General features: G+C 53.5%; 54 protein-coding genes and 3 pseudogenes (1 of these 57 running past the window's edge). 32 read left to right on the forward strand and 25 right to left on the reverse strand.

Annotation, left to right across the window (positions count from 1 at the left end):
• The 7 genes and pseudogenes from OCA8868_RS11810 to OCA8868_RS11840 all read right to left on the reverse strand — a co-directional run.
• Positions 1-99, reverse strand: a pseudogene (locus OCA8868_RS11810) (sulfopyruvate decarboxylase subunit alpha); the annotation flags it as partial.
• Positions 100-151: 52 nt separating this feature from the next.
• A pseudogene (hisD, locus tag OCA8868_RS11815) lies at positions 152-892 on the reverse strand (histidinol dehydrogenase); the annotation flags it as partial.
• Complete coding sequence (locus OCA8868_RS11820; RefSeq protein WP_093996803.1) at positions 798-2,735, reverse strand: CLIPPER-2 domain-containing protein; 1,938 nt, start codon at positions 2,733-2,735, stop codon at positions 798-800. The gene OCA8868_RS11820 and the pseudogene hisD, both read right to left, overlap by 95 nt.
• A 237-nt stretch (positions 2,736-2,972) precedes the next feature.
• The gene (locus OCA8868_RS11825) at positions 2,973-3,284 is read right to left on the reverse strand and encodes a hypothetical protein (protein WP_093996804.1); all 312 of its coding nucleotides are present in this window, start codon (positions 3,282-3,284) and stop codon (positions 2,973-2,975) included.
• A 231-nt stretch (positions 3,285-3,515) separates the two neighbouring features.
• Positions 3,516-4,976 carry a heme biosynthesis protein HemY gene (locus OCA8868_RS11830; protein ID WP_093996805.1) on the reverse strand — a complete coding sequence of 487 codons (1,461 nt, stop codon included), beginning with the start codon at positions 4,974-4,976 and terminating at the stop codon, positions 3,516-3,518.
• 18 nt (positions 4,977-4,994) lie between these two features.
• Positions 4,995-6,194 carry a COG4223 family protein gene (locus tag OCA8868_RS11835; protein ID WP_093997199.1) on the reverse strand — a complete coding sequence of 400 codons (1,200 nt, stop codon included), beginning with the start codon at positions 6,192-6,194 and terminating at the stop codon, positions 4,995-4,997.
• A 71-nt stretch (positions 6,195-6,265) separates the two neighbouring features.
• Positions 6,266-6,886, reverse strand: a complete 621-nt coding sequence (locus OCA8868_RS11840; protein WP_245848223.1) for a uroporphyrinogen-III synthase — start codon at positions 6,884-6,886, stop codon at positions 6,266-6,268.
• A 153-nt stretch (positions 6,887-7,039) separates the two neighbouring features.
• On the opposite strand from OCA8868_RS11840, the gene tsaD reads away from it, so the two are divergent.
• From tsaD to OCA8868_RS11865, 5 genes are read left to right on the forward strand one after another with little or no spacing between them, the layout of a single operon-like run.
• Entirely contained in the window at positions 7,040-8,134 is a 1,095-nt protein-coding gene (tsaD, locus tag OCA8868_RS11845; protein ID WP_093996806.1) for a tRNA (adenosine(37)-N6)-threonylcarbamoyltransferase complex transferase subunit TsaD, read from the forward strand.
• Positions 8,131-9,093 (forward strand): NAD(P)H-dependent glycerol-3-phosphate dehydrogenase, encoded by a 963-nt coding sequence (locus tag OCA8868_RS11850; protein ID WP_093996807.1) that lies wholly within the window; start codon positions 8,131-8,133, stop codon positions 9,091-9,093. The genes tsaD and OCA8868_RS11850 overlap by 4 nt, the downstream gene beginning before the upstream one ends.
• Before the next feature lie 2 nt (positions 9,094-9,095).
• Complete coding sequence (locus OCA8868_RS11855; protein WP_093996808.1) at positions 9,096-9,368, forward strand: YciI family protein; 273 nt, start codon at positions 9,096-9,098, stop codon at positions 9,366-9,368.
• Complete coding sequence (locus OCA8868_RS11860) at positions 9,368-9,787, forward strand: EVE domain-containing protein (protein ID WP_093997201.1); 420 nt, start codon at positions 9,368-9,370, stop codon at positions 9,785-9,787. The genes OCA8868_RS11855 and OCA8868_RS11860 overlap by 1 nt, the downstream gene beginning before the upstream one ends.
• Before the next feature lie 57 nt (positions 9,788-9,844).
• The gene (locus tag OCA8868_RS11865) at positions 9,845-10,237 is read left to right on the forward strand and encodes a DUF1761 domain-containing protein (RefSeq protein ID WP_093996809.1); all 393 of its coding nucleotides are present in this window, start codon (positions 9,845-9,847) and stop codon (positions 10,235-10,237) included.
• A 227-nt stretch (positions 10,238-10,464) separates the two neighbouring features.
• On the opposite strand, the gene OCA8868_RS11870 is transcribed toward OCA8868_RS11865, so the two are convergent.
• The 3 genes from OCA8868_RS11870 to ahcY form a co-directional block, all read right to left on the reverse strand.
• Positions 10,465-10,806, reverse strand: coding sequence for a DUF2853 family protein (locus tag OCA8868_RS11870; protein ID WP_093996810.1), 342 nt, complete (start codon positions 10,804-10,806; stop codon positions 10,465-10,467).
• Between the two features lie 105 nt (positions 10,807-10,911).
• A complete protein-coding gene (locus OCA8868_RS11875) occupies positions 10,912-11,589 on the reverse strand; it encodes an extensin-like domain-containing protein (protein ID WP_093996811.1) in 678 nt (225 codons plus the stop codon).
• A gap of 208 nt (positions 11,590-11,797) precedes the next feature.
• Entirely contained in the window at positions 11,798-13,186 is a 1,389-nt protein-coding gene (gene ahcY, locus OCA8868_RS11880) for an adenosylhomocysteinase (RefSeq protein WP_093996812.1), read from the reverse strand.
• A gap of 108 nt (positions 13,187-13,294) precedes the next feature.
• On the opposite strand from ahcY, the gene OCA8868_RS11885 reads away from it, so the two are divergent.
• Together OCA8868_RS11885 and OCA8868_RS11890 are read left to right on the forward strand one after the other, a co-directional pair.
• Positions 13,295-13,885, forward strand: a complete 591-nt coding sequence (locus OCA8868_RS11885; RefSeq protein WP_093996813.1) for an HD domain-containing protein — start codon at positions 13,295-13,297, stop codon at positions 13,883-13,885.
• The gene (locus tag OCA8868_RS11890) at positions 13,882-14,355 is read left to right on the forward strand and encodes a GNAT family N-acetyltransferase (RefSeq protein WP_093996814.1); all 474 of its coding nucleotides are present in this window, start codon (positions 13,882-13,884) and stop codon (positions 14,353-14,355) included. The genes OCA8868_RS11885 and OCA8868_RS11890 overlap by 4 nt, the downstream gene beginning before the upstream one ends.
• A 72-nt stretch (positions 14,356-14,427) precedes the next feature.
• On the opposite strand, the gene OCA8868_RS11895 is transcribed toward OCA8868_RS11890, so the two are convergent.
• On the reverse strand, positions 14,428-14,973 hold the full coding sequence (locus tag OCA8868_RS11895) for an ActR/PrrA/RegA family redox response regulator transcription factor (protein WP_093996815.1): 546 nt from the start codon (positions 14,971-14,973) through the stop codon (positions 14,428-14,430).
• Between the two features lie 65 nt (positions 14,974-15,038).
• Positions 15,039-15,656, reverse strand: a complete 618-nt coding sequence (locus tag OCA8868_RS11900) for an SCO family protein (RefSeq protein WP_093996816.1) — start codon at positions 15,654-15,656, stop codon at positions 15,039-15,041.
• 87 nt (positions 15,657-15,743) lie between these two features.
• Here OCA8868_RS11900 and regB point away from each other — a divergent pair, with 87 nt between their 5' ends.
• The 11 genes from regB (at position 15,744) to OCA8868_RS11955 (ending at position 30,840) form a co-directional block, all read left to right on the forward strand.
• On the forward strand, positions 15,744-17,126 hold the full coding sequence (regB, locus tag OCA8868_RS11905) for a sensor histidine kinase RegB (protein ID WP_093996817.1): 1,383 nt from the start codon (positions 15,744-15,746) through the stop codon (positions 17,124-17,126).
• 62 nt (positions 17,127-17,188) lie between these two features.
• Positions 17,189-18,790: a PAS-domain containing protein gene (locus tag OCA8868_RS11910; RefSeq protein WP_093996818.1), complete on the forward strand. Its 1,602-nt coding sequence runs from the start codon at positions 17,189-17,191 to the stop codon at positions 18,788-18,790.
• 40 nt (positions 18,791-18,830) lie between these two features.
• The gene (gene tsaE, locus OCA8868_RS11915) at positions 18,831-19,301 is read left to right on the forward strand and encodes a tRNA (adenosine(37)-N6)-threonylcarbamoyltransferase complex ATPase subunit type 1 TsaE (RefSeq protein ID WP_093996819.1); all 471 of its coding nucleotides are present in this window, start codon (positions 18,831-18,833) and stop codon (positions 19,299-19,301) included.
• Positions 19,288-20,250: an aminoglycoside phosphotransferase family protein gene (locus OCA8868_RS11920; protein WP_245848226.1), complete on the forward strand. Its 963-nt coding sequence runs from the start codon at positions 19,288-19,290 to the stop codon at positions 20,248-20,250. Before tsaE ends, OCA8868_RS11920 begins: the two co-directional genes overlap by 14 nt.
• Positions 20,251-20,252: 2 nt before the next feature.
• Positions 20,253-20,939, forward strand: coding sequence for a nucleotidyltransferase family protein (locus OCA8868_RS11925; RefSeq protein ID WP_281253625.1), 687 nt, complete (start codon positions 20,253-20,255; stop codon positions 20,937-20,939).
• Positions 20,932-23,859 (forward strand): double-strand break repair protein AddB, encoded by a 2,928-nt coding sequence (addB, locus tag OCA8868_RS11930; protein WP_093996820.1) that lies wholly within the window; start codon positions 20,932-20,934, stop codon positions 23,857-23,859. Before OCA8868_RS11925 ends, addB begins: the two co-directional genes overlap by 8 nt.
• Positions 23,856-27,245: a double-strand break repair helicase AddA gene (gene addA / locus OCA8868_RS11935; RefSeq protein ID WP_093996821.1), complete on the forward strand. Its 3,390-nt coding sequence runs from the start codon at positions 23,856-23,858 to the stop codon at positions 27,243-27,245. Before addB ends, addA begins: the two co-directional genes overlap by 4 nt.
• Before the next feature lie 62 nt (positions 27,246-27,307).
• Positions 27,308-27,628, forward strand: coding sequence for a thioredoxin (gene trxA / locus OCA8868_RS11940; RefSeq protein WP_093996822.1), 321 nt, complete (start codon positions 27,308-27,310; stop codon positions 27,626-27,628).
• Positions 27,629-27,739: 111 nt separating this feature from the next.
• On the forward strand, positions 27,740-28,270 hold the full coding sequence (gene hslV, locus OCA8868_RS11945; RefSeq protein WP_093996823.1) for an ATP-dependent protease subunit HslV: 531 nt from the start codon (positions 27,740-27,742) through the stop codon (positions 28,268-28,270).
• Positions 28,263-29,570 carry an ATP-dependent protease ATPase subunit HslU gene (hslU, locus tag OCA8868_RS11950; protein WP_093996824.1) on the forward strand — a complete coding sequence of 436 codons (1,308 nt, stop codon included), beginning with the start codon at positions 28,263-28,265 and terminating at the stop codon, positions 29,568-29,570. Before hslV ends, hslU begins: the two co-directional genes overlap by 8 nt.
• A gap of 37 nt (positions 29,571-29,607) precedes the next feature.
• Positions 29,608-30,840, forward strand: coding sequence for an MFS transporter (locus OCA8868_RS11955; RefSeq protein WP_093996825.1), 1,233 nt, complete (start codon positions 29,608-29,610; stop codon positions 30,838-30,840).
• Here the strand turns inward: OCA8868_RS11955 and OCA8868_RS11960 are convergent.
• The 3 genes from OCA8868_RS11960 to OCA8868_RS11970 are packed head-to-tail and all read right to left on the reverse strand — an operon-like array spanning position 30,823 to position 33,106.
• On the reverse strand, positions 30,823-31,413 hold the full coding sequence (locus tag OCA8868_RS11960; RefSeq protein WP_093996826.1) for a Smr/MutS family protein: 591 nt from the start codon (positions 31,411-31,413) through the stop codon (positions 30,823-30,825). The two genes, OCA8868_RS11955 and OCA8868_RS11960, sit on opposite strands and share 18 nt — an antisense overlap.
• Entirely contained in the window at positions 31,410-32,450 is a 1,041-nt protein-coding gene (mltA, locus tag OCA8868_RS11965; protein WP_503121333.1) for a murein transglycosylase A, read from the reverse strand. Before mltA ends, OCA8868_RS11960 begins: the two co-directional genes overlap by 4 nt.
• The gene (locus OCA8868_RS11970; RefSeq protein ID WP_093996827.1) at positions 32,447-33,106 is read right to left on the reverse strand and encodes a Tim44/TimA family putative adaptor protein; all 660 of its coding nucleotides are present in this window, start codon (positions 33,104-33,106) and stop codon (positions 32,447-32,449) included. The genes mltA and OCA8868_RS11970 overlap by 4 nt, the downstream gene beginning before the upstream one ends.
• Positions 33,107-33,228: 122 nt before the next feature.
• Between OCA8868_RS11970 and OCA8868_RS11975 the strand changes: the two genes are divergently transcribed.
• Both OCA8868_RS11975 and secB read left to right on the forward strand, forming a co-directional pair.
• On the forward strand, positions 33,229-33,714 hold the full coding sequence (locus tag OCA8868_RS11975; RefSeq protein ID WP_093996828.1) for an FxsA family protein: 486 nt from the start codon (positions 33,229-33,231) through the stop codon (positions 33,712-33,714).
• 56 nt (positions 33,715-33,770) lie between these two features.
• Complete coding sequence (gene secB, locus OCA8868_RS11980) at positions 33,771-34,289, forward strand: protein-export chaperone SecB (RefSeq protein ID WP_093996829.1); 519 nt, start codon at positions 33,771-33,773, stop codon at positions 34,287-34,289.
• On the opposite strand, the gene dnaQ is transcribed toward secB, so the two are convergent.
• Genes dnaQ through OCA8868_RS12000 form a run of 4 tightly spaced genes read right to left on the reverse strand, consistent with a single transcriptional unit; the run spans position 34,286 to position 37,023 of the window.
• Entirely contained in the window at positions 34,286-35,011 is a 726-nt protein-coding gene (gene dnaQ, locus OCA8868_RS11985) for a DNA polymerase III subunit epsilon (RefSeq protein ID WP_093996830.1), read from the reverse strand. The genes secB and dnaQ overlap by 4 nt on opposite strands.
• Positions 35,004-35,597, reverse strand: coding sequence for a dephospho-CoA kinase (coaE, locus tag OCA8868_RS11990; protein WP_093996831.1), 594 nt, complete (start codon positions 35,595-35,597; stop codon positions 35,004-35,006). Before coaE ends, dnaQ begins: the two co-directional genes overlap by 8 nt.
• Complete coding sequence (locus OCA8868_RS11995) at positions 35,594-36,427, reverse strand: shikimate dehydrogenase (protein ID WP_093996832.1); 834 nt, start codon at positions 36,425-36,427, stop codon at positions 35,594-35,596. The genes coaE and OCA8868_RS11995 overlap by 4 nt, the downstream gene beginning before the upstream one ends.
• On the reverse strand, positions 36,424-37,023 hold the full coding sequence (locus OCA8868_RS12000) for a Maf family protein (RefSeq protein WP_093996833.1): 600 nt from the start codon (positions 37,021-37,023) through the stop codon (positions 36,424-36,426). Before OCA8868_RS12000 ends, OCA8868_RS11995 begins: the two co-directional genes overlap by 4 nt.
• A gap of 542 nt (positions 37,024-37,565) precedes the next feature.
• Here OCA8868_RS12000 and rho point away from each other — a divergent pair.
• From rho to OCA8868_RS12030, 6 genes are read left to right on the forward strand one after another with little or no spacing between them, the layout of a single operon-like run.
• Positions 37,566-38,837 carry a transcription termination factor Rho gene (gene rho, locus OCA8868_RS12005; protein WP_093997205.1) on the forward strand — a complete coding sequence of 424 codons (1,272 nt, stop codon included), beginning with the start codon at positions 37,566-37,568 and terminating at the stop codon, positions 38,835-38,837.
• Between the two features lie 30 nt (positions 38,838-38,867).
• Positions 38,868-40,154, forward strand: a complete 1,287-nt coding sequence (gene mnmE, locus OCA8868_RS12010; RefSeq protein WP_093996834.1) for a tRNA uridine-5-carboxymethylaminomethyl(34) synthesis GTPase MnmE — start codon at positions 38,868-38,870, stop codon at positions 40,152-40,154.
• Between the two features lie 3 nt (positions 40,155-40,157).
• Positions 40,158-42,035, forward strand: a complete 1,878-nt coding sequence (mnmG, locus tag OCA8868_RS12015) for a tRNA uridine-5-carboxymethylaminomethyl(34) synthesis enzyme MnmG (protein WP_093996835.1) — start codon at positions 40,158-40,160, stop codon at positions 42,033-42,035.
• Entirely contained in the window at positions 42,032-42,652 is a 621-nt protein-coding gene (gene rsmG, locus OCA8868_RS12020; RefSeq protein ID WP_093996836.1) for a 16S rRNA (guanine(527)-N(7))-methyltransferase RsmG, read from the forward strand. The genes mnmG and rsmG overlap by 4 nt, the downstream gene beginning before the upstream one ends.
• Positions 42,642-43,460: a ParA family protein gene (locus OCA8868_RS12025; protein ID WP_093996837.1), complete on the forward strand. Its 819-nt coding sequence runs from the start codon at positions 42,642-42,644 to the stop codon at positions 43,458-43,460. The genes rsmG and OCA8868_RS12025 overlap by 11 nt, the downstream gene beginning before the upstream one ends.
• The gene (locus tag OCA8868_RS12030) at positions 43,457-44,347 is read left to right on the forward strand and encodes a ParB/RepB/Spo0J family partition protein (RefSeq protein ID WP_093996838.1); all 891 of its coding nucleotides are present in this window, start codon (positions 43,457-43,459) and stop codon (positions 44,345-44,347) included. Before OCA8868_RS12025 ends, OCA8868_RS12030 begins: the two co-directional genes overlap by 4 nt.
• Here OCA8868_RS12030 and hemW read toward each other — a convergent pair.
• Genes hemW through rph form a run of 3 tightly spaced genes read right to left on the reverse strand, consistent with a single transcriptional unit; the run spans position 44,344 to position 46,800 of the window.
• On the reverse strand, positions 44,344-45,492 hold the full coding sequence (gene hemW, locus OCA8868_RS12035; RefSeq protein ID WP_093996839.1) for a radical SAM family heme chaperone HemW: 1,149 nt from the start codon (positions 45,490-45,492) through the stop codon (positions 44,344-44,346). The two genes, OCA8868_RS12030 and hemW, sit on opposite strands and share 4 nt — an antisense overlap.
• A complete protein-coding gene (rdgB, locus tag OCA8868_RS12040) occupies positions 45,485-46,093 on the reverse strand; it encodes an RdgB/HAM1 family non-canonical purine NTP pyrophosphatase (RefSeq protein ID WP_093996840.1) in 609 nt (202 codons plus the stop codon). The genes hemW and rdgB overlap by 8 nt, the downstream gene beginning before the upstream one ends.
• Positions 46,093-46,800 carry a ribonuclease PH gene (gene rph / locus OCA8868_RS12045; RefSeq protein WP_093997206.1) on the reverse strand — a complete coding sequence of 236 codons (708 nt, stop codon included), beginning with the start codon at positions 46,798-46,800 and terminating at the stop codon, positions 46,093-46,095. Before rph ends, rdgB begins: the two co-directional genes overlap by 1 nt.
• Before the next feature lie 114 nt (positions 46,801-46,914).
• On the opposite strand from rph, the gene hrcA reads away from it, so the two are divergent.
• A complete protein-coding gene (hrcA, locus tag OCA8868_RS12050; RefSeq protein ID WP_093996841.1) occupies positions 46,915-47,979 on the forward strand; it encodes a heat-inducible transcriptional repressor HrcA in 1,065 nt (354 codons plus the stop codon).
• 12 nt (positions 47,980-47,991) lie between these two features.
• Complete coding sequence (locus tag OCA8868_RS12055) at positions 47,992-48,564, forward strand: nucleotide exchange factor GrpE (RefSeq protein ID WP_093996842.1); 573 nt, start codon at positions 47,992-47,994, stop codon at positions 48,562-48,564.
• Here the strand turns inward: OCA8868_RS12055 and mutS are convergent.
• Positions 48,548-51,172, reverse strand: a complete 2,625-nt coding sequence (mutS, locus tag OCA8868_RS12060) for a DNA mismatch repair protein MutS (RefSeq protein WP_093996843.1) — start codon at positions 51,170-51,172, stop codon at positions 48,548-48,550. The two genes, OCA8868_RS12055 and mutS, sit on opposite strands and share 17 nt — an antisense overlap.
• A gap of 122 nt (positions 51,173-51,294) precedes the next feature.
• On the opposite strand from mutS, the gene OCA8868_RS12065 reads away from it, so the two are divergent.
• Entirely contained in the window at positions 51,295-53,550 is a 2,256-nt protein-coding gene (locus tag OCA8868_RS12065; protein ID WP_093996844.1) for an NADP-dependent malic enzyme, read from the forward strand.
• A gap of 3 nt (positions 53,551-53,553) precedes the next feature.
• On the forward strand, positions 53,554-54,420 hold the full coding sequence (locus OCA8868_RS12070) for a ribokinase (protein ID WP_093996845.1): 867 nt from the start codon (positions 53,554-53,556) through the stop codon (positions 54,418-54,420).
• On the opposite strand, the gene msrA is transcribed toward OCA8868_RS12070, so the two are convergent.
• On the reverse strand, positions 54,410-55,075 hold the full coding sequence (gene msrA / locus OCA8868_RS12075) for a peptide-methionine (S)-S-oxide reductase MsrA (RefSeq protein ID WP_093996846.1): 666 nt from the start codon (positions 55,073-55,075) through the stop codon (positions 54,410-54,412). The two genes, OCA8868_RS12070 and msrA, sit on opposite strands and share 11 nt — an antisense overlap.
• Before the next feature lie 118 nt (positions 55,076-55,193).
• On the opposite strand from msrA, the pseudogene OCA8868_RS12080 reads away from it, so the two are divergent.
• Both OCA8868_RS12080 and OCA8868_RS12085 read left to right on the forward strand, forming a co-directional pair.
• Positions 55,194-55,895, forward strand: a pseudogene (locus OCA8868_RS12080) (aminotransferase class IV).
• A gap of 68 nt (positions 55,896-55,963) precedes the next feature.
• Positions 55,964-56,653, forward strand: coding sequence for a sulfotransferase-like domain-containing protein (locus tag OCA8868_RS12085; protein ID WP_093996847.1), 690 nt, complete (start codon positions 55,964-55,966; stop codon positions 56,651-56,653).
• Here the strand turns inward: OCA8868_RS12085 and OCA8868_RS12090 are convergent, their stop codons facing one another.
• Positions 56,654-57,671, reverse strand: partial view of an argininosuccinate synthase gene (locus OCA8868_RS12090; protein ID WP_093996848.1) — the 3' portion only. It continues 206 nt past the right edge of the window; 1,018 of the gene's 1,224 nt are visible here — the last part of the coding sequence; the start codon falls outside the window, past its right edge; its stop codon occupies positions 56,654-56,656. It abuts the gene before it with no gap.

Below are 57,671 nucleotides of genomic sequence, written 5' to 3' on the forward strand. Positions count from 1 at the left end.
TTCGTCGATCACACCAGCCAGTTGCTTGCAAGGAACAGTAGTGACGAACGACACGTCGTTCGCAACCAAATCGTCCACGATTTTCTTGTCAATACTCAAGGGCTCGCTCCTGTCAGAGGGGATTAAATTTACATTTTGACACGTTTGGTGATTAGAAACTTGCACCAAGGTCGAAGGTTTCTTCGGGAAAGTACTTGGAAAGGCGCACATCTGCGGCGCGCGCATGACCTTCCATGCCTTCCAATCGCGAAATTCGTGCCGTCGCTTGGGCGACTCGTTTGGAGCCTTCGCGGGTTGATCGCTGCCATGTGACGATTTTCATGTACTTGTGTACGGACAAACCACCTGTGTATCCAGCCGCGCCTGATGTCGGCAAAACGTGGTTTGTACCGGATGCTTTATCGCCGTAGGAAACCGTTGTTTCCTCGCCTAGGAATAACGACCCGTAGCTGGTTAGCCGACCTAACCACCAGTCTAGATCGGCGGCCTGAACGGTCAGGTGTTCTGGTGCGTATTCATCAGAACAGGCGGCCATGTCTTCGCGGTCGGCACATACGATGACTTCAGCGTAGTCGCGCCAAGCAGCCGTCGCGTTCTGTTTATTCAATTCCGGAAGATCATCAATCAACGCGGGGACACGCGCGATGACATCTTCGGCCAATGCCTGATCATCGGTCACCAGCCAAACGGGAGAGTTGTAGCCATGCTCTGCTTGGCTCACCAAGTCGGTTGCAACGATGTGCGCGTCAGCTGTTTTGTCAGCGATCACCAAACTGTCTGTTGGGTCGGCAATCATGTTAATTCCGACGCGCCCAAACAGGATGCTCTTTGCTTCGGCAACAAACTGGTTTCCGGTCCCAACTAGAATGTTCGCCTTTGGTAGGCCGAATATTCATACTGCGCAACAAGCACGAGATCAGGATCACTACCGCATCCAAATCATCCTGCGTGACAAAGTATGCAGCAGTACAAGTGGTCATTTCATCCGGTGAAAGGCGATTGTCCGCGGTTGGCAAACAGCTGATGTCACCACTGATTTTGTCGTCGCGGATCACGATCGCATTTTCCAGCGCTGGGCGCACCAGAATTCCACCAACCACCGCACCCGGAGACGTATTGGTTACGGTGTAGGTGTAAACGATCGGGTCCCCGACAGCCGAGAATGTCGCAACATCGGCTTCCTTCACCATCGAAATAGATGGGTCCACATTCCCAGGGACAGTTTCGTCCACGGGTGGCGATTCTGTGCCATCGCTATCCGTAGCCGTAGCGATGTTTGTAACAGAACCAAGCTCTACATCATCGGTCGTGATGGTATAACTCGCGGAACAAACAAGTGGTGGATCAGTCGGCGCAAGATCACCGGCCGGACAGGCAACGGTGCCGATCAGGTTGTCATCAATTGTAATCGGGCCAGCAAGTGTCGTGTTGCCCGTGTTCGTAATCGTGTAATCGTAAACGGCTACGTTTCCAGAGGCGAAGACAGATGTCGGATTGCCAAGTGGGTCCTCAAGACCGGTTAATGACTTAACCATCTCCATCGCCGGCGTCTCAATCGCCGTGGCGGTCGCGGTCGCAGGATCGAGAGGGTCAGTAACCACTGGATTGCCGGCAAATGTCGTGGCAACCGTTACCGAGTTAGTGAAACTGCCAGCATCAATGTCGCTCTGCTCAGGTGACCATGTGGCCGTACAAGTTACCGTTCCGCCTGGGGCAATGTTGACCGGACCCGCCGCAGGACAGGTCAAAGTCGTGGGGGTTAGGTTTAAATCGGTGATTGTTACTATGTCCGTCAGTGTCACGTTTCCGGAGTTGGTAATCAAGAAACTATATGAAATAGTTTCCCCAGCGGCCGAATATGTCGTCGGTGTCGGCGTTTTCGTAATTGTGAAAGTCGGATCAGCGGCAGGGCCGTTTAGCGTTTCGGTTCCATCAACTGGAACAAGCGCCGTATCATTCGGATCGTTCGCGTTTACAGTCGCTGTATTGTCGAGCGTCTGACCCGAGTTAATGTAGTTATCAACGTCGTCTTGCGTGACTTGATTAGCCCCAAAAGAGGTAAACACATTGGTACCTGCATCAACGGGCAACAACGTAGAGACCGAGCAAGACAAAAAGGGAATCAACGGATCAGTTACGACCACATCACTGAGTGTTGCGTTGCCAGTGTTCGTAACGGTGAAGTCATATGTGATGGTCTCGCCAACGGCAGAGAACGTAGACGGCGTCGCGACCTTGTCGAGTGTCATAGCAGGGTTCAGCGCGGGTCCTGTCAACGTAACTGTATCAGTCAATGGGCCAAGTGATCCGAACTCCGGGTCACCCGTTGCTTGCGCATTATTGGTAAGCGTTTGGGAGTCAAAATCTTCTTGGATGACGATATAGTCAGCAGAACAAAGCGCTTCGTTCGGTGGTTGCGATGATGACGTTGTGCGATCTAAAGTTGTCGGGCTGCAGGTAACAGCGCCAATCTTATCGTCGGTGACAGCTACATTAAAAATATCTACCGAACCGATATTCCTTACAACGTAGTTATAGGTAATCGTCTCTCCGACCTGGAAAAACTCGGTCGCGCCACCAGCAACGGTCTTTTCTAACTCATACCCCGGAGCAATGGTTTCGATCGCGCCATTGCCCAGCGTCGGGCCGCGTCGAAAATCCCAATAGTTGTCGTTCGGATCGTCATCATAAACTTGAGAAACAGTTTGGCCTGTCGTCAGAATGTTATCCAACAACGCGGTATTGGTCGACGAGAATCAAGCGGTGTTAAAAGTATTGTTCCCAAAGCCAGTCGTAGTGCCATAGCTGACCGTGCCGTTTGTGTTAGTCCGTTCTGTTGTAATGCCAGACCAACTACCAACGTCAGTACCATTGATGAAAAGGTTGATATCGTTTTCATCAAACCCACCAGGCTGGGTGTCACCGTCTCACGCTGAATAACGCGCATCCATCCGTGCGATAGACCCACCAAATTAGTTATCGCAATCGGTAAAGCCACAATTCAATTCGATCGGGTCATTAACTGTGAATGGGTTTCCCCGAATGCGTGAAGGTTGGCCATTGCTGTTGTAACCGCGGAACGCGCCCGTTGGATCACTGAATTGATAATACACATTCCCGTTCGCACCGGTCAGCACAATAACACCACCACCTGCCGCCGGATATTCGGGCGGCAAGGGTAAAGATGTCGGTGCGGGTACGTTTTCAGTATATGGCGTTGCCGAGGCCGAGCCAGACCAGAAACTGGTGAGCACGATCGCAGTAACCAAAACAAAGTGCTTCATGAACTCACCTGCCTATGACGGCGTTAACTATATCTGGTGTCATGTTAACTGGAGCACGCATTTACGCACAAGGTTTCGACAGGCGAATATTTCCCCCTTAAGTTGAAATCCGCCAACCCATTGCGGGCGCTTGTTTTAGAAATTTACGTTTCTGACCTGAACAGTAGCTGACCCTTCGTATTTGGCCTTTGAAGGAGCAATAGCCCCAACTCCTAACAAATGCGGAATGCGCTAAGTTTCTTGTTCAGAATCAACCGCTTCTTCAACGATCTCCGCTTCAACGATATCACTCTCAGAACTTTCCGCCGGCGCTGTGATCTGTCCAACGATTAACGGCAACATCTCAACACCAGCAGGCATTGAAACCTCGCCTTTTGGCGGTTCGCGCCATGATAACGTGTCAAAACCAGAGCAGTTCGTGCAAACAGGGCCCCACGTAGAATGAATGTGCTGACAATTGTCACAAATCCATTGTGGTCCGCGTGGCGAAGTCAAAGCCTTGGCAAGCCATCCCCGAACAACCGCATCATCAGATCCTTCTCCACGCTCAATCGCGGCCATGATTGTCAGGCTACGTGACGTCGGCGTTTCAGCGACAAGCTCAGTGATCGCACGACGCGCTTCGGGAAAGTCCTCAGCTGCGATGTTTAGCTCAGCCAGCAACATTTTCGTTTCTGGGTTTTCAGGTTGTAGCTTCGTCAATGCACGAAAACGCTTAAGGCGCGTAACGGGTGTTTCATCTGGTTCGATTGCCGCGAACGTCGCTGCTAGATCAGGGTGAGGCGAAACACCCCACGCTTTTTTCAGAACACGGGCCGCAGCACGCGCGTTGTTCTTTCCTATATAGGTTTCCGCCGCCATTACCGCAGCTGGGATCAGGTCTGGAGACATTCGGTTGGCTTCAATTGCCGCATCTTGTGCTTCAGCAGCTTTGCCATCTTCAAACACACCCTTCGCTTCAGACAGTGCAAGTACTGCATCTCGACGCTTGTGAACATTGCGTGGCAATTGTCCTGTCTTAAGCTTAGCTGACAACGTAGCGCGCGCACCCTTCCAGTCGGAACTTTCTGCCTGCAAGCGCAGCAAAGTATCCTGTGTTTCGACGTGCTTTGGTTTAATGGCAAACGCCTTCTCGGCAAGCAAAAGCGCCGTATCAGTATCGCCCTCCTCCAGCTTCTGCTTCATAATCCCGCGCACACCTACAAAGCGCGTTTTGTCGTCTTCCAACAGCTTGCGGTATGTCTGTTCAGCCGTCTTGCGATCACCTGCAAGTTCAGCAGCTTGTGCCGTCAACAAGTTGGTCAGTTCTGGGCGCTCAAGAAACTTTTCTGCGCGGTTCGCTTTAGCCATTGCCAAACGGCCTTCACCTGACGCAAGCGCCATCATACCCTCAGACAGCGCCTCGAAACCTTTACGCTCTCGGTTACGAGAAAAATAACGCGAGATAGCAGTTTCATCGCCATTGAGAAATTTGAATGCTGCAACCGCCAACCCGATGAGCTTGAACAGTAGCCACACCAAAGCAACCAAAATAATCAACCCGATCACCATCTCGATCACCGAGAACGAGGCCGCTTTACCGCCGATATCAATCGTGGCGCTGCCGTCCATATCCATCAACAAGGTGGCGCCAAATGTGGCAGCCATAATAACGGCTACAAAGGCCAAAATCTTTAAAAGGGACAAGATCATTCGGGAACCGCCTCAGTTCTAATTATAGGTTTCGGAAAGGGTCGAGATAGCGTCGAGTACGTCCGCGCGTTCGGTTGCGCTTGCCGTCCAGTCGGTCATTTCAGCGCGTACAACTTCGGGCAACGCTTCGATTTCAGCCAAAGCGCCTGCAACGCGACCTTCTTTGATAGCAGCTTCGGCACGCGACAATACTGCATCTGGGCCCGGGCCCTCTTGTGGTGCAGTTGATCGTACGTCGAATTGGTTTCTCAAGAACCCGCCAATTCCGCCAGCATCATCGGAAACACCTTCTGCACGTGCAGTCGCCAACGCAGCGCGCGCTGCAGCGGGAAACGCGTCGGTCAATTCGGCAGTTGTTGCGACACCCGCTTCAGCCGCGTCAGACAACGCAATCGGCAAATCAATACCTTCAAACTCGGCCAATGCATCTGCGAACGGTGCACCGGTTTCAACAGCAGAAGAAACGCGGTTCAATATGGCACGAGACACTGCAGCCTGCGCCGCAGCCATTGCCTCTTCGCGTGCAGCTTCAAGTTCCGCTTCTGTCTCGGCCGCGGCGCTCATGACAGCTTCTTGCTGCACCGTCAGTTCAGCTCGCAATTCTTCAAGTTCTTGCTGATACGCAGCAATCGCCGTTTCTGACAGCGTGCCGTCCGCGTTGGGTGCCTTTTCAGCATCTGACATCCGTGTCTCAAGCGCTGACAACCGATCTCCGAGCGCAGTCGCAACGTTCTCAATCTGTCCAGCAGTGCCAGATATTTGCGCTTCAATTGATGAAAGGTCCACCTCAGGTCCAGCAGACAATTGCGCCTCCAGTGCAGCAATCTGTTCAGATTGGGCCGCCAACTGCGCGCCCAATTCGTCAGAACCGCTTCCGAGCGGGAAAAATATCGCGACACCGTAACCAATCGCTCCAGCCAAAACCCCACCAAAAAGCAACGGTAAGAAACCCGACGCAGGAGCGTTCTCTGGCTGAGGGATCATTTCAGCGGCAATATCTTCCAATGAAGATTCTGTAACGGTTTCAACATTGATTTCGTCCTCAACGATTTCCATGTCGAGAACTGCGTCAACTTCAGATTCCAGATTTTCTTGCTCTGCAACGATAGGCGCAGCTTCATCCGTCGTTTCAATCGCCACATCATCTAGCTCGACGACATCCTCAGCAGACTTGCCGATCTTGGATTTCTTTGATGAACCTTTGGAAGATTTGGCCACGCTCACCCCTACTCACTTCGTCCAGAGCACGATTGCCCCACGCAATACTCTAGCGTGCGTCCTAGCGGCCCTCAAGCGCTCAAACGCGCTGTGGCTGCGGCCATCCCGCGCATATCTGGACTGTCTGAGACGACTACTTTCGAGGGATTTAGGCCCAGCGCAGAGTTTGCAACCACATCGCTAATTGCCACAATGGTACAACCGTCCAAACCCAACTTCCAGTCAACCAAAATCGATACTGTTTCAGCAGAAAACAAAGGAACGACAAGTTCCGATGCGTTGCGAATATCACCCGCTACACTCTCCGGTGGAGCGTTTCGAACTTTGCGGTAAGCGATCACGTCTGAACAATCGATTCCTTGGGCCACCAAACGTTTGGTGACGTCACCGAGCGATTTTTCCCCGCGAATATGAAGGAGCGAACCCTTCGGTGTCTGCCTTAGAATCAAATCCACCAGCTCATCTGCCGTGCCATTCGCGCTCTGCGGATCATAGCCGGCGTTTTTCGACATCTGCGCGGTGGCATCACCAACGCAATATGCCACTCTCCCTTTCCCTTCGGGGGCAAAGGAAACTCCAGCCCTAGACGTAAAGACAGCAGCATCGAAGTGCGGCTTCTTTGCGGGAATTTCCTCAAAACCAAATGCAGGACAAACTATCGCTTCGAACGAACCAGCTTCATCCCGCAACATCGCAAGAAACCTTTCAGCGTCGACCGCTGGTCTTGTTATCAAGATAGTTGGGTTCTTCAGGCGCGGCACAGCTTGGACTCCCGGGCCATTGTAGCGATTGCATGCAAGTGTTACCTGCGAAGTCACCAGACGCAAGCAAACGAGTGCGCCCAAATGTCGACGCCAGTAACTATTCTCGGGATCGAAAGCAGTTGTGATGACACCGCTGCAGCTGTTGTTCGCGGCACACCAAGAAACGCAGGCATCCTTTCGGACGTTGTGTTCGGGCAAACTGAAATTCACGCAAATTTTGGTGGCGTAGTCCCTGAAATTGCAGCCCGTGCGCATGCAGAGAAGATAGATTACGTTATTGGACAAGCCCTCGCAGCTGCTAACACCAACGTTACAGACCTAGACGCCATAGCAGTTACCGCTGGTCCGGGTCTGATTGGTGGTGTTCTTTCGGGCGTCATGTGCGCAAAGGGGCTAAGTGCGGCGTCTGGCGTGCCTCTGATCGGAGTAAACCACCTCGCCGGTCATGCGTTGACCCCGCAACTCACGGATGGAGTTGAATTCCCATATCTAATGCTGCTTGTCTCAGGCGGGCATTGCCAATTTCTGCTTGTAGAGGGGCACGACAGCTATACCCGCCTTGGAGGCACCATAGATGACGCTCCAGGCGAGGCCTTTGATAAAACTGCGCGCATTCTTGGGTTACCCCAACCTGGCGGTCCGTCTGTAGAGGTCGCTGCGCGGGAAGGCAACGCAACAGCATTTTCCCTGCCGCGGCCGCTTCTCAATCGCGATGATTGCAATATGTCTTTCTCTGGCTTGAAGACCGCAATCTTACGGGCCCGCGACGATGTGATTTCCGACTGCGGAGGTCTACCGACGCAGGCACGCGCAGATCTTTGCGCGGGATTTCAGACGGCTGTGACCGATGTTCTCGTTGCGAAGTCGCGAAAGGCGCTAACTGCAGCACGCGCACTTGCCCCGTCAGTCAAAACCATCGCGGTTGCTGGTGGTGTTGCGGCCAATAGTCAAATTCGGGACGCGCTGAAACAGTTCTGCGTTGAGGAAAGCGTAGAATTTGTGGCGCCCCCTCTTTCACTTTGTACCGACAATGCCGCGATGATTGCCTATGCTGGCTTGCTGAGGTTTACTGATGGCATGTTTGACGACCTCACACTTTCAGCGCGCCCTCGTTGGCCGCTAGACCAGAAAAGCGCGTCCCTTACAGGGAGCGGGAAGAAGGGTGCGAAGTCATGAGAATTGCGGTAGCTGGGGCAGGTGCTTTTGGAACGGGCCTTGCGATTTCGCTGGCTGCAAATGGCCCCGTAACGCTTTGGGCACGCGATCAAGATGCGGCAATGGAAATGTCGAAATCTCGCGAGAATTCTCGCCGTCTGGCCGGTCATGCTTTTCCGGAAAACGTTCACGTAACTTCCGATCTTGGCACCCTGTTCGAAGCCGAAACCATCCTACTTGCAATTCCTGCACAGAAACTTGGGAACTGGCTAAAAGAAAACGCCAATAACCTTGCTGAGAAGCGCCTCGTTGCATGTTGCAAAGGTATCGATCAATCGACGCTGCGCGGACCAGTTGCCCAAATCGAAGCCCACGTTCCAACCGCGATCGGCGCGATGCTAACAGGGCCGAGTTTCGCCGCCGATATTGCCAACCACCTACCGACTGCATTGACCTTGGCCTGCAAAGACGCCGACGAAGGCGCCTATCTTCAGGCCTGTCTTTCGACGCCAACGTTACGGCTGTACCTTAGCCAAGACGTAATTGGGGCAGAGCTTGGCGGTGCCTTGAAAAACGTTATTGCAATCGCCTGTGGCGTTTGCATGGGCGCAGGTTTCGGCGAAAGTGCGCGAGCGGCTGTGATCACGCGTGGCTTCGCTGAAATGCGACGGATTGGTAAGGCTTTGGGGGCGGACCCTGAAACGCTTACAGGGCTTTCCGGCTTCGGCGATCTTGCCTTAACGTGTACCTCTGATGCGTCCCGTAACTATCGGTTCGGCCAATCAATTGGTGCCGCCGAGAGCTTCGACACCTCAACGACCGTGGAAGGTGCCGCGACAGCGGTATCTGTCTCTAACTTGGCGGAAAAGCACAATCTTGATCTACCAATCTGCCGCGTTGTTGCTGACCTATCCGCCGGCAAGATTGACCCAGAAACCGCCCTAGCCACGCTCCTCGCGCGGCCCCTTCGAAAGGAATAACTATGCGCGTTGCCCTTATTACCCGCGACAAACCCGGAGCCCTACAAGTTCGCCTCGACAATCGTGTCGCCCACCTCGCATACATTGAGAAAACCGGTGTCGTAGAAATGGCTGGTCCATTTCTGGATGCTGACGGCACGATGTGCGGATCGATGATCATCATGAATGTTGACGGGCTAGCGGATGCGCAAACTTGGGCCGAAAACGATCCCTATGCAAAAGCAGGATTGTTTGAAAAAGTCCGGATCGAAGAGTGGAAGAAGGTTATCGGGTAGTGCGGTACTGGCTTTTCAAATCTGAACCCTCCACATGGAGCTGGGATGACCAAGTCGCCAAAGGCGATGTCGGTGAAGAATGGGACGGCGTGCGAAACTACCAAGCGCGAAACTTCATGCGGGAAATGTCTATAGGCGATCGCGGACTGTTCTATCACTCGCAAAAAGAAAAAGCCGTTGTCGGAATTGTTGAGATTTGCGCATCAGCACACCAAGACAGCACAACAGACGATGACCGCTGGGACTGTGTGGATATCAAAGCAATACGTCCATTCGAAACACCCGTAACGCTTGAGCAGATTAAGGCTGACGAGCGGCTTGTCGAAATGGTCCTCGTGCGGAATTCCCGTCTGTCAGTCCAGCCCGTTTCAGAACCAGAATGGCTGGCCGTTTGTGCGCTCGGTGAAACAAAGCCGTAGCTTTGTCCGCTCAACACTCCCAAACTGGTTCTCATCGGATTCAGATTGGAGAATGAAATGGGTATTTTGTCAGTATTGGTCGCTGCAGCTGCAGGGTACGCGTTTGGCGCTCTTTGGTACATGTCACTGTCAAAGCCTTGGGTCGAAGCATCTGGGGCCAAGAGCGATGAGAACCGCCGGCCAGAAGGAAGCTCGCCACTTCCCTTCATTTTGTCAGCAATCGCTATGATTTTGGTTGCTGGAATGATGCGGCACACGTTTGCATTGTCCGGCATCGAGACCCTCGGAAAGGGATTGGTTTCTGGCATGGGCATCGGGCTGTTTTTCATTAGCCCGTGGATAATGATTAACAATGCGTACGGTATGCGGCCATTCAAACTCACCATCATCGATAGTGGTTATGCGGTAATTGGCTGTGCGATTATGGGCGCTGTTCTGGGGGTTTTTTGAAGCTGGAAAAACGAAAGGGTCCAGGCAAATTGCCCAGACCCTTTCTCTCACCTACGTGCACTCCGAAAAGCCACCACACGTATACTGAAACTGGTCCGGGCCATCCTGGCCGCATCCCGTAGATAGCGCGGCAGGGCTGATTCACGCAAACAAATAGCCCTTAAAATTCGCTACAAATGCAAACGCCCACCTCAAAGGGTGGGCGCCGCGTCAACGTTGTAACTAGCTTAGCCGTATACGGACTCTTTACCGAAGTGCTTCGTCAGCATGTAATAGATCACCGCGCGGTACTTGTTGCGCTCTGATTTGCCATACGTTTCGATGGCCGAGTTGATCGCATCCATCAACTGTGGTCCGTCAGCAAGGCCCAGCTTTTTGATAAGGAAATTGTTCTTTACCGTTTCCAGCTCGGACTCTTGAGTGCCTGCAACGGTCGATGCATCGGCATTGTAAATGGCCGGGCCACAACCGATAGTTACCTTTGTAAGAAGGTCCATATCAGGCGACATGCCACACTTGTTTTTCAGGTCATCTGCGTATTTCGCAATTAGATCATCACGTTTGCTCATGGTATACTCCCACCAAAAATTCGGCCTGTTTAACGGCGCTGTGGGGATGTTAATCTCTGAAACCGGTTCAGCAAAGGAAAAACCTACCCTGCTTTTCCCCGCAAACTAGCGGCAGGTGCCCCAACCACGTGCTTGAAGATGAAAATGATCGGCATGGAGCCTATTATAATCAGGGCCTAATGCCGTCGCAAACCATCTGCAGGCACTATCACGAACCGCCCGCAGAAACTGCGCTTCTTCCGTTCCGTCATTCCAGTCGTTGATCAGTCGAATGCGTCGACCGTCCGCGAAATCGAACCCCGTAATGTCGATTGCATCCGCAGTGGCATGGGTACTCCAACGACTACTGGCCCCCTGCGACGTTCGAATGGGTCGGCAATTGTAGCTCCCGACTTGCCGAAGAACCGTTGCGCTCGACCCAAGATATTCTTGCGCGGCTGGCTGTACGCCATGGCGCTCCCACATGGCTAATCGCAACGCGGTCGCGCAAGATGTTTCAATTCGATCAAGCCTAGACGCGCCAACAGTGGAAATAGCAACACGGTTCCGGATATGGCAATTCTCCGTCTCTTCAAACGAATCCATTGTGCTGAATTGCGCTGCGGTTGTTAAAGCGACGAGGCACTGTTCAGGATCACTAAGTGCGTTCCGCAATTTTGATGACGTCAATGGGGTAACCGGATGCGCGACCGCCAATGGTTCGGTCGGGTTCCATTGCGGCGGCAAAGGCGTATCCGGATGAAAAAACGCCAACAGAACGCCAGTTAAGCCACCGATCAGCATTAACGTGAGAAGTGCGCTTCCAACAGAGCGAAATATTACCCAACGCCTTTTGCGTCCATTTGGTTTGCCCGAAGAATCTTCCTGATCAGGTTCGTTCGACTGCACAACACGTCCTACCTCTCACCCCGAGGCTAATATGAACTTACAGATTCTCCAACGCAAAACGCCGGCCCGTTTGGGCCGGCGTCTAGGTCTACGATGACTTTTATTAGTAGCGATAGTGTTCAGGTTTGAAAGGTCCATCAACGGAAACACCGATGTAGTCGGCCTGTTCCTTATCGAGGGAGGACAGCTTTACACCGATACGATCAAGGTGCAGGCGCGCAACTTTTTCATCCAAGTGCTTTGGCAGGATGTAAACGCCAGGCTGATACTCGTCGCCCTTTGTGAACAATTCGATTTGCGCCAGAACCTGGTTGGTAAAGGATGCAGACATCACGAAAGATGGGTGACCAGTCGCATTACCAAGGTTCAACAAGCGGCCTTCAGACAACAGGATCAGACGGTTGCCGTTTGGCATCTCGATCATGTCGACCTGTTCTTTGATATTTGTCCACTTGTGGTTCTTCAACGCAGCAACCTGAATTTCGTTGTCGAAGTGACCGATGTTGCCAACGATCGCCATGTCTTTCATCGCACGCATGTGTTCGATGCGAATAACGTCTTTGTTGCCTGTCGTAGTGACAAAGATATCGGCCGTGCCAACGACTTCGTCCAGCGTTGTAACTTGGAAACCGTCCATTGCAGCTTGAAGCGCGCAAATTGGGTCAACTTCAGTCACGATCACACGTGCACCAGCGCCAGCCAGTGACGCAGCAGAACCTTTGCCCACATCGCCGTAACCCATTACGACAGCAACCTTACCAGCCATCATCGTATCAGTCGCGCGGCGGATGCCGTCGACGAGCGACTCTTTGCAGCCGTATTTGTTGTCGAACTTTGACTTGGTCACAGAGTCGTTCACATTGATCGCTGGGAATGGCAGTTGGCCGTTCTTGTGCAGATCGTAAAGGCGGTGAACACCCGTCGTAGTCTCCTCAGAAACGCCTTGAATTTCTTCACGCGTTTTGGTGAACCAACCTGGGGTTTCCTTCATACGCTTTGCGATCTGCTTTTTGATCGCTTCTTCTTCTTCGGACTGCGGGACTGGAATGATCTCTTCACCAGCTTCCGCACGCGCACCCAACAGGATGTACAATGTCGCATCACCACCATCGTCGAGGATCATGTTCGCGCCTTCTGGGAACATGAATGACTTATCGAGGTAATCCCAATGCTCTTCCAAGGATTGACCCTTGATCGCAAACACTGGCGTACCACCTTCGGCAATCGCTGCCGCCGCGTGGTCTTGCGTTGAGAAAATGTTGCATGACGCCCAGCGCACATCAGCGCCTAGCTCAACAAGTGTTTCGATCAGCACAGCCGTCTGAATGGTCATGTGCAAGGACCCAACAATGCGCGCGCCTTTCAACGGCTTGCTTTCGCCGAATTCAGCTCGGCACGCCATCAGACCCGGCATTTCGGTCTCAGCGATATCCAGCTCTTTGCGTCCAAAAGCCGCCAGAGCGATGTCTTTTACGATATAGTCTTTGGCCATAACGGCTCTCCTTACAAACTTAATTGCCGCCCCCTTAACACCACCAAGGGGCCTCGACAATCAAAGCTTGCGCGCCGTAGGGTCACCATCTAACTCGGAGTGCCTTAGATGAAACAACCCCGCGCATGGCAGCGCATGCTATCTGGCCGTCGCCTTGACCTGCTTGACCCGACACCGATGGACGTCGAAATCGAAGATATCGCGCATGGGCTTGCGTTCGTTGCCCGTTGGAACGGGCAAACAATGGGTGATTACGCTTACTCTGTCGCAGAACATTCCCTGTTGGTTGAACAAATCTTTGCAGCAATGAACCCCAAGACACCCGTTAAATGGCAATTAGCAGCCTTGCTGCACGACGCGCCGGAATACGTCATCGGCGACATGATTAGCCCGGTGAAAGCCGCCGTTGGCCCCGGTTACGAGACCCTCGATGACCGTCTTATGGCCGCGATCCACATCCGCTTTGGTCTTCCCGCCCAAGTACCTGTCGCGATCAAAAAACAGATAAAGAAGGCCGACAAGATAAGCGCATGGATGGAAGCCATCCAGATCGCAGGTTTTACTCGATCCGAGGCAGACAAGTTTTTTGGAAAGCCAGACCCTAACTTGGCCGAACTCGTCCAAATTCGTCTTCGCGCTCCACTTGAAGTGCGCCGAGACTTCACCGCCCGACACAACGAATTATTGGCCCAATTATGACCTTTGAAACCCGAAAAATGACTGCCGCTGATGTCCCTGCATGCGTCGCCATCCTGAACCCGATCATCGCCGCTGGAGGCACAACGGCCTATGAGGAACCATATACCGAAGCCTACTTCCTCGATCACTACTGCAATGAACCGCCCGTCACTAACGTGGTGCTGCATGAAAGCACGGTCATCGGCTTCCAAGCCGCATTTGAGGTGGAACAGGGTCTATATTCCGTCGGAACCTTCACTGACCGCAACAACCCAATCCGCGGCGCAGGCGCGGCGCTCATGGCCAAAACCAAGGCCGACTGCCGCGCACGTGGTGGTAATGCCATCCTCGCCAAAATCACCGAAGACAACACCGGCGCTTTGGCCTTTTACTCCAAAATGGGGTTCGAAGATTTTGAGCTCGACAAAGCCGCGCTAACTCGCAAATCAGGCAAGGTGGTCGATAAGATAATTAAACGGTTTGAGCTTTGATCGCAAAAACGGGGTCTCAGCAATACCAAACCCATACCCGAGCAATACCGGACCCATATCGAGATTCTGCCCCTATCGCGGGCTGCGTTTCGCCAGAATTCGCTGCAACGTTCGGCGGTGCATGTTCAGGCGTCGCGCGGTCTCAGAGACATTCCGGTCACACAGTTCGTATACCCGCTGAATATGTTCCCAGCGAACCCGATCCGCACTCATTGGGTTTTCTGGCGGCGGCGGAAGCTCAGCACCATTCGCCAACAGGGCATTCATAACGTCGGTCGCATCCGCTGGCTTAGATAAGTAATCTGTCGCACCAATCTTTACCGCTGCGACAGCCGTAGCAATCGCCCCATACCCCGTTAAGACAACAATCCGCGCCTCAGGGCGGTGCTCGCGTATGGTCTCGACGACATCAAGACCAGTGCCATCTTCAAGGCGCAGATCCACAACGGCATAAGCTGGTGGGCGCGCTGTCGCGATTGCTTTACCCGCAACGACGCTATCCGCAGTTTCAACTGAGAACCCACGCTTCTCCATTGCCTTGGCGAGACGGCGCAAAAATGGTTCGTCATCGTCAACCAACAATAGGGACGCATCTTCTCCGATTGGTTCCAGATCCATATACCATCTCTTGTTCTATCCCCCTTAGACCTATCGCTGGTTAGGGTTACGGTCAAACAGTCTGGTTAACTCGCGGCCTCAACGAAACAGCTGAGACTCTCGGCCATTTGCTCGGGCGTCACATCACGGCGGTAAAATTCCTGAAATCCATGCTCAGGAAACACGAGGTAGGACATGGTTGTGTGGTCAACGAGATAATACTCATCGTCGGCTTCTTGCTTGGCGTAGTAAGTACGATACGCCTGCGATGCCGCTCTGACTTGTTCAGGTGATCCGGTAAGGCCAATCATCCGATCGTGGAAATTGTCTGTAAACTCACGAACCACATCAACCGTGTCGCGTTCCGGGTCGATTGAGATAAAGACAGGTGTCACCTCAACGCCGTGTTCATCCAATATTTCAATAGCTTGCGCATTTCTCATGTTGTCGAGCGGACAGACATCAGGACAGAAAGTGTAGCCAAAATAGATCACAGTCGGGCCTGTAATGACATCCTCGTTGGTTACGGTCACACCATTTTCATCCACCAACTCAAACGGGCCGCCGATGGCGCCGCCACCTGACTGGCTTGCTCGACATTGGGCGAAAATATCATCGCTTTTGCCAAACTGCGTGGCAGCAAATGTGCCCCCCAAAAGGGCAACAACAACGGCACCGGCGGCGATAGCGTAGGTTTTAGACATATTAGCATCCATATTTTTGGTCGCGATTGCCCTCTAAGTATGTGCACCATGAGAAAAGCGTAAGTCACAATCGAGATACCGGTCATTATGGCGCAGATAGAAAACGACGTGTTTCAGAATCAGAACCGCAGCAACTGGGTGCGCGTTCGAACTTTGGCCTCAATTCGATGGATTGCTGTTTTGGGGCAAGTCGCAGCGGTCTTGGCTGCAATATTCGTTTTCCGACTGGACCTTGAAACGGGCTTTATCGCCGTCGTTATCGGCCTTTCCGTTCTTCTGAACGTCGTCTCATACTTTATTTACCCCGAGAATCGCCGCCTGTCAGAGAATGAGGCGAACCTGATGATCGGTTTTGATCTCGCCCAGCTCGGGCTGTTGTTGTTTCTTACCGGCGGGTTAAGTAATCCGTTCGCCCTTTTACTCCTCGCTCCCGTAACAATCGCGTCTACGCTCCTCCCTCTGCGTAGTACGCTAATACTAGGCGCTACCACTCTCGCAATCGTAACGTTATTGCGCTTCACGAGCCTGCCAATCATGACAGCGTCTGGGTTCCCTTTGATGCTACCTGATCTATTCGTGTTCGGCTTTTGGGTTTCGCTTGTGATTGGCGTCATCTTTGTCGGGATTTACGCGCGTCAGGTCACCCAAGAAACGCTTTCGATGAGCGAGGCACTTGTCGCAACCCAAATGGCTTTGGCGCGCGAACAGAAGCTTACCGATTTGGGCGGTGTTGTCGCTGCAGCCGCGCATGAACTTGGAACGCCCCTCGCCACGATCAAACTCGTTAGTAGCGAGCTACTGGATGAACTTGGCGATAACGAAGAGCTAAAGGAAGACGCACTTCTGATACGCGAACAAGCAGACCGATGTCGTGACATTTTACGATCAATGGGACGGGCAGGAAAAGAAGACCAATTGTTACGCCAAGCGCCAATCGAAACAGTTATTCAAGAGGCCTGCGAACCACACCTTCACCGCGGCAAATTGGTTCAGGTCAAGATCCAGACGCCAGCGGAAGGCAATCAACGCCAACCTGACATTTTTAGGCATCCAGAAATCATTCACGGCATCCGGAATTTTGTTCAGAACGCTGTAGATTTTTCCCAGAGCACAGTTCTAGTCGCGATTAGCTGGACAGACGAATTCATCACCGTAGACATCGGCGACGATGGCCCGGGGTTTCCGAGTTCCGTACTTCACAGAATTGGTGAACCCTTCGTACGGCGGCGACGGACAGAAGAAACGAATGCGAAGCGGCCCGGATATGAAGGAATGGGCCTAGGCATGTTCATCGCCAAGACTCTGCTTGAACGATCCGGTGCAACGTTAAGTTTCGTAAACGGCCCCTCGCAAGCAAAACCAAAAATGGGCCGCGGAGCAATCGTCACTGTGAATTGGCCTCGAAGTAGCATTGAAGCTTCAAAAGTAACGGCGCGCGGCGCGTTAGGAGACAATACTCTGATCACGTAACCACTTAACGGGCGGTTAACTAAATTGAACCATCTTGTCCTTCGCATAGTCGGAGATGTGAGATGGCTCAGCTTGGTTTTCTTGGTGTTCTAGGTGCCGTTCTAACGGGCACTTTTTGTGCTGTGGGAATGATAACGTTTTGGATTCGAACCAACAGAAAATCAGTCGCGACAGCGCGCACGCTGATGCTTGGTGCGGAAGACACCATTACCTTTCTCTTTGATGACGAAATACTCGTTGACGCTTCCCCACTGGCACGCAGTCTGCTGGAACATCGGGGGGCCAATCAGACCCATTGGGAGGCATTTCTTTCTCTCCTCTCCGCCCGCTTCCCTGAACTACGGTCCCAACTCTCAGACCTAGCAGATATCGGAAAGAAGGCGATAAGGCCCGTCGATGACCATCAAAGCTGGCTCGAAGCTGAATATTGGAATGGGTTAGCGCGAATTAAATTGGTGCAACATGAAGATCATCCGGATGATACGATTGACCCGCTCACCGCAAACGCGATCGAAAACGAACTTGAGACGTTGCGAAGCATCGGTGAGGCTTCTCCTCAGCTAATATGGAAACAAGACACCCAAGGCGTCATGACTTGGGCAAACAAATCATACATTGAGCTCTCAGAGTTTCTCTTTCCCGTGGCATCGGACGCGGCGCTTCCTTGGCCCCCTCGCGCCGTATTCGACAATGTCGCGAGGCCCTCAGGACATGCACCTGTAATCGATATGCATTGCGTCAATCCCGACCCACAGGAAAAACCGATCTGGTTTGAGGTTACGAGCTTAAGGCGCGGCAGCGAAACAATCCATTTCGCGGTTGATGCAACTGCTGTTGTCTCAGCAAAAGACGCCCAGCGGGATTTCGTTCAAACACTTACGAAAACGTTCGCTCACCTTTCTGTGGGGCTCGCGATCTTTGACGCAGATCGCCGCCTTGTGCTTTTCAATCCCGCTCTCGGCGATCTTAGCCATCTACCAGCTGATTTCCTGATCGCTCGTCCAACCTTGTTTTCGTTTCTTGATCGGCTACGCGACAACCGAATGATGCCTGAGCCGAAAAACTATTCATCTTGGCGAAACCACATGGCGGCATTGGAGTCGGCTGCTGCACAAGGAAGCTATCAAGAAACTTGGGCGGTCCCGAACGGGCAGACATTTCGAGTAACCGGAAAGCCGCATCCGAACGGCGCAATCGCATTCCTCTTAGAAGACATCAGCGACGAAGTATCACTGACGCGCAAATTCCGCTCACAAATTGACTTGGGCTATGCCGTAATCAACAATTTGGAGGCCGCTGTATGCGTGTTTTCACCCTCTGGAATTATGGTCATGGCGAACACGGCCTACCGGTCTCTATGGGGAACCGAAATGGAGGGCGTAATCAACAGTCGCGACTTTTCGGAAGAGTCTGCAAATTGGCAAGAAGCAACGGCGCCGTCGCCTGTATGGGTTAAGCTACACGACGCCATCAGCCTAGGAAGAACAGAGGCCTCCTGGTGCGGCTCCGTTTGGTTAGACAGTCATATTGAGATCAGTTGCCAGTACAATCCTTTGCCGGACGGGAACCATCAGGTCACGTTTACCCTCGCGGAAAAAGTAGACTCAGCCTCAAGAGTTGTCGAAACACCGGAATTTGAGCCCCAACGCTCACTGTCCGTCTGATTAACCTTGCAGGCAATTTAGCGCGGCTTAATGTTGCCGCATGGTGCGTTCGACAACTACTTTACGACTTTCATCTGAAGATGACACAACCCAACTCGGGGAAACACTTGCGAAATATGCGCAGGCAGGTGATTGCTTTTTGCTACGTGGCCAAATCGGAGCTGGTAAGTCGGCGCTAGCGCGCGCATTTATTCGATCGCTTCTCGGTCCTGATACCGAAGTTCCATCCCCGACATTCACCCTCGTTCAATCCTATGAATTCGAGAACTGGGAGATTTGGCACGCAGATCTCTATCGTCTTGGAGACACGCAAGAAGCGGTTGAGCTTGGCCTAATCGACGCGATGATTGATCAAATCTGCCTGATCGAGTGGCCCGAAATACTAGAAGATCTGGCTCCAGAAACCGCAATGGATATTGAGCTGACCGTCAAACCCGATTGCCATCTCGCTACGCTCACATATGGCGAAAACTGGAGTAAAAGGCTGGCAGAGACGAATGAGCATGCGTAGTGAATTGGTTCAAGAATGGTTAGCCACAACTAAGTGGGCCAACTGGAAACGTACGCCACTAGCTGGCGATGCATCCGCACGGCGGTATGAGCGGATTTTCGGCCCAGATGATCAGTCAGTTATTCTAATGGATGCACCGCTCAAAACCTGTGGCAGGCAATTCCGTTTTGTTGAGATCGCAGCGCACCTTAGCAATCTTTCTCTCGCGGCCCCCGAAATCCTTGCGTGGAATGAACCCGATGGATTGATGATGCTTACCGACCTCGGCCAAGCCGACTTCGCAACACATCTTCGCGCCTCTCCAGATGACGAAACCAAGCTATACGCATCAGCTGTTGATGTTCTGAAAACCCTTCAAACGTCGCCTCCACCATCAGGTCTCACACGAATGACGCCCGACATCGGCACCGAAATGATTGATCTGGCTTTTGAATGGGCTGCGAAGGATCATAGCCGTGACCTTAAAGCAGACATCACAACCAAAATTCACGCGCTGCTCGCAGAAGTAGATCCGAACCCATCTGCCCTTTCGCTACGGGATTTTCATGCTGAGAATTTGATTTGGCGCTCGAAGGAAACCGGTGTGAACCGCGTTGGCCTTCTTGATTTCCAAGATGCTTTCATCACGCATCCTACATACGACCTCGCTTCGCTCCTTCGTGATGCTCGCCGCGACGTTAGCTCTGATTTATTGATCCCGTTGATCTCCCAACTCGCTGGAAACAAACATGATGCCTCCAAGTTCAAGCGCGCATTCCATGTAATGGCGATCCAGCGCAATTTGCGGATTTTAGGTATCTTTAACAAGCTCGCGAAACAGGACAGGAAAATAACATACTTGGACCTCATCCCGCGCGTTTGGGTGCACCTACAAACAGACCTAGCAGATGCTGGTTTGTCAGACCTAGCTCTACTCATAGAACGGGCATTTAGTCCGGTGGAGAAATAGCCGTGCCTGAACATCCTTCCACAATTCTTCTGTTCGCCGCCGGTCTTGGAACGCGCATGTCGCCGCTGACAAACACGCGCCCAAAGCCACTTGTTGAAGTTGCCGGAAAGCCTCTGCTTGATCATGCTTTGGCGCAGTGTGAGGGCATGAAAGCGGTTGTGAATGCCCATTATTTCGCCGACCAGATCTACGAACATCTCGAAGGTACCGACGTCCTCGTTTCGGACGAATCCGATCAACTGTTAGAGACCGGCGGGGGGTTAAAACGCGCCCTTCCTCTCCTTGATAGCAATCCGGTTTTCACAATGAACACCGACGCTGTTTGGCGCGGCGCCAACCCTATCCGGCCCTTAAAGAACGCATGGCGACCAGAAAAAATGGATGCCCTTCTGCTGATGATTCCAACGGAGCAAGCCGTTGGTCACACTGGTTCCGGCGACTTTGATATTGATGACAAAGGACGTTTGTCCCGCGGTAGCGACTATGTCTATTCCGGCGTTCAGATCATTTGCACGGATGGCCTCGCGGCGGTTTCCGAAAACGCGTTCTCAATGTGGACCCTGTGGGACGGTATGCTCGCAAACGGAAAAATGTACGGCACAGTCTATGACGGGCAATGGTGCGACGTTGGCCGCCCAGACAGCATTCCGATCGCAGAAACGATGCTTGCAGGAAACAACAATGTTTGATCCGAATGATGGTCCACGAGTTTTCGGTGTTCCCTTAGGGCAGGATTTTTCAACCGCTCTTCATGATGGTTTACGCCAGTACTTCGAAACCATGTCGCCAACCGATGTCGCCCGCGTCGAAATCTACGTAAATACACGACGCATGCAGAGGCGTCTGACCGCTTTGTTTCATGCGGGCGGCGCACTGCTGTTGCCGCGTATCCGGCTTGTTACGGATTTGGCGCAGGACAACATTGAACAAAGCCTCCCCCCCGCGATTTCCCCGCTCCGACGACGACTTGAAGTTGCACAGTTGGTGAAAGGTTTGTTAGAGGCTGACCCCACCTTAGCTTCGCAAGACTCTGCGATTGATCTTGCCGAAAGTCTTGTTGCCCTCATGAATGAAATGCAAGGCGAAGGCGTTCTGCCAGAAACGATCGCCAACCTCGATGTTTCTGATCAATCCGGGCATTGGGATCGCGCGTTGTCTTTCATCAAGTTGGTGCAACCCTTCTTTGAAGACGGCCAACTTGACAGCGAGGGCCGTCAACGCAGTGTCGTTGAAGCCCTTATTGATCGTTGGGCTGAAAACCCACCTTCGCATCCAATTATCGTCGCGGGATCAACGGGCTCACGCGGGGCGACTTCGTTGTTCATGCAAGCCGTCGCCACACTATCCCAAGGCGCGATTATTCTACCCGGCCTAGACAACGATATGCCCGCAAGCGTTTGGGATAAGATGGAGCAAAAATCAGGTGCTGAAGATCATCCGCAGTACCGCTTCAAAGCCTTCTGCGATGCCCTCAATATTCATCCGTCTAACATTGGTTCTTGGGGCGCAAACGCTCGGATAAACACTGCGCGAACCCAACTTATTTCCCTCTCACTTCGCCCAGCGCCTGTGACCCATCAGTGGATCAACGATGGACCCGATCTAGGTGATCTTGTTCAAGCCACCGAAGGCATCACAATGATCGAGGCCGCGACGCCGCGTGCCGAAGCAGATGCAATCGCTGTCCGGATGCGCCAAGCCGTTGAGGACAATAAAACCGCAGCACTCATCTCACCCGACCGGGTGCTAACACGACAAGTGACCGCAGCGTTGGATCGTTGGGGCATTGTTCCCGATGACAGTGCCGGCCTGCCCCTACAGCTAACCGCACCCGGTCGGTTCTTGCGCCACATTGCGGATCTGTTTTGCGAGCCGTTAGATGCCGAACAACTCCTTGTTTTATTGCGCCACCCACTTAGCCACTCAGATCGACCCGACCGCGGTGATCATGCATTTCGCACCAATGCGTTGGAACTCCACCTTCGTCGATACGGCCCCCCATTTCCAACCGCCGAAAGCCTGACATCTTGGGCGCAGGAAAAACCCGGCGAAACGTTAGATTGGGTGGGCTGGATCGCCTCAGTTTTAGTTAACCTCAACGACGATGCTCCGAAATCACTGGCTGACCATATCGCGCGCCACATCGATGTGGCGACGCGTCTTGCAGGCGGACCAAACACCGATGGCTCGGGTGAGCTTTGGAAAAAGGCAGCGGGTCGCGAAGCGTTGCGTGTTATGACCGAATTACAGTCCCATGCAGATGCGGGCGGTGAAATGTCGGCGCGGGAATACCGGCGCCTTGTGAACAACATCCTGTCCGCTGCCGAGGTACGCGACCGCGATGCTGGACATCCCCAAGTCCTCATCTGGGGTACACTGGAAGCCCGTGTTCAATCCGCCGAACTGGTTATCCTTGCGGGTCTCAATGAAGGAACTTGGCCCGAAGCACCTACGCCTGATCCGTGGCTTAACCGACCTATGCGAAAGCAAGCCGGGTTACTGCTTCCGGAGCGCCGCATCGGATTGAGCGCACATGACTATCAGCAAGCTGTGTGCGCAAGTGAAGTTGTCCTAAGCCGTTCAGTGCGGTCCGACGAGGCAGAGACTGTTCCAAGTAGATGGGTCAACCGTCTGACAAACCTATTGGGTGGTTTGGAAGGCGGTCCTGAATGTCTTAACGCAATGCGCGAGCGTGGTCGTCATTGGCTCTCACTGGCTGCCAGCATCGCCGCACCAACAAAGCAAATCGAACCCGCACCACGCCCATCCCCTTGCCCACCAACAGATGCCCGCCCTCAGCAGCTTTCGGTCACGCAGATCAAAACGCTGATCCGCGATCCATACGCGATCTATGCGCGTAAAGTCTTAGGTTTAAACGCGCTGGATTCACTGGCTCACACACCGGATGCACCATTGCGCGGAACGATTGTCCATAAGATCCTTGAGACCTTTGTGAAGGCAGACATTGATCCCGCAGACGTAGATGCAAAAGGCGCGCTTCTTTCGATCGCAGCCGAAACCCTTGCCGACTTATGCCCATGGCCCGCCGTACGGGCGCTTTGGTTTGCGCGTATCGTCTCATTTGCTCCGCACTTCTTGGCAGAGGAAGCAAAACGACGTGCCTTTTCAAAGAATATCGACACTGAAATGTACGGTGAACTTGCGCTGACAAACCTTCCGTTCAAGCTCACCGGTACGGCAGACCGCATTGATATGTCAGATGATGGCGAAGCGCTGATCTATGATTACAAAACCGGTAAAGCGCCGAGTGCGGCTCAACAAAAACACTTCGACAAACAACTGCTACTTGAGGCCGCGATGGTTGAACGTGGCGCGTTCAAGGCCATCGGGCGCGTCCGCACGCAGGCGGCTGTTTATATCGGGTTGGGAAGCGATCTAAGGGATCAACCCGCCCCACTTAAAGATGAGCCAACCGAAGAGACTTGGTCGCGATTTGAAGGGCTGATTGCAAAATGGATGGACCCAGGAAAGGGTTACACATCTCGCAGCGCGAACGAAACTTTGGCGTTTGAAGGCACCTATGACCACCTCGCTCGCTATGGCGAATGGGACGAAACACACGACGCAGCACCGCAGGATTTGTCATGAAGCCAAACGACGCAACGGCCCGTCAAATCGAGGCTGCAGACCCAACCCAATCCACGTGGCTATCCGCCAACGCTGGGTCCGGTAAAACCCGCGTTCTAACCGACCGCGTAGCGCGTCTATTGCTCGCCGGGACACGGCCCGAAAACGTCCTTTGCCTGACTTACACAAAGGCAGCCGCGTCAGAGATGCAGAACCGTTTGTTCCAGCGGTTGGGTGAATGGGCAATGATGCCAAAGGCCGACCTTCGCGAACAGTTGCGCGAGCTAGGGACAGACGCGCTTATTGATAACGATTATCTCAGCAACGCTCGCACTTTGTTCGCCAGCGCTATCGAAACACCAGGTGGCTTGAAAATTCAAACGATCCACTCGTTTTGTGCTGGCGTTCTACGGCGCTTCCCATTGGAGGCCGAAGTCAGCCCCCAGTTCAAAGAAATGGAAGACCGCACCGCCCAACTTCTTCGCGAAGAGGTCCTTGATGAAATGGCAACAGGTGATCACGCCGATGTATTGGCTGGATTGGCTCGCCACTACACCGGCGCAGAGATCGGTAGTTTCCTTGCCGCAATCACAGGGCGTAAGGCTACGTTCCTGAAAGACACTGACCAGAACGAATTGGCCAAAGCGTTCAACCTTCCCATTGGCGCCACCCGACAAGACGCAGCAGCAATCGCGTTCATCGGCGGCGAAGTGGATCTGGTCGATGACCTCGTTGATGCCTGTAAGGACGCCACCAAAAGCTATCAAACGGTCGCCGCAAAATTGAAGGCAATCGACCTGTCATCTCCAAATCTCGACACGCTACACGCCGTTGCCCCACTACTCCTTTATGCAGATAAGTCGAGCAAATCGCGCAACTGGCCCCAGTCAAACCACAAGTCATCCGTTGAGGCAGTCGCCCATATCATCGACGATGTACACGCATGGATGGATAGAACTGCCGCTGCCTTTGACTACCTGAACAGCGTTGACGCGCTCGAGAAAACCCGCGCCCTCTTCGCCTTCGCCACGCCTTTTGTCCGCGAATACGAGGCCAAGAAAGCACAGCGTGCCGCTCTCGATTTTGATGACTTGATCGGAAAAGCCAAGACACTTCTTGATGATGCGGACGTCGCGCAATGGGTTCTGTTTCGCCTTGACGGCGGGGTTGATCATGTCCTTGTGGACGAAGCCCAAGACACCTCGCCCGATCAATGGGACATCGTTCGCCTGCTAACGCAAGAATTCTCCACGGGGGTCGGTGCGCACCCCGATCGCGAACGTACTGTGTTTGTTGTGGGGGACAAAAAGCAGTCGATCTATTCTTTCCAAGGCGCCGACCCTGAGGGTTTTGACCGAATGCGCGATCACTTCGATGGCGAGTTGGCGAAAGTTGAAAAGAAACTGCAAGACCGCGAATTGCTTTACTCATTTCGGTCGTCTTCAGCAGTGTTGCAACTTGTTGATAAAACGTTCGAAGGAGACATGGCCGAAGGGCTCGGCGATCACATTAAACACCTCGCTTTCAAAGATGACATGCCTGGGCGCGTGGATATCTGGCCAGTTGTTGAACCAACTGACAAACCCGAAGAACGGGAATGGGATGACCCCGTAGACCTGAAAGGCCGCACCAACCACAAAGTAGTTTTGGCCGCCCAGATCGCATCTGAGATCAAACGAATGATTGCGACTGAAACGCTCCCCGTCAAAGAAAAGGGCGCGGCAGACTGGTCGCGCCGGAAAATCACTCCGGGGGATTTTTTGATCCTCGTGCAGCGGCGCTCAGATTTGTTCAGCGAAATCATTTCCGCCTGCAAATCGGCCGGCCTTGAAATCGCCGGCGCGGATCGTTTGAAACTCGGCGGTGAGCTCGCCGTGAAAGACGTATCCGCTCTGTTGCAGTTTATCGCCTTGCAGGATGACGACCTATCGTTAGCCGCAGCGCTGAAATCTCCTCTGTTTGGGTGGACGGAAAAACAGCTCTACGATCTCGCACAGCCCCGCCCTAAGGGGCAAAGTCTATGGGAAGCTTTGCGTAGATCGAACGACGAAACTGGGGCGCACGCCTCCACGATGGACTTGCTCAACGACTTACGGAACAACGCGGACTTTTTGCGGCCGTATGACCTCATCAATCGGCTTTTGGTCCGCCACAATGGACGTCGGAATCTCCTAGCTCGACTTGGGCACGAAGCAGAGGACGGGATTGATGCGCTGCTATCGCAGGCGCTCGGATATGAGTCATCCGCTGTTCCCAGTCTCACAGGTTTCCTCACATGGCTTCAGACAGAAGACGTGACTGTCAAACGCCAGATGGATTCAGCGAGTGATCGAATTCGCGTTATGACCGTCCATGGCGCAAAAGGGCTTGAAGCGCCGATTGTCATTCTCCCCGACACGACCAAACGTAAACGCGAAGTACGTGGTGATCTTCTGACAAGCGACGGTAACGTGTACTGGAAACCCAAGTCAGACGTCATGCCGCAGGTCCTGCGTGACGTTCAGGATGAGATGCTAGACGCACAGGACCGCGAACGCCGCCGCCTGCTTTATGTCGCGCTTACCCGCGCGGAAAATTGGCTCATCGTTGCGGCTGCGGGGGATGTTGGCAAAGAAGCGCAAGACAGTTGGCACGGTACAGTCTCAGAGGCTCTCGAAGGGTTGGACGCTGTCGATCATCTGACTGAACTAGGTGCAGGAAAACGGTTTAGCCGCTGGGATTGGGACGCTGGGCCTCTCATCACTCATGCTGAAACAGTGACTGATGCACCCGTTCATTCGACGTTCAACGCCAACCTGCCGGAATTGCCGAAACAGCAAACCACACTATCGCCTTCTGATCTCGGTGGCTCAAAGATCTTGCAAGGCGAGAGCTATACCGATGCATCTGACTTAGCGTTAGCATGGGGCCGAATAATTCACATTCTGCTCGAGCTCTTACCACCGATAGACCCTAAACATAGACGATTGATCGCCGAACGTTTGGTGAGAAACCATCCCGACGCTGGCCTCATCCCCGACGCTGAAGCCCTGATCGACGAGGCACTACTGACATTGGAAACCCCGAACCTCGCTTGGGTTTTCGAGTCGGGACTGGCAGAGGTTCCGATCTCGGCAACTCTTCCTTCGATTGATGGCGGGCGCGTGTTTGGGATCATTGATAGGCTGATCGAAACGGAAACCGAAGTTATCGCTGTTGATTACAAGTCAAACCGGATCGTTCCGTCTTCGCCAAATGAAACACCCGAAGGCCTCACGCGCCAAATGGCCGCATACCGCGATGCCCTGCGCCTCGTTTATCCAAACCACCGTATTCGCACGCTTCTTTTGTGGACCAAAATGGGGACCGTCACCGAATTACCTGACGACATGCTGGATGCCGCTCTCGAAGCCGTGAGCACGCCTTGACGATACCCATGTGCGTCCATACGTTCCCGTTGCAAATACATACCCATCAAGGAGTAGAGCCGATGGCCACCGTAGCAGTAACAGACGACACATTTGACGCAGAAGTTCGTCAGTCCGACATCCCAGTAGTGGTTGATTTCTGGGCTGAATGGTGCGGCCCATGTAAGCAAATCGGTCCAGCGCTCGAAGAACTTTCCGCTGAAATGGACGGCAAAGTGAAAATCGTCAAAGTAAACGTTGACGAAAACCCGAATTCCCCAGCCCAAATGGGCGTGCGCGGCATTCCGGCATTGTTCTTGTTCAAAGGCGGCGAAGTCGTTTCCAACAAAACTGGCGCGGCACCAAAAGCGGCACTTCAGGGTTGGATCGAAGAAAGCATCTAAGCTGAAGAAATCGAATTCAAGGGCGTCCCAATGGGGCGCCCTTTTTGCATGGAACCTTGTGTCACGCCAATTGCGCCTCCATATAATTCCCAAGCAACGTAAGGACACGACATGACAACAATTATCGGTGTACGCAAAGGTGACGAAGTGGTCATCGCGGGTGACGGGCAGGTGTCTGTCGGACAGACAGTTATGAAAGGCACCGCAACAAAGGTGCGTCGCCTTACGGTTGGTGGCAGCGATGTAATTTGCGGATTTGCCGGTTCCACAGCGGATGCGTTTACTCTGCTTGAACGTCTGGAAAAGAAACTTGAGGCCACACCGGGCCAGCTGGCCCGGGCTTCTGTTGAGCTCGCCAAGGATTGGCGTACGGACAAGTACCTGCAAAAGCTTGAGGCAATGTTGATCGTCACAGACGGTAAAGACCTGTTCGTGATCACTGGCGCAGGTGATGTGCTTGAACCTGAATTTGATGTCACGGCAATCGGCTCAGGCGGAAACTATGCCCTCGCAGCTGGGCGCGCTCTGATGGATATGGATTTCTCAGCCGAAGAAATCGCTCGCCGCGCCATGGCGATTGCTGCCGACATTTGCGTTTACACAAACGGAAATCTGACCGTGGAGACCATCAAGCATGACTGACCTGACCCCTCGCGAAATCGTATCCGAATTAGACCGACACATTATTGGCCAAAACGACGCAAAACGTGCAGTTGCCGTTGCCCTGCGCAACCGCTGGCGTCGTAAACATCTGGACGATGATCTGCGCGATGAAGTCTATCCAAAGAACATCTTGATGATCGGTCCAACGGGTGTCGGCAAAACCGAAATCAGCCGCCGCCTTGCAAAACTCGCACGCGCACCCTTTATCAAAGTCGAAGCCACCAAGTTTACCGAGGTCGGCTACGTTGGTCGTGACGTGGAACAAATCATCCGTGATCTGGTCGAAGCTGCCATCGTCGAAACGCGCGACTACATGCGCGATGACGTAAAACAAAAAGCCCACGAAGCCGCCGAAGCCCGCGTGATCGACGCAATCGCTGGCGCAGAGGCGCGTAGCGGCACGCGCGATATGTTCCGCAAGAAACTCAAGACCGGAGAGCTGGACGATACCATCATCGAACTAGAACTCACCGACAATTCCAGCCCGCTTGGCGGCATAGAAATCCCTGGCCAGCCTGGGCAGATGCCAGGTGGTATGGACCTCGGCGCAATGTTCGGTAAGGCCTTTGGCGGTCGCACCGTTAAGAAACGCGTCACCGTTTCCGAAAGCTACGATTTGCTGATCGCGGATGAGGCGGACAAACTTCTAGACGACGAAACCATCACCAAAATCGCCCTCGAAGCTGTTGAGCAAAACGGTATCGTTTTCCTTGATGAGATCGACAAAGTCTGCCGCAACTCCGAGGCACGCGGCGCCGACGTGTCCCGCGAAGGTGTGCAGCGCGACTTGCTGCCATTGATTGAAGGCACCACTGTTTCAACAAAGCACGGTTCAGTGAAAACAGACCACATCCTGTTCATCGCATCCGGCGCATTTCACATCGCGAAGCCGTCTGATTTGTTGCCCGAATTGCAGGGCCGCCTTCCAATTCGTGTTGAACTGCGCGCCCTGACCGAAGGCGACTTTGTGCGCATCCTGACAGAAACCGACAACGCGCTGACCCGCCAATACACCGCATTGATGGGAACCGAAGAGGTCACCGTTTCTTTCAGCGAAGACGGCATCAAAGCCCTAGCCGGTATCGCAGCCGAGGTGAACGAAAGCGTTGAGAATATCGGCGCGCGACGGTTGTACACAATCATGGAACGCGTTTTTGAGGACCTGTCCTTCAACGCGCCCGACCGTGGTGGCGACGACATTGAGGTCAACGCCGCCTTTGTCGAAGAACATCTTGGCGAACTCAGCCGTTCCACCGACATTAGCCGTTACGTGCTTTAACACTTCCCTGTCGCGGGCATCCGGCCAATAAAGCTGCATGACCCGCGACACTGGATACATCCGTTTCATCCGCGAAAACGCGCCGTTCCTTGCGACGGGCGCGTTGTTGTCGTTTCTGTCCAGCTTCGGGCAAACCTATTTTATCTCAATCTTCGGCGGTGAAATCCGTGCGCAATACGGGCTCAGCAACGGGGACTGGGGCCTGATCTACATGATCGGAACAGGCGCGTCCGCCGCCGTAATGGTCTTCGCTGGCGGATTGGCGGACCGTTTCCGCGTCCGGCAATTGGGCATCACCGTGATCCTGTTGCTTGGTCTGTCCTGCGTGTTGATGGCGCTGAACCCGATCGCGGCTCTACTTCCACTCGTAGTCTTTTTCCTCCGCTTCTTCGGCCAAGGTATGACCACCCAAGTCGCGACCGTTGCAATGGCCCGCTGGTTCGTTGCCGCACGCGGACGCGCTCTCGCCGTGGCCGCAATAGGTTACATGTTCGCCGAAGCGACATTGCCCCTGCTAATGGTCTGGATGAAATCAATGGTCGAGTGGCATCTCATCTGGCTCGGCTGCGCCGCCTTCTGCCTTGCCATGATGCCGGTTCTGTACCGCCTATTGCGGCTGGAACGCACGCCACAGTCTATGTCGGCCAGCGATCACTCAACAGGATTGTACAACAAACACTGGACAAGAATGGACGCCCTGCGGCACCCGATGTTCTGGGCAATGGCCCCTGCCGTTATGTCGTTCTCAGGTTTCGGAACGGCCTTCTGGTTTCACCAAGTGCACTTCGCTGAGATCAAGGGCTGGTCTCACCTCGCGCTTGTAGCGGTGTTCCCACTGGGGACAGCGACAGTTTTCTTATCGACAATTATCTACGGTTGGGCCGTGGATCGCATTGGCGCTGTTCGGCTGCTGCCGTTCTACCTGATCCCGTTCATCATTGCATTTGTTCTGCACTGGTATGCACCTAGCCTTGGCTGGACCGCACTCGCAATGATCCTGATGGGCGCGGCAGGTGGTGGCCAAGCAACGCTCCTTAACGCCTGTTGGGCAGAGTTCTACGGCACCCGACATCTGGGTTCGATCAAGGCATCCGCAACCGCCCTTATGGTGCTTGGGTCCGCTCTCGGACCGGGGCTAAGTGGATGGCTAATCGACAACGGTATTGGGTTTGAAGCGCAATTGCTTGGCTATGCCGCATGTTTCGCAACTGCTGCGATATGCCTGCTCTACCCGGTCGCCCTTATGAAACGTTCAGCGGGTGCGACGTAGATAGACGTAGTACGCGCCCTGCCCGCCGTGGCGAATGTGGCTTTCTGTGACTTGCATCACCAACCCAGCCAACGGTGCCATCGCCAGCCATTGTGGAACCTGATGGCGTAGAACCCCGAACCGCGTTGGGATCGGCCCGCCATCATCACGCTGCTTTCCCTTACCGGTAATCACCAGAACCAGACGATGCCCAGCGCTCGCCGATCGTAAGATAAATCCCGTCAACGCAGGATGCGCCTGTGCAAGTGTCATTCCGTGCAGATCGATCCGCGCTTCTGGCTTCAGCTTTCCGCGTCGCAACCGCCCGTAAGCCTTTTGATCCATTTGCACGGGTGCCGCGCGCATTTTCTGGCCAAGCGATGGGAGCAGATCATGGTCGGACCGGTGATCCACAGCATCGCCTATATTAAACGACGGAATTGCACGAGGTTTCGGAGAACTGATGTCTGGGTTCGGCTTTTTGGGGGCCGACCGGATCAATTTCTCCGTCGGCTTCACAAGCGGCTCTGTCCGCTTGGCCACCATATCCCATAACGCCCTTTCCTCGGCCGACAAATGCCGTGGGCGTTTCATTCGATCACATCAGGAAGCAAGGCATAGGCGCTTTGAATTGGCATCAGCACGACCATCCGCCCGCCGTCCTTAACGCGGCCCGCTTGTCGTCCTGCCTCGTCGCCCGTACCGAAAAAGATATCCGCTCGTTGCGACCCACGAATTGCCGACCCGGTATCTTGGGCCACCATCAAACGGTTAAGCGGATTTGCTCCCTGCTTTTCGATCCAGACAGGCGCACCATAGGGAATGTAAGTCGGATCAATCGCAACGGTGCGCATGGTCGTAACCGACCTATTCATCGCACCAAGGGGGCCCATGTTAGCGGGCACTTCATTGACCTCACGGAAGAATACAAAGCTGTCATTCGCCCACAATAGCTGAAGACCCTCTTCGCCGTTATTGCGTACCCAGTTGCGGATTACGTCTGCCGAAACCTGATGGGATTCGTAAATTCCGCGGCGCACCAGCTCTAGCCCGATTGACGAATACTCGTGCCCGTTCGCGCCACCATAACCGACACGAATTCCTCCACCGGTATCCAGCGCAACACGGCCCGACCCTTGAACCTGCAAAAAGAACACGTCAACGGGATCATCAATCCACGCGATCTCAAGCCCCTTGCCGCTCAGCGCGTCGGTTTCCTCAATCTCGCGACGCGTAAGCCAAGGTGACGAAACACCGCTAGGAAGCCGATAAAGCGGATACTGATACGGCCCGCCACGGGTCCGCGACCCACGCAATTCAGGCTCAAAATACCCTGTGAACAATGCATCCTTACCGTCCTCAATCAGAACAGGCGTAAAGAACCGCTCAAAGAACCCGCGCGCCTCGTGACCTTCATGCGCAACAGCGCATATCGCCTCCCACGCTGGGTCACGCATATCTCCGCAGGTAGACAAGAACACATCAAACGCGGCCTGATGGTCGTCTTCCGCCCAGCCTTCCAGCTCGTCAAATTGCAAAAGTTGATACGTCGGATTGGCCATTGCCGCCTCTGTCGCGAAGGATGTTTGCAGGATCAGCGACAGCCCAACGGCCGCCGCCCGAACCGTCATTCGCCTGTCGCGACAAGGAACCAGTTGGGGTCGCCGGTGCCCATTGTGCGGCCAAACGTCCAGATGTCGCGTTGCTTTTTGATGTCGGTGGTCGATCCTTCTTTCAGATCGCCACCCTTGTCGTAAACTGCCGAAGTGCTTTCGCTCACGAACTTCACCGAAATCTCACCTTCGTTCGTCGCGTTATCAAACTCGGCACCGACAAGCGTCGTCTCTGAAATTCCAACAAAGGTGAAATTTACGCTCAGACCATCTTTTTCGCGGGCTTCGACAACACCTGCGAAGGCCTCATAAACGTCATCAGACAGAAACGGTTTGATTTCCGCAAGTTCACCTTTCTCAAATCCGGTCAGGATCATTTCATACGCACCACGTGCACCGCGCACGAATTCACGGACATTGAAAGTCCGATCAGCAGCTTTCATCGCAGACAAAGCCTTGCCGGTGTCGCTATCCGCATCAACATAATCGGTCACGTCAGGATCAGGCCCGCCGTCAATCACCTCAAGTGCAGGCCCTGTACGACGTTTCGGCGTTGGTTTCTGCGTTCTGGGTTTTTCGAAACCCTCACGCGTTCCCAATACACTCCGCAAACGAAGGATCAAAAAGATCGCAATTCCTGCAAGGACCAAAAGCTGGATAACGGGCGAATTCATGTGCGTTTCTTTCGAGATTATTTCTAGACAAGTGGTAACATCGCGGTACCGACCTTATGTAGGGCTGGTATAGGGTCAAGTCCACCTTAGCCCACATAATTCATTGGCCCATTGGAGGTTCCATGCTGTTGCTTTTGCTATTTATCGGCATCCCGTTGCTTGAAATCACGCTCTTTATCCAAGTTGGCGGTGTAATCGGCCTCGGTTGGACCCTCGCGATTGTGATCGTAACAGCGATCTTGGGCGCATGGATGGTGCGCAGTCAGGGCGCGCGCGCAATGTTGGACCTGCGAACGTCCTTTTCCAGCCTGCAAGACCCGACGGAACCGCTCGCACATGGTGCGATGATCCTGTTTTCGGGCGCGTTGCTGCTGACACCTGGATTTTTTACCGACTTTGTTGGCTTCGCGTTGCTCATCCCTGGCGTCCGCACGGGCCTTTACAACTATATGCGCAGCCGCGTGAACGTTCAGTCCTTTCAAATGGGCCCGAATGGTCACCCAACACACCGTTCCAACCAGAATGATCGCGTCATTGACGGTGAATTCGAAGAAGTTGACCCAAACAATCGACCCAATGACGGCCCTTCCGGCTGGACTAAACATTGAGGACCCCACCCGCGCCTGATACACGGGCGTGAATTAATTGAAATCCGGAGGGCCAAATGGCCGAAGAAGAAACAGCACCAACAAACGGCGCAGCAGATGCAGCAGCAGCCGCACCACAGATTAAACAGCGCATTCTTGCCCAGTTTGTTCGCGATCTTTCATTTGAAAACGTCATGGCGCAAAAAGGCGTCGACGGCGAAGTAAAGCCGGAGATCAAAGTTGAAGTGAACCTTGATGCCCGCAAACGCGGCACAGAAAACCAGTACGAAGTCATCACCAAGCTGAAAGTGTCTTCAACCAACGCTGGCTCTGACAAGAACCTCTTCATGCTTGAGCTGGAATACTCCGGCGTGTTCGAAATCGAAGGCGTTCCTGAACAGCAGATGCACCCATACCTGATGATCGAATGCCCACGCATGACATTCCCGTTCATCCGCCGCATCGTCAGCGACGTAACACGCGACGGTGGCTTCCCGCCGCTGAACCTTGAGCAAATCGATTTCGTGGCGATCTACCGCCAGCAGCTCGCGCTTCGTGCGCAACAGCAGCAAGCGGGCAAAACGGCTGACGCTTAAGTTTTTTTCCAAAGGGCATCATCGCCCAACGTATCAATGAAAGCGGCGTGGGCTTCGGCCTCCGCCGCTTTTATTTTGGACACAAGCGGTGTCGGACGTGGCTGCGGTCGCCAATCCGTGCCACCCGACTTTGCCTTAGCAGTGGTCTGGCCACCCATCACCAAATCCGGCTGCCGCCCACCAATCAGCTCCAAATAGACCTCTGCCAGAATTTCACTATCCAGCAACGCGCCGTGAAGTGTCCGGTTTGAGTTGTCGATCCCGAAACGACGACACAGTGCATCCAAAGACGCAGGCGAGCCGGGGAATTTCTTACGTGCAATCGCAAGCGTATCAAGCGCTTGATCCATCGGTAGCAAAGTCCGGTTCACCCAACCTAACTCAGCGTTCAGAAACTTCATATCAAACGCAGCGTTGTGAATGACGAGCTTCGCATCACCAACAAAATCAACGAACGCTTGGGCAATATCCGCGAAAACGGGTTTGTCACGTAGGATCACCTGACCCGGTTTCGGATCTAGCGGTGGTTCCAAAAGATCCGGACCAATTCCATGAATCTCAAACGCCCCTGCAGGCATCGATCGTTTCGGGTTGATGTACTGATGATACGTACGGCCCGTAGGCATATGATTGTGCAGTTCAATTGCACCAATCTCAACAATGCGATCCCCCTCACCTGGCTCAAAACCAGTTGTCTCTGTATCAAGAACGATCTCACGCATCGGGCAGTTCCTTAGCAATCTCAGCCAAAATATCTTTCACGGATTGGCGGGCAGCGTCCAGCGTTTGCGTCAAGATCACCCAACGCGCCCGCACCCGTTTTTCAGCGTCCGGCATTTGCCGCGAAAGGATAAGTTCAAAGTCCGCTTCTGACATTTCCCCGCGCTCAAGAACACGTGCGCGTTGTTCTTCTGCAGAAACTGAAACCACCGCGATTCCGTCACAAAGATTGTCCGTCCCTGTTTCAAACAACAACGGAATGTCGAGCAAAACGACAGGTGCTTCCGCGGTCGCGAGGAATTCAGCCCTGTTCGCGCCGACAAGTGGGTGGACGATCTTCTGAAGATGGTCGAGTACGGCAGGATCATCCGCAATCAATCCGCGCAACTTCTCACGAGAAACCGCACCGTTTTCCATCGCGTCCGGATAATGTTGTGCGACGATATCAGCGGCCTTACCTCCAACATCATAAAGCTCACGGACAACCGCATCAGCATCCCAAACGGACACGCCTTCATCCGCGAACATTTGCGCAGTCGTAGACTTGCCCATCCCGATGGACCCCGTAAGGCCAAGAACAAACGTCATGCGAGAACAGCTGCGCGTGTGTCCACGTCCACCTCGGGGCGCACACCAAACCAACGCTCAAACCCAGGAACAGCTTGATGCAGCAACATCCCCAATCCGTCCACGACGACACACCCTGCTTCTTCGGCTTCCGCCAATAGCCGCGTCTTTAGTGGATTATAAACAAGGTCCGTCACGACAGTACCACGCCGTAACCCATCAAGGGGAACGCGAAAATCAGGCTTCCCTTCCATACCCAGCGACGTGGTGTTCACGACCGTCGCCGCATCCTCAAGCATGTTACCGGCCTGCACCCAATCAACGACAGTAACCTTAGTTCCAAAAGCAGCCTTTAGCGCTTCGGCTTTGGGCCGTGTTCTGTTGCTGAGGTAGATTTCCTGCACACCCACGTCGATCAACGATGCAATCACCGCACGCGCGGCCCCCCCCGCGCCCAACACAGCGGCTGGGCCAATAGATGGCGCCCAACCGGGTGCGCCTTGCTTAAGGTTCGCGATAAACCCGTACCCGTCCGTGTTATCAGCATGGATCTTACCATCTTTACGAAAGATCAGCGTATTCGCCGCGCCGATAAGCGTCGCGCGATCCGTCGCAAGGTCGGCAATCTCAAGTACGTCGACTTTGTGGGGTGCAGTAACATTGCAACCAACAAAACCCATTTTTGGCATTGCGCGGATAACTTCTTCCAAATCCCCTTCCGTCACGTGAACAGGAACATAGAAACCCGGGCGGTCATATGTCTTTAGCCAATGACGGAATAGCTGTGGCGATCTGGATTGAGAAATAGGGTTCCCAAGAACGCCGGCGAGTGGGATTTTTCGGTCAGTCATGTTGGCAGTGTTCCGCGCAGAGTGAGATAAGACAAGAGTTCCAATAAAGGCATCCCCTGAATGGTAAAGGTATCACCTTGTACCATACGAAATAGGCGAATGCCTTCTTCTTCTATTTTGTACCCGCCCACGGACCAGCGAATGCTATCCCAGTTGCGGTCTATATATTCATCTAAGTATGCATCTGAAAAATCACGCATAGCCAGACGCGCGACACCAACGTGCCGCCACACTGGTTTAAGGTCTTCATAGATAACCGCCGCGGAAAGCAACTGATGCGGCTCACCACGCAACGCTACGAGTTGTTCGCGCGCTTCTTGCGGGGTTTCTGGCTTAGAAAGAACCACTCCCTTAAACGACAAGACCTGATCACACCCCAGCACAAGCCCGCCCAGTCCCTTCTCGGCAACCTTACGGGCTTTCATTTCAGCGAGCGTATCTGCAATGTCGCGTGGCGGAGAATCTTCCGCTTCCAATGCGCGTTTAATCAAATCTTCATCGATTCGTGCTGGAGTAACACTATGTTCGACACCAGCATTTCTCAGCATTTTGCTGCGAATTTCAGAAGTTGACGCCAAAATAATTGGTTCGGTCATGTGGATATCCCAGTGGGTTACTACGTGCACACGTGATGGGGCGGATTGGGGTTAAGGGCAACTCTTACTGACTAACATGAAACTTATGCGAGGTATCCCAATCTTAATCCCTGTTATCCACTTAGGATAAGGAAGAATCTGGTTTGTGGGTAAAAGTGCCGGGGACTCGTTCTATTGGTTTTTTCAAGCCGCTATTGGTACGTTTAATCTAATATAATCAGTCTCTTATGAAATTTCCAGCGTACTGCTTTTGTCATATTTTTTTTCACACTAGTGGATAAAGATGTGGACGCTCAGTCATTTTCAAGTTCCCCACATCCTCACTACAACAACAACCTTTTTATTCTTTTTTATTTAGAAGAAAGAAAACACTCAGCCTGATCGCTTTAATATCGAACGTCCTGAGCTAATTGACACATGATCTTAGAAAGCTTAGGCAAAGGCACCTTTCATTCGAAAGGCTTTTTCCTGATTAGATGACCAATGCTGTGATAACAGCCGGAGACCTATCGATGTCCGACGACGTAGTGATTGACGAAAACATCCCGACAGACCGTTTGAACCTAGCCGATCTGAAGGCGCAAAGCCCGAAAGACTTACTCTCTCTTGCTGAGGAGCTTGAGATCGAGAACGCATCGACGATGCGCAAGGGCGATATGATGTTCTCGATCCTAAAGGAGCGTGCTGAAGATGATTGGGTTATTGGTGGGGACGGCGTTCTTGAAGTCGTTCAGGATGGTTTCGGGTTTTTGCGTTCCCCTGGTGCGAACTACCTGCCGGGTCCAGATGATATCTACGTTTCGCCTGACATGATCCGAAAGCATGCCTTGCGTACAGGTGATACTGTCGAAGGTGTTATTAAGGCGCCACTGGAAACTGAGCGCTACTTTGCGCTGACCAAGGTTGAGAAAATCAACTTTGAAGAGCCAGAACGCGCTCGTCACAAAGTTGCTTTTGAAAACCTGACGCCGCTTTACCCTGAAGAGCGTCTTCAGATGGAAACCGATGATCCGACGACCAAAGATCGCTCCGCGCGGATTATCGACTTGGTTGCGCCTATTGGTAAAGGCCAACGTTCCTTGATCGTTGCCCCGCCACGTACTGGTAAAACGGTACTGCTTCAGAATATCGCCCATTCCATCGCCGCAAACCATCCTGAGTGTTATTTGATCGTTCTTCTGATTGATGAACGCCCGGAAGAAGTTACGGACATGCAGCGTTCTGTTCAGGGTGAAGTTGTTTCTTCGACCTTTGATGAACCAGCGTCGCGTCACGTTGCCGTTTCCGAAATGGTTATCGAAAAGGCCAAGCGTCTTGTTGAACATAAGCGCGACGTTGTGATCTTGCTCGATTCCATCACTCGTCTTGGTCGCGCGTTTAACACGACTGTGCCGTCGTCTGGTAAGGTTCTGACCGGTGGTGTGGACGCCAACGCGTTGCAGCGCCCTAAGCGTTTCTTTGGTGCTGCCCGGAATATCGAAGAAGGTGGTTCTCTGACGATCATCGCGACAGCCCTGATCGACACCGGTAGCCGCATGGACGAAGTCATCTTCGAAGAATTCAAAGGCACGGGTAACTCCGAAATCGTGCTGGATCGTAAGATCGCCGATAAACGTGTGTTCCCAGCGATGGACATTCTGAAATCTGGTACCCGTAAGGAAGACTTGCTGGTCGACAAAGTCGATCTTCAGAAAACCTACGTACTGCGCCGCATCTTGAATCCAATGGGAACAACAGATGCGATCGAATTCCTGATTTCGAAGCTGAAGCAGACTAAGACGAACTCAGACTTCTTCGACTCTATGAACACGTAGCTATTGTTTTAAAACAATGGGTTAACGGATATGGATACGATTTACGCCCTTGCATCGGCAGCCGGCAAAGCCGGTGTTTCAATCATCCGGATATCCGGCCCTGATACACTGCGGATCTGTGCAGATATCGGCGCGGAGATCAGAGAACATGATCGGAGGTTGGTGAGGCTGACATCCGAAGACGGCAGTTTGATTGATCAGGCTTTTGCGATCAGTTTCGGGCATGGTCGCAGCTTTACAGGGGAACAAGTTGTCGAACTTCACATCCATGGCTCACCAGCGATCGTTACAGCGGTTTTGGATCGGCTAAATGGGCTAGGTCTTCGCTTGGCTGAGGCCGGTGAATTCACAAGACGGGCCATGGATAATGGAATGCTCGATCTGGCGCAGGTCGAAGGCCTTGCCGATCTTATTGACGCCGAAACAGAAAGCCAACGTCGTCAAGCTGTACGGGTGTTTAACGGTGCACTCGGAAAGCTAGCGGATAGCTGGCGGTCTAAGTTGCTTCGCGCGGCGGCGCTTTTGGAGGCAACAATTGATTTCGTTGATGAGGACGTACCAGTCGATGTCTATCCTGAAGTTAACGAACTTATTAGTGCCGTCTCGGAAGAGGTCACGCACGAGGCCGCGGGCGTACGGGTTCGCGAAAGAGTCCGTGACGGATTCGAAGTCGCTCTCGTTGGGCCACCGAATTCCGGGAAGTCCACGCTACTGAACAGGCTGGCTGGTCGTGAGGCCGCCATTACATCTGACATCGCAGGAACCACACGCGACGTTATTGAGGTTCGCATGGACCTAGACGGACTGCCGGTGACCGTATTGGATACGGCAGGGCTTCGAGATTCAGACGATGTTTTAGAAGGCATTGGTATTGAACGCGGTCGGGTACGTGCCCAAAGCGCTGATGTCCGAATCCACCTGCTTGAGAATGATTTAGCGCAAGCGCCAAAAACCGAAAATGGGTTAGATATCTATTTGAAATCAAAGGCAGATCTTTCTGATACGACCTCTGAAACTTCCATTTCCGGTTTGACAGGGCTCGGAGTAGATCGCCTTCTTGAACAGATTTCGGACTACCTAAAGGAACAAATTGCAGGTGCAGGTGTTGCAACACGTACCCGCCATCAGGTTGCTTTGGAGAAAGCATCGATCGCGTTGGGTACGGTTACCTCAGGTTTGGAGAGCGGCGCTTTGCCGGTCGATCTTCTAGCAGAGGATTTGCGTACAGCCACTCGTGCTTTGGATAGTTTGATTGGTCGCGTTGATGTAGAGAACGTGCTAGGAGAGATCTTCTCGAGTTTTTGCATCGGCAAATAAGGATTGTTTCACGTGAAACATACATATGATGTTGTCATTATTGGCGGTGGGCACGCGGGTTGTGAAGCGGCTCACGCGTCCTCACGGTTGGGCGCTGACACTTTGCTTGTTACGCTGCGCAAAGGTGACTTGGGCGTCATGTCCTGCAACCCGGCTATTGGCGGGCTTGGGAAAGGCCACCTGGTACGCGAAATTGACGCTTTAGACGGCGTTATGGGTAAAGCCGCCGACTATGCCGGAATACAATTCCGGCTTCTAAATCGGAAAAAAGGCCCAGCTGTACAGGGGCCACGTACGCAAGCCGATCGAGTCCTCTATCGTAAAGGGATTCAGGACCTTACTGCGGCCCGATCAAATTTAAATGTATTGGAAGGCGAAGTAGTTGATCTGAGCTTGGACTCAGGAAAGGTCAACGGAGTTGAGCTTGCCGATGGTTCAGTCATTGCAGCTCGGGCAGTTGTCTTAACTTCCGGGACTTTTTTACGCGGAACAATTCACATTGGGGATACCTCTCACTCCGGTGGCCGCATGGGGGACGCCCCGTCGATCGCTCTCGCTGAACGGCTTGCATCCTACGACCTTCCAATGGGCCGACTAAAGACAGGTACGCCGCCTAGGTTGGATGGCCAGACAATCGATTGGGAAGGTCTCGATACGCAAGACGCCGATGCGGAACCAGAGCTTTTTTCGTTCTTGCATCGCGCCCCATTCGCCAAGCAGATAGCGTGCGGAATTACTCATACAAATGCCCAAACCCACGATATTATTGAAAAAAACTTGGCTCGCTCAGCTATGTATGGCGGTCATATCGACGGGGTGGGTCCACGGTACTGTCCGTCAATTGAAGACAAAGTTGTTAGGTTTGCGGAAAAAGATTCGCACCAGATCTTTCTTGAACCAGAAAGTCTGACCGGACACACGATTTATCCTAACGGGATTTCCACATCGCTGCCTATTGACGTTCAAGAAGACTACGTGCACTCAATTGTTGGTTTGGAAAATGCGAAGATTTTGCAGCCAGGCTATGCAATTGAATACGATTTTATCGATCCGAGAAGCCTCAGCTCGCAGCTAGAACTTAAAAATCTCCCCGGCCTGTACCTTGCCGGGCAGATAAATGGGACTACTGGCTATGAAGAAGCAGCCGGACAAGGTTTGGTTGCCGGTCTTAACGCGGCATCTTGCGCGCTTGATAAATCCCCGGTTTTATTTGATCGGGCGACTTCGTATATTGGCGTGATGGTTGATGATCTTACGGTTCGTGGCGTGACGGAGCCCTATCGAATGTTCACATCTCGGGCTGAATTTAGGCTTTCCCTTCGAGCGGACAACGCAGATCAAAGATTAACAGAATTCGGGCGCACTAGCGGTTTCATCGAAGAAGAGCGATGGAAGGCGTATAGCGAAAAGAAAGAAGCGCTCGAGAGCGGGCGTAACCTTTTAGCAGCGTCCTCAGTTTCCTCTCGCTCATTGAACGAAGCAGGCGTTAACGTCGGCGTTGATGGACCCAAGCGTACGCTGCTTGATGCCTTGAGCATCGCGGGAACTACGGTTGAATGCTTAGCAGTAATTGAGCCGGAACTAACTGTTATTAAAACGGAAATAGCGACCCAGCTAGAAAGAGACGCGCTATATTCGCATTATGTCGAACGGCAGGCACGTGACATTGAAGCGCTTAACAGGGACCGCGAAAAGTCAATTCCAGCTGACATGGACTACTCTGATATTCCCGGTTTATCCAATGAGTTAAAGGCAAAATTGCGCGCTGCTCTTCCTGACAATCTTGCCCAAGCGGCGCGGATTGATGGAATTACGCCCGCTGCCCTGATGCTTGTTGCTGCAGAAATTAAGAAGCGACAGCTGAAGGCGGTCGCATCATGACAGAAGAAGAATTGCTGGTTGGCGGAACGAGTGTTTCACGTGAAACATTTCAAAAACTTGAACAACTAAGCGCACTTATCATCAAATGGACGAAGTCAATTAACTTGATCTCGCCCAATAGCATTGCCGAGATCTGGGATCGCCATATCGTCGACAGCGCGCAGATCTATGAACTTGCCCCTTCAAATTGGGTAAACTGGGTAGATTTGGGGAGCGGTGGCGGTCTCCCTGCATTGGTTATTGCCCTCCTCGACCAAGAACGCCGTCAAATAACGTTAGTAGAAAGCGACCAACGCAAAAGTTTGTTTTTGAACACGGCAAAGCGAGAGCTCGATCTTAACTTGAAAGTCGTGAATAAACGAATTGAGTCAACGGACCTTAAGAACTTCGACGTTATGAGCGCACGTGCGCTCGCTCCGTTGCCCGATCTTTTAACCTTTGCCGTTCAATACCTTACCCCAGACGGTACTGCGATCTTGCCAAAAGGCGCGCGCTTCAACGAAGAGCTGGACCAAGCCCGTGAAGATTGGCACTTTGATGTAACGCCCCATCCAAGCCAAACAAACACCGACTCCCGAATTCTCGAAATCTCAAGGATACGTCGCCGTGAATCTTAGCCGCACAACGAACCCCAAGATCATTTCGGTTGCGAACCAGAAGGGCGGTGTTGGAAAGACAACAACGACAATTAACCTAGGTGCAGCACTTGCGCGTTCAGGCCGTCGTGTTCTTCTGATCGACCTTGACCCGCAAGGGAATGCGTCAACGGGACTCGGAATAGAACTCGCCGATCGAATTGAAACGACATTTGAGCTATTAACCGGAGACGCACTGCCTAGTGACGCTGCGTTGCCGACAAGTGTCGAAGATCTAATGATTATTCCCGCAACGACCGATCTTAGCTCTGCGGACATAAATCTAATGTCGAACGAAAAGCGAAGCTACATGCTTCACGATGCCCTCCATCAACCGGATATCGACGCACTAGATTTGGACTATATATTGATCGATTGTCCGCCATCCCTCAATATATTGACCGTAAATGCTATGATCGCGTCAGACGCGGTTGTTGTACCACTGCAAAGCGAATTCTTTGCCCTCGAAGGTTTGTCGCAGCTCATGCTTACCATCAGGGACATACGGCAAACCGCGAACTCGGCGCTCCGTATCGAAGGAATCGTTCTAACGATGTATGATAAGCGTAATAACCTTTGCCAGCAGGTTGAAGTGGATGCGCGTGAAAACCTAGGAGATCTCGTATTCAGGACCGTGATTCCAAGAAATGTCAGGTTGAGCGAGGCACCGTCCTACGCGCTTCCAATCATTGACTATGACCCGAATTCTAAAGGGTCTCACGCCTATCTGGCCTTCGCTGAAGAAATAATTTCACGCGAGCCTAACCCCAAACCCCGGAGAGCATCATGAACACACCAAAATCACCAAACCGGGGCCTTGGACGTGGGCTTTCCGCGTTGATGTCTGATGTGAACACGCCGAGTGCCGATACAAAAGAGGCTCCGAAAACAACGGGTCGAACATTGCCGGTCGATCAGATCTATCCGAACCCCGACCAACCACGACGGACATTTGATGACCAGGCGATGAGCGATCTCACAGCATCGATCGCTGAAAAAGGGATTATTCAACCTCTCATAGTTCGCAAGAAAGATAGCAAAAACGGGGCATACGAAATCGTTGCTGGTGAGCGTCGCTGGCGTGCAGCACAACGAGCGAAACTACACGAAGTTCCTGTAATCATACGTGAATTCACGGATGTTGAGGTTCTTGAAGTCGCAATTATTGAAAACATTCAACGCGCAGACCTAAACGCAATCGACGAGGCGGCTGGGTACAAGCAACTCATGGAGAAATTCGGGCGCACTCAAGAAGAGATGGGGAAGGCACTCAGTAAAAGTAGAAGCCACATTGCAAACTCTGTCCGTCTTCTAACGTTACCCGGTTCTGTTCAAGGGCTTGTGCAGGAGGGAAAACTGTCCGCCGGCCACGCACGGACACTTGTTGGTCACCCTGACGCTGACAGCCTTGCCGCCCAAATCGTAAAGAATGGCCTTTCAGTCCGCGACTCTGAGAAACTCACGAAAGCGACAAAGGCACCAACGAAAAGGACTTCTCGCGCCAAAACAGTGTCGAAAGACGCGGATACGGTTCAGATCGAAAAGGATCTTTCAGCGCACCTTGGAATGCGAGTGAGCATCAACCACGCTGAAGGTAAAGAAAACGGGCAGGTAACCTTAAGTTACCGTGATCTCGAACAATTAGATGACCTATTGCGCCTTCTGTCTGGCGGCTAAGACCCCAGCAAGTGGGCGATTACGGCGTTCAATACGGGTCGACCGCCTGGCGTAACAGTTAGGCGTGATCCCATGACCGATAGATGTCCCAAATCTACCAAGTAATTGATTTCGCTAAATTTATCGGCTATCCAACGCTCCGGCAACTCAATACCCTCGGCCATCCTAAGGCCCATAAGTACACGTTCGTCAGTCACTTCTGACGCACTAAGAGCGTGCGGCGGAATCTTTGCAATGGCACCTGTTTCGACCTGCTCAATCCAAAGCCCAGGACTCTTCACACTTACTGTCTCGTGGCGAAGGCCGTTCAAAGTCAGCCTCCCATGCGCACCGGGCCCAATCCCAGCCCAATCCCCAGATCGCCAGTAAATCAGGTTATGTTTGCTCTCTTCGCCCTTTTTGGCATGATTAGACACTTCATAGGCCGACAAACCAGCCTCTTCACACGTCGCTTGCGTAATGTCCCACATGTCCGCACCAAGGTCTTCATTCGGCAGCCCCCTCAGCAATCCCCGTTTGAAACGGTCACCAAATGCGGTGCCCTCTTCAATTGTCAGTTGATAAAGTGACAAATGATCGGGATCGAAAGAAAGCGCGTGATTCAACTCGGCCAGCCACTGTTCAGCCGTTTGATCTTGCCTCGCATAGATCAGATCGAAACTAACACGATCAAACGTAGAACGCGCCAACTCAACAGCTGACAACGCCTCTTTGGCCGAATGCAATCGGCCAAGCGCTTTTAGGTCGGGGTCATTCAGTGCCTGAACACCAATCGAAACGCGATTCACACCCGCGGCGTGATACCCCGCAAACCGACCAGCCTCAATTGACGTCGGATTTGCTTCCAACGTGATTTCAATATCATTCGCAAGACGCCAAGATTTCCGAACTCTGTTCAAAATCCGCTCAACGGTATTGACGTCCATGAGGCTCGGCGTCCCGCCGCCAAAGAAAACCGAATTCAGAACACGGTCAGGTGTCATAGCTGCGACGCGATCAATCTCGCTTTCAAACGCGCTCGCCCAACGCGCCTGATCAATCGAAGCGACAACATGGGAATTGAAATCACAATAGGGGCACTTCGCTTGGCAAAACGGCCAATGAACATAAAGTCCAAAGCCTCCGTCGCGCCATGCTTCAGGCAAAACAGCCCTCGATCAATTTGGCAAAGGCATCTGCGCGGTGGCTGATCTTATTTTTTTCCCAACGGTCCATTTCCCCGAAGGTTTGTGAATATCCGTCAGGCTGGAAAATCGGATCGTATCCATGCCCTTGATCACCGCGCATTGGCCAAACCAAACGACCTGGCATTATGCCTTCGAAAACTTCGTCGTGGCCATCCGGCCAAGCCAAAACTAAACAACACCGGAATTGCGCAAGGCGCGGTTCTGGTGCGTTGCGTGCTTCCAATTCGTCCCACGTACGCGTCATCGCTTTCACGAAATCGCGGCCATTCGGGGTCTCGGCCCAATCCGCAGTATAAACACCGGGCGCGCCGTCCAGCCCATCAACAGTAATGCCGCTATCGTCTGACAAGGCCGGCATACCAGTTGCCTTTACCGCTGCTTGCGCCTTGATCCGTGCATTTCCAACAAACGTCGTTTCGGTTTCCTCGGGCTCTGGCAAGTCGTGGTCAGCATTCGACGAAACAGCGACCCCAAATGGCGACAACAAATCCGCCATCTCTTCCAGCTTCCCGCGATTGTGCGTCGCGATCAGCAGCTCTGTTCCCTCAAACTTTCGCATTAGGAAACTGCCTCCAACTGCGCTGCCGACAGTTCCGCAATGCCTTTATCGGCTAAGTCCATCATCGCATTCATCTGATCGCGCGAGAACGTAGACCCCTCGGCGGACATCTGAATTTCGATCAGCTTGTCACCGGTCATAACGAAGTTCCCATCAACACCGGCCTCAGAGTCTTCGGGGTAGTCGAGGTCCAGAACAGACTGACCAGCATAAACACCACAGGACACAGCCGCGACCGGAACCAGCAACGGATCAGAAATCACATCGCCCGCTTTCATCAGCTTTTGCACGGCTAGTTTCAGCGCAACCCAGCCACCCGTGATAGATGCACAACGCGTTCCACCGTCCGCTTGGATCACATCACAATCAACAACAATTTGACGTTCGCCCAAGGCAACGCGATCAACACCCGCCCGCAATGAGCGGCCAATCAAACGTTGAATTTCCTGCGTCCGTCCACTCTGCCCGTTCTTGGCTTCACGGCGCATCCGCGTGTTCGTCGCACGTGGCAGCATTCCGTATTCAGCAGTCACCCACCCAAGACCGGAGTTCTTAAGAAACGGTGGTACGCGTTCATCAATCGACGCCGTGCAAAGCACATGGGTGTCGCCACACTTAATCAAGCACGATCCTTCCGCATGGCGCGTTACGCCTGTCTCAATCGAAATCGTCCGCATTTCATCAATCTGTCGTCCAGAGGGGCGCATCGCATGTCCTTTCATAGGTTTCCCAACGGTTACGCGCACCCTCACAAAATTCCAACCCCGATTGACCTTTCGTGAGGCTCGTTCATAACTGTCGATGCCCATTGGAATGGATGCATGACCGACCAAACGCCAAAGCTCGACGAAATGAACACCCGCTCACGCGAGGTGTTTCGCCGTGTCGTCGAGGGTTACCTTGAAACAGGTGCGCCTGTCGGGTCGCGCACCCTGACGCGCAGCCTGTCCGAACAAGTCAGCGCCGCCACCATTCGCAACGTCATGGCTGACCTCGAACATCTCGGCCTCATCGGCAGCCCCCACATCAGCGCCGGCCGCATTCCTACCCAACAGGGATTGCGCATGTTCGTTGATGGCATTCTTGAGGTCGGTGATCTCAACGGAACGGACCGCGCCAAGATCGATCAAACGATGGGCGGTAACGATGATGATGTCAGCACCCTCCTTGACCGTGTTGGCTCCGCCCTTTCTGGCGTTACGCATGGCGCCAGTCTTGTTCTCACGCCAAAGCACGAGGAAGCGCCGATCAAACATGTCGAATTCGTAAGCCTTGCAGCAGATCGCGGCCTCGTTGTTCTGGTGTTTGCTGACGGTCACGTCGAAAACCGCGTCTTCACGCCGCCACCCGGTCAAACCCCCTCCTCCATGCGCGAAGCCACAAACTTTATTAACGCGGTAGCCGAAGGCCGCACCCTTTCCGAACTCGGCACCGCCATCTCTCGCGAAGTGAACGCCCGCCGACAGGAAATCGATGTCCTCGCACGCGAGCTCATCGATTCAGGCGCCGCCATGTGGGAGAACAAAGGCGAATCAACAGAACGCCTGATTGTACGCGGCCGCGGAAACCTGATTTCTGACGAAGACACCGAAGACCTAGACCGCATTCGCACCCTGTTTGACGACCTCGAACGCAAACGTGATATCGCTGATTTCCTTGAATTGACGGACACTGGCGAAGGTGTGCGCATTTTCATTGGCTCAGAGAACAAACTTTTCTCACTTTCGGGTTCCTCTTTGGTGGTTTCTCCTTATATGAACGCTGATCGTAAGATTGTGGGTGCGGTCGGGGTCATTGGACCCACGCGCCTGAACTACGGGCGCATTGTGCCCATCGTGGATTACACTGCGCAGCTGGTCGGGAAACTGATCTCTGATCGCGGATAAGGAACGTAAGTTATGGCTGAGAACGAAAACGAAAACCAATTCCTCGACGACATCATGGCGGATCCGCTTGGCGGACCCGAAGATGAAATGACATTGGATGAAATGGCTGAAGAAGACGATAACATCGTCGCCCTGAAGTCCGAGATTTCAGAGGTGAAGGACGCCTACATGCGCGCCCTCGCCGATCTCGAAAACACCCGTAAACGCTCTGAGCGTGACCGTCGCGAAGCCGAGAACTACGGCGGCTCCCGTTTGGCCCGCGATCTGCTTCCGGTGTACGACAATCTCGAACGCGCGCTTCAAATGGCGAAGGAAGACGGTAAAGAAGGCGACAAAGCCCTTCTCGAAGGCGTTGAACTCACAATGCGCGCGCTGATCGGGGTGTTCAAAAAGCACGGTATCGACCCTATCGTTGCCGAAGTTGGCGAAAAGTTCGACGCGCACATCCACGAAGCCATGTTCGAAGCGCCCCTGCCCGGCACGCAAGCTGGCGACATTATTCAGGTCGCTTCAACGGGCTTCATGTTGCACGATCGCCTCTTGCGCCCTGCGCAGGTCGGCGTGTCTTCTACTCCGAAGTCTTAACCAAACCACGAAGCTCATAGATCAGATCAAGCGCTTCTTTCGGCGACAGATCATCGGGCAAAACATCTTTCAACCGCGCCTCCACCTCGGACGGCGCGGTTTTTTGTGGCGCGGGTGCGGGCGTCGCGCTGAACAACGGCAAATCGTCGATCACCGCCTTCTGTTTCCCCTCACGTTCCCCCTTCTCCAATGCTTCCAAAACGACCTTGGCCCGTTCAACGACCTTGGATGGCAACCCAGCAAGCCGCGCAACCTGCACACCATACGACCGATCCGCAGTTCCACGTTTTACCTCGTGAAGGAAAATCACGTCCCCGTCCCATTCCTTAACAGTCACCGTCGCGTTCGCCACGGAATCCAACTTGTCAGACAGGCTGGTCATCTCGTGGTAATGGGTGGCGAACAACGCGCGGCAACGGTTCACGTCATGCAGATGTTCCAACGTGGCCCATGCAATCGAAAGCCCGTCATACGTCGCGGTCCCGCGCCCGATTTCATCTAGAATGACCAATGCACGGTCATCCGCTTGGTTTAAAATCGCAGCGGTTTCGACCATCTCCACCATAAACGTTGACTGGCCTTTGCTCAGATCATCAGACGCACCAACACGGCTGAAAATCTGGCTCACAACGCCAATTGTCGCGTCTTTCGCGGGAACAAAGGCCCCCATCTGCGCCAGCACGGCGATCAATGCGTTCTGGCGAAGGTAGGTCGACTTACCGGCCATGTTTGGCCCCGTCAAAAGCCAGATCGACTCATCGCTAAGGTCGCAATCGTTCGCGACAAACTGCGTCCCGCTCGGCTTCAGCGCCGCTTCAACAACTGGGTGCCGCCCATCCGTGATCACAAATTCCCGATCTGCCGTCATAGTTGGGCGCGACCACCCTTCCTCACGCGCCAATCGTGCCAAAGCAGCGGTCAAATCAAATTCCGCAAGCGCACGGGCCAGCACAAACAATTTCGGCGCTTGATCAAGAATTGCGCCACTTAAGGTGGAATAGAGACGCTTTTCGATCTCCAAACATCGCCCACCAGCGTTCAAAATGCGCGTTTCCAGCTCAGACAGCTCAACAGTCGTAAACCGAACTTGGTTTGCAGTCGTCTGTCGATGAATGAATGTCTCAGATAGTGGCGCGGCGAGCATTTTGGCTGAATGAGTCGCTGTGACTTCAATAAAATAGCCTAGCACATTGTTGTGCTTGATCTTCAGGCTCGTAATCTCGGTCTGTTCGGCATAACGGCTTTGCAATGCGGCGATCACGGAACGCCCTTCATCGCGCAATGACCTGAATTCATCCAATTCGGCGTCAAAACCCGTCGCAACAAACCCACCGTCACGCGTCAACAGTGGTGGATCAGCAATCAACGCCTCATCCAACAGGTTCAGTAACGCCTCCTGCCCGACCAAATCCTGCGCCGCTTTCGACAAAACCTCCGGCATCTCTTTTGGCAAAGCGTCCGCAATCAATCCAGCCTGCGAAATCGCACTTCTGATCGCCGTCATGTCCCGCGGGCCACCGCGATCCAGCGAAAGTCGCGACAAAGCGCGGTCCAAATCCGGAACTTCGCGCAATCGATCTTCCAACAACGCAGCTACGTCCCCGTTCTCCAAACAACACGCAACAGCGTCTTGCCGCGCATTGATTTCGGCCAAATCACGGGACGGCGAAGACAAACGACGCTCCAAAAGACGCGCCCCACCCGCCGTTTGCGTTTTATCAATCACAGACAAAAGCGACCCCGCACGCCCACCATTCATCCCGTGCGTTAATTCCAACGATTTACGCGTCGACGCATCAATCTGCATCGCCGCTTCGCGTTTTTCGCGGACAGGCGGGCGCAACAACGGAAGCTTACCCTTCTGCGTGATATCCAGATATTCAACTACAGCCGCCATCGCGGCAACTTCGGCACGATCAAACGCACCAAACCCATCCAAAGATTTCACAGAATAGAGACTATTCAAGCGCTTTTCGCCGTTTGTGCTGTCAAACGCTGCATTCCCTAAAACCGTCACCGCAGCGCCGGCATCTTCGATAACCGACGTAAAATCCGCCTCACCAGCTTCGGATATCAGCACTTCTTTCGGGCTCAGTCGCGCCAATTCCGGCCCCAACGTCCCACCATCGCAGGCCATCACCGAAAATGCGCCAGTTGAAATATCGACCCAAGCCAATGCCCCTGCCCCACGCACATTCGCATAGGACGCAAGGAAATTGTGGCGCCGCGCATCCAGCAAAGAATCTTCAGTCAGCGTTCCGGGCGTCACAACACGCGTCACCCCGCGTTTCACAACCGCCTTATACCCGCGCTTCTTCGCCTCGGCGGGGCTTTCCAACTGTTCGCAAACCGCAACACGGTGCCCTTTGCGAATAAGCGTCAGAAAATATCCCTCAGCGGCATGATGCGGAACACCGCACATTGCAATATCTTCACCAAGGTGCTTACCGCGTTTGGTCAGCGCAATATCCAACGCACCCGCCGCCACAACAGCGTCGTCAAAGAACAGCTCGTAAAAATCGCCCATCCGATAGAACAACAACGCGTCCGGATGGTTCGCCTTGATCTCTAGAAACTGCGCCATCATTGGCGTGACTGTGCCGCTCATAAATCCCCCCGGATCTGCTTCGTGCAACCTACTGCTCCAATGTTAGCGACGAAAGTGCAAAAACCTACCATTGCGGGGGCAATGCCTCGCCCTTATCAAGGCCCGACGCAAGGGAGAGTAACATGGCGAACAATCGGATCACGCGCGAAGACGCATTGGCATTCCACCTAGACCCAACACCGGGCAAGTGGGAGATCCAAGCGACAGTCCCAATGACAACCCAGCGCGACCTGTCCCTGGCCTATTCACCTGGCGTTGCGGTGCCATGCGAAGAAATCGCCGAGAACCCTGAACTCGCCTATGACTACACTAACAAGGGCAACCTCGTCGCCGTGATTTCAAACGGCACGGCAGTCCTTGGCCTCGGTAATCTTGGCGCGCTGGGCTCTAAGCCGGTGATGGAAGGCAAGGCGGTCCTGTTCAAACGTTTTGCCGACGTGAACTCCATCGACATCGAACTTGATACCGAAGATCCAGATGCGTTCTGCAACGCGGTCAAACTGATGGGTCCAACCTTTGGCGGCATCAACCTCGAAGACATCAAAGCGCCCGAATGCTTCATCATCGAACAGCGTCTTAAAGAAGAAATGGACATTCCGGTCTTCCATGATGACCAGCACGGCACGGCCGTTATCTGCGCCGCAGGTCTGATCAATGCGCTGTACATCTCCGGCAAGAAAATCGAAGACGTCAAAATCGTGCTGAACGGGGCAGGGGCCGCGGGCATCGCCTGTATCGAACTCCTCAAATCCATGGGCGCCAAGCACGAGCATTGCATCGTCTGCGACACCAAAGGCGTGATCTACCAAGGTCGTACCGACGGCATGAACCAATGGAAGTCCGCGCACGCGATCAAGACTGAACTGCGCACCCTCGAAGAGGCAATGAATGGCGCGGATGTTTTCCTAGGTGTTTCGGCAAAAGGAGCGGTTACGCCCGAGATGGTCGCCAACATGGCCGACAATCCTGTCATCTTCGCGATGGCAAACCCTGATCCGGAAATCACTCCCGAAGAAGCCCACGCTGTACGCGTCGACGCGATCGTCGCAACCGGCCGTAGTGACTATCCAAACCAAGTGAACAACGTCCTCGGTTTCCCTTACCTGTTCCGCGGCGCACTCGACATTCATGCACGTGCCATCAATGACGAAATGAAAATTGCTTGTGCGCACGCGCTTGCCCAACTCGCCCGTGAAGACGTGCCTGACGAAGTAGCCGTCGCTTATGGACGCAAACTTACATTCGGTCGCGACTACATTATTCCAACGCCGTTTGACCCGCGCCTTATCCACGTCATTCCGCCAGCGGTCGCGCGTGCAGGCATGGATACAGGCGTCGCGCGTCGCCCGATTGTCGATGTCGAAAGCTACGAAGAATCCCTCAAAACGCGCATGGACCCAACGGCGTCCATCCTTCGCGGGATCAACGCGCGCGCACGTGCCAACCAGCACACTATCGTCTTTGCCGAAGGTGACGATCCACGCATTTTGCGTGCTGCCGTCCAGTATCAACGGTCCGGCTTTGGCCGTGCCCTTGTCGTTGGACGCGAAGAGGACGTTAAGGCAAAACTTACTGCCGCTGGGTTGGCGGATGCCGTTCGCGAATTGCGCGTTGTGAACGCGGCAAACACGAAGCACCTCGATAGCTACAAAGACTTTTTGTACGAACGCCTGCAACGTAAAGGCCACGACCGAAGCGACATTCACCGCATGGCGTCGCGGGATCGTCACGTGTTCGCGTCACTCATGCTGGCCCACGGTCATGCGGATGGAATGGTCACTGGTGCAACTCGTAAATCCGCCCATGTTCTTGAACTGATCAATCATGTGTTTGACGCAAGCCCGCATGACGGTGTTGCAGGCGTTACAGCGGTTCTGAACAAAGGGCGCATCGTGTTAATAGCTGATACGTTGGTTCACGAATGGCCAGATGAAAACGATCTCGCCGACATCGCAGAGCAGGGCGCCTACGTCGCGCGTCGCCTCGGGCTCGAGCCTCGCGTTGCCTTCGTTTCGTTCTCGACATTCGGTTATCCGGTTTCTGAGCGTGCCGAAAAAATGCACATGGCGCCCGACGTCTTGGACGTGCGCGGCGTCGATTTTGAGTACGAAGGCGAAATGACTGTCGACGTAGCACTGAACGCCAAAGCGCAAGAGGCCTACCCCTTCTCGCGCCTCACAGGTCCGGCCAACATTCTCGTCGTTCCAGCACGCCATTCCGCATCTATTTCCGTGAAACTGATGCAAGAAATGGCTGACGCGACTGTCATTGGCCCAATCCTCGCGGGTATCGATAAGCCAATCCAGATTTGTTCAACCGGCGCGACGGTCAACGACATCCTGAACATGGCCGTTCTTGCCTCCAGCACATCGAAATAGCCTATGACGATCTGGAACCTCGGCGGCATCAACGCAGATTACGTTTACTCGGTGCCACACATTCCGGCGCCGGGTGAAACGTTAGACGCCGCGTCGCGCGAGGTTTTCTTAGGCGGTAAGGGCGCGAACATGTCCGTCGCCGCCGCACGCGCGGGTGCACATGTGTGCCACATCGGCGCTATTGGTAACGACGGGCGCTGGGCAATTGACCGCCTCACAGAATACGGCGTGGACACGCGTACAATCACCACCGTCGAAACCGAAACCGCGCACGCACTGATCTTCGTCGCGCCAGACGGTGAAAATGGCATTGTGGTCTATCCCGGCGCAAACCGTGCAATCCCGGAAAGCACACTAAAACAGTCTCTAACCAGCGCCAAAATCGGTGATTGGTTTATCACACAGAACGAAGTGAACCTTCAGATCGAAGGCGCAAAGCTCGTCAAGGAAATGGGCCTGAACGTTGCCTATGCCGCAGCCCCATTCGACGCTGACGCCACCTTACAGATGCTCCCCTACCTCGACTTTCTGATCCTGAACGAAGTCGAAGCCGAGCAGCTGAAAGCAGCGACAGGCCAAGGCCCAACCGACCTTCCGGTGAAAGACGTTGTCGTGACCCTCGGCTCAAAAGGTGCGACATTGTTTGGCGAACAAGGCGAAGCCCACGTTCCGTCTCACGACGTAACCCCCGTCGACACCACTGGCGCGGGTGATACGTTCACCGGATACGTGATTGCAGGCTTGGATCGCGGCCAGCCGATCCTGCAAGCGATGCAAACGGCCGCCAAAGCCGCCGCAATCATGGTAACGCGTCACGGCACTGCCGACGTCATCCCTTCACTTGCAGATGTTCGCGCGTTTAGTGGTTGATGAACGGGGCATCACTCCCCCAAAGCTGCTCAACACGCGCATCTCGCCCACAGGCCTCACGATAAAACGCATAGGCTTCGGCTTCTGTTTTAATGCCACGGCGCGTCACCACGCGATCTTGCCCTTTGTAGTAATCCTGATGATACTCTTCCGCCTCATAGAACGTTGACGCCGCAAGGATTGGGGTAACAATCTGGCGACCTAGCTCAGATTGTGCAGCGGCCAACGCAGCCTGTGCAGCCTGCTGTTGGGCAGAGTTAGAGACGAAAATCGCCGTCCGGTAACTATCCCCACGGTCGCAAAACTGACCACCAGCATCCGTTGGATCCACAGACCGGAAAAACAGATCGTAAATCTGACGTTCCGAAATCTGATCCGCATCAAAACGAATTTCGACAGCCTCATAATGCCCAGTTCCACCGCCCGTCACCTGACGATACGTCGGGTTCGCGGTCGTTCCACCGGTGTAACCAGATGTCACCTCGCTTACACCGCGAACTTTCTCAAAATCGCTTTCCACGCACCAGAAACAACCACCCGCAACGGTGATCGTCTGCATGTCGCGCGCTTCAACTTTGCCCGCTTGCATCATTGTTGCCACTATAATCGCCGCGCCAAGGGCTACGGTCTTTATGTTTCGCGAAACTGTCGTCATGAAATTTCTCCTTTTCACAATAATCACGCGCAATGCGGCGACACGCAATTCACTGCACCGTGTGCTCACGCGCAGTTTACCTCTTGGAACAATTCGCGTACCGCCGTAGCGTCACGATTTGGATGAAAAGGTCACAACACACACCGCAGAAGATGACCCCCGAAATCAGAGCATTCTGATCTGGGTGAATGGAACCCTCAAACCCCGTGCCGATACAACGGTCAGTGTTTACGACTCAGGCTTCATGCTCGGTGACGGCGTCTGGGAAGGCATGCGTTTGTATGACGGAACTTGGGCCTTCATGGACGAACATATGGACCGTCTTTTTGAGGCCGCGAAGGTAATCGACCTCGACATCGGCATGGACAAGAATGAAGTGATTTTGGCCTTGTTAGAGACACAAAGGGCCAATGAAATGGAAACTACCGTCCATTGCCGCCTTATGATCACACGCGGCACCAAGGTTTTACCGTTCCAGCACCCGTCCCTTAGCCAAACGGGGCCAACGATGGTCATCATCATGGAGCACTCAAAGCCAAAGCTGCCGCGTCCCATCACCCTCGCGACGGTCCCGCACCAGCGCGGCTTACCGATAACGCAGGACCCGAAACTGAACTCCCACTCCAAGCTCAACTGCACCCTTGCCTGCATCGCTGCGCATAAGGCGGGCGCGGACGAGGCGTTTCTAAAGGGAACCTTTGGTGCGTAAACGCCGGTCAGCTCGATCAACGGGCGTCAAATCGGAACCGGCGACATGGGCCCCGTAACACTTCGGCTACGTAATCTCTACAAAACACTTACCGAACAACAGGTTAACTGATTCTTTAATAGGACGCCCAGTATCGTGCCCATATCAAAACCATACCCAACCCATACCGGAGCCATATCATGAAAATTGCCATGTGGTCCGGCCCTCGGAACCTCTCAACCGCGATGATGTACGCCTTCGGGAATCGCGCTGATTTTACCGCAATGGATGAACCGTTTCACGCCCCGTATCTGGCGAAAACCGGTCTGGATCACCCGATGATGGCCGAGATTCTTAGTGCCCATGATACGGACCCAAACAAGGTCGCGATTGCCTGTTCCGACGCGGGCGAAAAAACGCATAAGTATATGAAACATATGCCACATCATATGCTTGATGGCTTTCCACTCGACTGGACTTCGGACTGCGTAAACATCCACCTGATCCGCCATCCCGCCCGCGTGATCGCAAGCTATGCGGCGAAACGGGAAAACCCAACGCTGACGGATATCGGCTATCCGCAGCAAGTGGCTCTATATGATCGGATCGGCGGCATCGTCATCGACAGTCACGATATTCGGCAAGACCCTGAAAACGATATTAAAAACCTATGTGAAACGATTGGATTACCGTTCGATCCGGCAATGCTGAACTGGCCCGTTGGCCCGCGATCTTTCGACGGAATCTGGGCATCCCATTGGTATGGTGCAGTTTACCAAAGCACAGGATTCGTTGGCGGCGAAGGACCGCGTCCAGAATTAGAAGGGGCGGCTGCCGATCTGCTCGACGCCGCCCTTCCATATTACGAAAAACTGAAACCTTTCAGCTAGTTACTTCAGTCGCTTGTTGCGCGCTGCCAGCAGCTTCAGACGAAGTGCATTCAGCTGAATGAAGCCTGCCGCGTCTTTTTGATCATAGGCCCCAGCGTCATCTTCAAACGTCACATGCGCCTCGGAATACAGGGAATGATCTGACCAACGGCCAACCGTACGTGCGGAACCTTTGTAGAGCTTCAGCTTCACTGTACCGGTTACGTGCTCTTGCGACTTGTCAATCGCCGCCTGCAACATTTCGCGCTCAGGAGAGTACCAGAAACCGTTATAAATAAGCTCTGCGTAGCGTGGCATCAGCTCGTCTTTCAGGTGCGCAGCGCCGCGATCGAGCGTGATGGATTCAATACCGCGGTGCGCTTCAAGAAGCAGCGTGCCGCCAGGTGTTTCGTAGATACCGCGGGACTTCATGCCGACGAAACGCCCCTCAACAAGGTCGAGGCGGCCACAGCCGTGCATTCCGCCTAACTCGTTGAGTTTGGTAAGGATTTCAGCAGGCGACATAGCCACACCATCAATCGAAACCGCATCGCCACGCTCAAAACCGATATCAACGTACTGCGCTTCATTAGGTGCGTCCTCTGGGGCAACGGTGCGCTGGTAAACGTAATCAGGCGCCATCTCGGCGGGGTCCTCAAGAACCTTACCCTCAGACGACGTGTGCAACAAGTTTGCATCAACAGAAAACGGCGCTTCACCGCGCTTGTCTTTCGCGACCTGAATTTGGTGCGCCTCAGCAAACTCCAACAGCTTAGTACGAGAAGACAGATCCCATTCTCGCCATGGCGCGATAACTTTGATGTCTGGGTTAAGGGCATAGGCTGCCAGCTCAAACCGCACTTGGTCGTTGCCTTTGCCAGTTGCACCGTGTGCCACAGCATCCGCACCAACTTCTTCTGCAATCTCAACCAAACGCTTAGAAATAAGGGGCCGTGCGATGGATGTGCCCAGCAGGTAGAGCCCTTCGTAGACGGCATTTGCACGGAACATCGGGAAAACGAAATCGCGCACGAACTCT

Source organism: Octadecabacter ascidiaceicola, from assembly GCF_900185015.1.
In the GTDB taxonomy this organism is placed as follows: domain Bacteria; phylum Pseudomonadota; class Alphaproteobacteria; order Rhodobacterales; family Rhodobacteraceae; genus Octadecabacter; species Octadecabacter ascidiaceicola.

Excerpts from the sequence above, each read along its gene's own strand:
- OCA8868_RS12055 (WP_093996842.1), top strand. The coding sequence starts at position 47,992 with ATGGCTGAGAACGAAAACGAAAACCAATTCCTCGACGACATCATGGCG.
- OCA8868_RS11920 (WP_245848226.1), top strand. The coding sequence starts at position 19,288 with ATGAGCATGCGTAGTGAATTGGTTCAAGAATGGTTAGCCACAACTAAG.
- OCA8868_RS11960 (WP_093996826.1), bottom strand. The coding sequence starts at position 31,413 with ATGAAACGCCCACGGCATTTGTCGGCCGAGGAAAGGGCGTTATGGGAT.
- OCA8868_RS11840 (WP_245848223.1), bottom strand. The coding sequence starts at position 6,886 with ATGTTGCGGGATGAAGCTGGTTCGTTCGAAGCGATAGTTTGTCCTGCA.
- OCA8868_RS11875 (WP_093996811.1), bottom strand. The coding sequence starts at position 11,589 with ATGCTGATCGGTGGCTTAACTGGCGTTCTGTTGGCGTTTTTTCATCCG.
- coaE (WP_093996831.1), bottom strand. The coding sequence starts at position 35,597 with ATGACGTTTGTTCTTGGCCTTACGGGGTCCATCGGGATGGGCAAGTCT.
- OCA8868_RS11900 (WP_093996816.1), bottom strand. The coding sequence starts at position 15,656 with ATGTCTAAAACCTACGCTATCGCCGCCGGTGCCGTTGTTGTTGCCCTT.
- tsaD (WP_093996806.1), top strand. The coding sequence starts at position 7,040 with ATGTCGACGCCAGTAACTATTCTCGGGATCGAAAGCAGTTGTGATGAC.
- ahcY (WP_093996812.1), bottom strand. The coding sequence starts at position 13,186 with ATGGCCAAAGACTATATCGTAAAAGACATCGCTCTGGCGGCTTTTGGA.
- regB (WP_093996817.1), top strand. The coding sequence starts at position 15,744 with ATGGCGCAGATAGAAAACGACGTGTTTCAGAATCAGAACCGCAGCAAC.
- OCA8868_RS11955 (WP_093996825.1), top strand. The coding sequence starts at position 29,608 with ATGACCCGCGACACTGGATACATCCGTTTCATCCGCGAAAACGCGCCG.
- rdgB (WP_093996840.1), bottom strand. The coding sequence starts at position 46,093 with ATGCGAAAGTTTGAGGGAACAGAGCTGCTGATCGCGACGCACAATCGC.
- OCA8868_RS11855 (WP_093996808.1), top strand. The coding sequence starts at position 9,096 with ATGCGCGTTGCCCTTATTACCCGCGACAAACCCGGAGCCCTACAAGTT.
- hslU (WP_093996824.1), top strand. The coding sequence starts at position 28,263 with ATGACTGACCTGACCCCTCGCGAAATCGTATCCGAATTAGACCGACAC.
- mltA (WP_503121333.1), bottom strand. The coding sequence starts at position 32,450 with ATGACGGTTCGGGCGGCGGCCGTTGGGCTGTCGCTGATCCTGCAAACA.
- mnmE (WP_093996834.1), top strand. The coding sequence starts at position 38,868 with ATGGATACGATTTACGCCCTTGCATCGGCAGCCGGCAAAGCCGGTGTT.
- OCA8868_RS11830 (WP_093996805.1), bottom strand. The coding sequence starts at position 4,976 with ATGATCTTGTCCCTTTTAAAGATTTTGGCCTTTGTAGCCGTTATTATG.
- OCA8868_RS12000 (WP_093996833.1), bottom strand. The coding sequence starts at position 37,023 with ATGACCGAACCAATTATTTTGGCGTCAACTTCTGAAATTCGCAGCAAA.
- hslV (WP_093996823.1), top strand. The coding sequence starts at position 27,740 with ATGACAACAATTATCGGTGTACGCAAAGGTGACGAAGTGGTCATCGCG.
- OCA8868_RS12085 (WP_093996847.1), top strand. The coding sequence starts at position 55,964 with ATGAAAATTGCCATGTGGTCCGGCCCTCGGAACCTCTCAACCGCGATG.
- addB (WP_093996820.1), top strand. The coding sequence starts at position 20,932 with ATGTTTGATCCGAATGATGGTCCACGAGTTTTCGGTGTTCCCTTAGGG.
- OCA8868_RS12065 (WP_093996844.1), top strand. The coding sequence starts at position 51,295 with ATGGCGAACAATCGGATCACGCGCGAAGACGCATTGGCATTCCACCTA.
- dnaQ (WP_093996830.1), bottom strand. The coding sequence starts at position 35,011 with ATGCGTGAGATCGTTCTTGATACAGAGACAACTGGTTTTGAGCCAGGT.
- rph (WP_093997206.1), bottom strand. The coding sequence starts at position 46,800 with ATGCGCCCCTCTGGACGACAGATTGATGAAATGCGGACGATTTCGATT.
- tsaE (WP_093996819.1), top strand. The coding sequence starts at position 18,831 with ATGGTGCGTTCGACAACTACTTTACGACTTTCATCTGAAGATGACACA.
- mutS (WP_093996843.1), bottom strand. The coding sequence starts at position 51,172 with ATGAGCGGCACAGTCACGCCAATGATGGCGCAGTTTCTAGAGATCAAG.
- OCA8868_RS11895 (WP_093996815.1), bottom strand. The coding sequence starts at position 14,973 with ATGGATCTGGAACCAATCGGAGAAGATGCGTCCCTATTGTTGGTTGAC.
- OCA8868_RS12030 (WP_093996838.1), top strand. The coding sequence starts at position 43,457 with ATGAACACACCAAAATCACCAAACCGGGGCCTTGGACGTGGGCTTTCC.
- OCA8868_RS11885 (WP_093996813.1), top strand. The coding sequence starts at position 13,295 with ATGAAACAACCCCGCGCATGGCAGCGCATGCTATCTGGCCGTCGCCTT.
- rsmG (WP_093996836.1), top strand. The coding sequence starts at position 42,032 with ATGACAGAAGAAGAATTGCTGGTTGGCGGAACGAGTGTTTCACGTGAA.
- OCA8868_RS12070 (WP_093996845.1), top strand. The coding sequence starts at position 53,554 with ATGACGATCTGGAACCTCGGCGGCATCAACGCAGATTACGTTTACTCG.
- msrA (WP_093996846.1), bottom strand. The coding sequence starts at position 55,075 with ATGACGACAGTTTCGCGAAACATAAAGACCGTAGCCCTTGGCGCGGCG.
- addA (WP_093996821.1), top strand. The coding sequence starts at position 23,856 with ATGAAGCCAAACGACGCAACGGCCCGTCAAATCGAGGCTGCAGACCCA.
- trxA (WP_093996822.1), top strand. The coding sequence starts at position 27,308 with ATGGCCACCGTAGCAGTAACAGACGACACATTTGACGCAGAAGTTCGT.
- hrcA (WP_093996841.1), top strand. The coding sequence starts at position 46,915 with ATGACCGACCAAACGCCAAAGCTCGACGAAATGAACACCCGCTCACGC.
- OCA8868_RS11970 (WP_093996827.1), bottom strand. The coding sequence starts at position 33,106 with ATGAATTCGCCCGTTATCCAGCTTTTGGTCCTTGCAGGAATTGCGATC.
- OCA8868_RS11865 (WP_093996809.1), top strand. The coding sequence starts at position 9,845 with ATGGGTATTTTGTCAGTATTGGTCGCTGCAGCTGCAGGGTACGCGTTT.
- OCA8868_RS11890 (WP_093996814.1), top strand. The coding sequence starts at position 13,882 with ATGACCTTTGAAACCCGAAAAATGACTGCCGCTGATGTCCCTGCATGC.
- OCA8868_RS11825 (WP_093996804.1), bottom strand. The coding sequence starts at position 3,284 with ATGAAGCACTTTGTTTTGGTTACTGCGATCGTGCTCACCAGTTTCTGG.
- OCA8868_RS11870 (WP_093996810.1), bottom strand. The coding sequence starts at position 10,806 with ATGAGCAAACGTGATGATCTAATTGCGAAATACGCAGATGACCTGAAA.
- OCA8868_RS11975 (WP_093996828.1), top strand. The coding sequence starts at position 33,229 with ATGCTGTTGCTTTTGCTATTTATCGGCATCCCGTTGCTTGAAATCACG.
- OCA8868_RS11850 (WP_093996807.1), top strand. The coding sequence starts at position 8,131 with ATGAGAATTGCGGTAGCTGGGGCAGGTGCTTTTGGAACGGGCCTTGCG.
- secB (WP_093996829.1), top strand. The coding sequence starts at position 33,771 with ATGGCCGAAGAAGAAACAGCACCAACAAACGGCGCAGCAGATGCAGCA.
- OCA8868_RS11995 (WP_093996832.1), bottom strand. The coding sequence starts at position 36,427 with ATGACTGACCGAAAAATCCCACTCGCCGGCGTTCTTGGGAACCCTATT.
- OCA8868_RS11910 (WP_093996818.1), top strand. The coding sequence starts at position 17,189 with ATGGCTCAGCTTGGTTTTCTTGGTGTTCTAGGTGCCGTTCTAACGGGC.